Source organism: Nocardiopsis sp. CNS-639, from assembly GCF_000381685.1.
Classification (GTDB): domain Bacteria; phylum Actinomycetota; class Actinomycetes; order Streptosporangiales; family Streptosporangiaceae; genus Nocardiopsis; species Nocardiopsis dassonvillei.
Genome location: NZ_KB906877.1, coordinates 1 through 57,671 on the forward strand (window position 1 = coordinate 1; position 57,671 = coordinate 57,671).

A 57,671-nucleotide genomic window follows, 5' to 3' on the forward strand; every position below is an offset into this window, starting at 1 on the left:
GGGGTGCCGACCACGCGTTCGGGCGTGGCCTCTCCCCCGCTGCTGTCGTTGCTGTTGTTCTCAGTCATGAGCTCGCTGCTTCGCGGTGATCCAGATCGCGCAGGCAATGATCAAAGCGAGTCCGACGACCCAGCTGATGAGGCCTTCGGCCACCTGCCCGATGCGATTGAGGTGGAAGACGCCACCGGCGTTGGGTTCGGCCTGGAGCGTCTTGATATAGGAGATCAACTCCTGCTTCTCCTCCGGCTCGATCACCGTGTCACTGAACATCGGCATCGCACCCGGACCACTGACCATCGCCTCATAGATCTGACGCGCGGACGCGTCATGAATCTCCGGAGCCCAACGACCATCGGTCAACGCACCGCCACCACCAGACCAACCATGGCAGTGCGCACAGTTGGTCAGATACAGACGCATACCCATGTCGGTGTTGTCGGCGCCCTGAACATACGACTCGTACTCGGCCTCGAACTCCTCAAGCGCCGCCTCATAGGAAGCCTCGTCCTCGAACTCCCCACGCTCGGGCGCCTCACCCGGAACGTCATAGGGAATATCGGGACCACCGGTCCTGATCTGCGCGTTGTAGTACGCGATCAGATCCTGCAGATCCTCCTCCGACATCGCCATCGGCTTGCGCGGCATCTGCGCGTCGGGGTTCATCGACGGCATACGCCCCGTGCTGACCTGGAAGTCAATGGCCGCGGCACCCGAATCACGGATGTCCGGACCCCGGGTGTACTCCCCGTCCTCGCCGTAACTACCACTGCCGTCGTAGTTGTGACAGGTCGCGCACGTCTGGTTGAAGATGTCCTCGCCGTTGGCCACATCGACCTCGTCCGCCGAGGGAGGACCATCAGCAGCCAGAGTCTGCGCCTGGGCCTGGTCCGCGGTGGGCGCCAAAGCGGCGTACCCCACCCCGAACAGGGCTAGCGCGAGGATGACGACGACATACCCCGCCAGGGGATGCCGCCGCCGCGCGGTAATCCATTTCACGGTTTCCCCGTTTCGGGTTACTGGATGAAGTAGATGGTGAAGAACAAAGCGATCCAGACCACATCGACGAAGTGCCAGTAGTAGGACACGACGATCGCGCTGGTCGCCTGCTGGTGGGTGAAGCGCTTCGCGGCGTACGTACGTCCCAACATGATGAGGAACGCGATCAGCCCACCGATGACATGGAGTCCGTGGAAGCCCGTGGTCAGGTAGAACATCGACCCGTAAGCGCTCGACTGAAGAGTCAGGCCCCCGTGGAAGATGAGCTCGTAGTACTCGTAGGCCTGCCCAAGGACGAAGAACAGGCCCATGAAGAACGTGATGAAGAACCACATACGCAGCTTCTTGACATCACCGCGCTCGGCGGCCCAGACGCCGGCCTGCGCGGTGAAGCTCGAAGCCACCAGGACCACGGTGATCGCCGACGCCCACGGCACGTTCAGGTGGGTGTCGGGCCACTGCCCCAGGTCGGGGTTTCCGTTGGTCACCGATCGGATCGTGAAGTACATCGCGAACAGCGCAGCGAAGAACATGAGCTCGTTGGCCAACCAAACGATGGTGCCAACGCTCACCAGGTCAGGACGCTTTGCCGCACCATGTGCTGGTGTCGGTGCTGATTTTGGGTTCGCGGTTGCTGTCGCCACGCCAGCATTATTACGGCATCTCGGAGAGGGCCGTACCCGACTCTCCGTAACAGGGCGGGTCAGACCCGGTACGGGGCGCCCTGGCACCCCGCGCGGCCTGCTGGCACCGGTCGATCGTGACTCGGGCGTTACTGTATCGGCTTTGCCCCTCTAGTCACACCAGCAACATACCCAGAGTGACCGAAATTCGGGATCCCCTGCGGCTGCGGCGATCCAGCGCCTCCCAGGTGACACTCCGACCTACGGCAGGTTACGGCCAGACATCAAGAAAATCACCTTTTGATAACAGGGCTTGGGGGTGGGGTTAGCCCGTGCTCTGAATGTGGTGGCCCAGGTCTCAGTACCCGGCACGCCCCCGGCCCCTCTCCTGTGCAGCGGAGCCGTGAGGCAATACAGTCAGAGGGCATACAGCCAACGAACGCCCCGGCCGCACCCCCGCGGCGACGGCCGCGGACAGAAGCGATGGGACGGTTGCGCGATGGTGGTCAGCGGTACGGACACGGGTGCCAGGATGCGCGTGCTGGTCTACAGCGACGACGCCGACACCCGCGAGCAGGTGCGACTGGCGGTCGGCCGGCGCCCCGCGGCCGACGTTCCCCTCGTGGAGTTCGTCGAGTGCGCGACCGCGCCCATGGTCCTGCGCAGGCTGGAGGACACCGACCCCTCCGCGCGCGTGGACGTGGCGATCTTCGACGGCGAGGCCTCCCCCGTCGGCGGGATGGGCCTGTGCCGCCAGGTCAAGGACGAGATCTACCGCTGCCCGCCGGTCCTGCTGCTGGTGGGACGGCGCGACGACGGCTGGCTGGCCACCTGGTCCCAGGCCGAGCAGGTCGTCAGCCACCCGATCGACCCCGTCGCGCTCGCCGAGGCCCTGGCCGAGCTCATGCGCCAGCGGGTCGCGGCGGCCCTGAACGGGTGACACGCGTGCGAGACGGTCTCGGAACGGGCCACCGCGGCGACGCGGAGCCGCGCCGCCGCCGCGCGGTGGGCGCGGCCCTGCACCACGGCGCCGACATCGGGCGATGGCGCGCTCACGCCACGCCCCTTCCCCCCGGCGCCTGAGGGCAACCCGCCCGCGCGCCGCGCCCCGGCCCCTTCCGTGCCCGTTCCTTCACCGTGGAGCAACCCAGATGAACGTCCCCGCCGCCCACTCCGCCGCCGGCTCCGGAGCCGCGAACTCCGACGAACGGTCCGCCGTGACCGAGCGGACCTGGTCCAACCTCATCACCGCCCTGCTGGGCGGACGGACCCTGAGCGCCGACGACACCGCGTGGGCGATGAACGAGATCATGTCCGAGGCCGCGACCGACGCCCAGATCGCCGGGTTCGCCATCGCGCTGCGCGCCAAGGGCGAGAGCGTGTCGGAGGTGACCGGCCTGGCCCGGGGCATGCTCGACAACGCCGTGCGCATCCACGTCCCCGGACCGACCCTGGACATCGTCGGCACCGGCGGCGACCGCGCGCACACCGTGAACGTGTCCACGATGGCGGCGATCGTGGCCTCGGCCGCGGGCGCCCGCGTGGTCAAGCACGGCAACCGGGCGGCGTCCTCCTCCTGCGGCACCGCCGACGTGCTGGAGCGCCTGGGCGTGGTCCTGGACCTGCCGCCGGAGCTGACCGTGCGGGTGGCCGAGGAGGCGGGCATCGCCTTCTGCTTCGCCCCGGTCTTCCACCCCTCGTTCCGCTTCACCGCCAAGCCCCGCCGTGAGCTGGCGGTGCCCACGGTGTTCAACTTCCTGGGCCCGCTGACCAACCCGGCCCAGCCCACCACCTCGGCCATCGGGGTGTTCGACGAGCGCATGTGCGAGGTGATCGCCGGGGTGTTCGCCCGCCGCGGCTCCTCGGCCCTGGTGTTCCGGGGCGACGACGGGCTGGACGAGCTGACCACCACGACCACCTCCACGGTGTGGGTGGTGGGCGACGGCCGGGCCCGGCGCGAGACGCTCGACCCCGCCGACCTGGGCATCGCCCGCTCACGTCCGGAGGACCTGCGCGGCGGCGACGTCGGGTTCAACGCCCAGGCCGTGCGCGACCTCCTGGCGGGCCGCACCGGCCCGGTGCGCGACGCCGTGCTGCTCAACGCGGGCGCCGCGCTGGCCGCCGTGGACGGCATCCGGGGACCCCTGCTGGAGTCGGTGCGCGACGGGTACGAGCGGGCCGCCGCGGCGGTGGACAGCGGCGCCGCCGAGCGCGCGCTGGAGCGCTGGGTGGAGACCAGCCAGCAGTACGCCAAGGCCCTGTGAACGCGCGTCGGGGGCGCGGCGGCGGGGAGACCCGGTGCCGCGCCCCCGGCGTTCGGCCCGCCCGCCGGGGCCGGTGGTCCGCCCCCGGCGGGTCTCAGGCCTCGAAGCGGGCCACGAAGCGGCGCTGCCAGGGGGTCTCCACCGCACGCGGCAGGTAGTGCGCGCGGACGTAGGCGACCGCCTCGCGCGCGGGGACCCCGTCCAGCACCGCCAGGCACGCCAGCGCCGTGCCGGTGCGCCCCTGGCCGCCGCCGCAGGCGACCTCGACGCGTTCGGCCCCGGCGCGCTCCCACGCCTCGCGCAGCGCCGCGCCCACGGCCGCGGGGTCGGAGGGCAGCCCGAAGTCCCGCCACCGCAGCCAGCGCCCCTCCCAGGGCACGGGCGCCGGTTCGCGGCCCAGCAGGTACAGCCCGAGGTCGGGCGGGGGTCCGGGCGGCAGCGGGCGCCTCAGGCCCCGGCCGCGCACCAGCCTGCCCGAGGGCAGGGCGAGGACCCCCGCCTCCTGCGCACTCCAGGTACCGGCCACGACCGGCTACCAGCCCAGGGCGAAGGCCGACTCCAGGTCGTGCCTGGAGTAGGCCTGGAAGGAGATGTGGGTGTCGGAGGAGAGGACGCCGGGCACCTTGTTCACCCGGCCGGGGATCACCTCGGCCAGGTCCTCGTGCTTGCGCACCCGCACCATGGCGATGAGGTCGACGCCGCCGGTGACCGAGTAGACCTCGCTCACCCCGTCGATCTCCGCGATCGCCCCGGCGACCTCGGGGATGCGGTGGACGTCGGCCTTGATCATGACGATCGCGGTGATCACTGTGCCTCCAGGGCGGTTCCTCGGAAAATGTCGGGACGGGCGCGACGGCCGCGCCGGGGCGCACCAGGGCGTGTGCCTAGTAGACGTCGGACAGCCGCGTCCCGGAGCGCCATCGCAGCCGGTAGACCACCAGTCCCACGACCACCCCCGCGACGAACCCGTACACGTGCGCCGCGTAGGCGACGCCGCCTCCGGCGCCGGGGGCGCTCGGTGTGGTGACGTAGAGAAGATACTGAAGAGCGAAGTAGCTGCCCACCACGGCCCACCCGGGCAGGCGCATCGGGATCACCCCGAACACCAGCGTGGTCACCCGGCTGCGGAACTGCACGACCAGGTAGGCGCCCAGCACGCCCGAGATGGCCCCGGAGGCGCCCACCATCGGCATGGCCGCGTCGACGTCGGTCAGCGCGAAGCCGTAGGCTGCGGCGACCCCGGTGGCCAGGTACAGCCCCGTGAAGCGCAGCTTGCCGATCCGGTCCTCCACCACGGGCCCGAACACGAACAGGTACACCAGGTTGCCGATCAGGTGCCCGGGCCCGCTGTGCAGGAACATCGAGCTGAACACCGAGAACCACACCGGCTTGCCGTCGAGCTGCCCGCACTCGGGGACCGCGTGCGGGACCAGGTCGGTCCGGCCCGTGATCTCGGCGGGCACCGCCCCCCAGTACATGAAGTAGTCCTGGATCGCGCAGAAGCGCTCGAACATGTCCGCCGGGTACCACACCGCGGTCAGCGCCTGCGGTGACACCAGGTAGACGAGGACGTTGACCGCGACCAGCGTGTACGAGACGACGGGGACGCGGCGGACGGGGTAGTCGTCATTGAGCGGAAGCGCGGCCATGGGCCCAGTGTGTCATCCCGGTGTGCGCCTCGGCGCTGCGCAACGGGCATGTCCACTCCCCGTCGATCTCGACCAGCCGCGTGGCGGGGTCGGCGAGCCAGTCCAGGACCAGCTCGGTCTCCCCCGGGAGCGCGCCGGGGCTGGGCCCGTGCCCGGCGGGCACGTACTCGGCGGTGGCCACGAGGGAGGCCAGGAACGCGGCGGGGTCGGTGCCCGGGCGCAGCACGGCGCTGGCGGCCAGGCGGCCGTGGCGGACCACGCAGGTCTCCCAGCCCGCGGCGGTGCGGCGGGAGGCGACCAGGTGCGCGACCGCGGCGATGGCCGACAGGCGCTGGGCCCGCCTGGCGCCGCGCAGGAACGCGGTGAGCCGGTCGCGCAGGTGCGCGGCCTCCTCGTAGCGCAGGTCCGCGGCGAGTTCGGCTATGCGCGCGGTGTGCGCGTCCACCACGGCGGCGGGGTCCCCGGTCATCGCGACGCGTGCGGCCTCGGCGTGCACCGCGTACTCGGCCTCGCTCTCGCTGCCGTCGCAGGGCGCGCCGCAGCGGCCCAGCTGGGCCATCACGCACGGGCCCGTCCACCGCGCGCCCGAGGTGACCACCTGCGGGGCGACGCGGGTCCCGCCGCCTTCCCCCGCGACCGTCTCCGGGGGCCGGAAGGTGTGCGCGCACTGGCGCAGCGGGAAGACGTGGAGCAGGGCCTCCCTGGCCCGCTCGGCCTCGCGGGGCGAGGCGTAGGGCCCGATGTGGGCCGCCCCGTCGCGGCTGACCGTGCGCACCACCGACAGGCGCGGGAAGGCGTCGGCGGTGAGCCGGACCCACGAGGCGCGCTCGGGGTTGCGCGAACGCCGGTTGTAGGGCGGTTTGCGTTCGGCGATGATGCGCAGCTCGCGGACGGAGGCCTCCAGCTCGCTGGAGCACACGATGGGGGTCACGCCCGCCACCAGGCCCGCCATCTCACGGATGCGCTGGCGGCTCTCGGCCGCGGTGAAGTAGGTGCGCACCCGGCGGCGCAGGTTCTTGCTCTTGCCGACGTAGAGGCTCTCCCCGCGGGCGTCGGTGAACACGTACACGCCCGGCTCCTCCGGCAGGTCCTCGGCCAGGTGGCGCCTGCTGCGCTGGGCCTTGGTGGGCGGCTTGGTGACCGCGCGCAGCTCCTCCACGCTGGACACGCCCATGGGGCGCAGGCGCTCCACGAGCCCGTGCAGGACGCCGACGGTGGCGCGGGCGTCCTCCAGGGCGCGGTGGTTGGGCGCGACCGGGACCCCGAAGTAGGCCGCCAGCGTGGCCAGCCGGTGGTTGCGCGTCTCGCCGCGCGCGAGCACGGCGCGGGCCAGGCGCAGCGTGTCCACGACCGGGTAGCCGGGCCAGTCCGTGCCGTGGCGCTCGCACGCGGCCTTGAGGAAGCCGGTGTCGAAGGGCGCGTTGTGGGCCACCAGCACGGTGTCGGGTTCGGCGTCCAGGAAGGCCAGCAGCCGGGGCAGGACCTCCTCCATCGGCGGGGCCGAGGCCACCATCGACTGGGTGATCCCCGTCAGGAGGGTGATGTTGGCCGGTATGGGGGTACCGGGATTGACCAGGGTGGCGAACTCGCCGACGACCTCGCCTCCGCGCACCCTGACCGCGCCGACCTCCGTGATCCGGGAGCCGCTCGCGCTGGTGCCGGTGGTCTCCAGGTCCAGCACCACGAAGGACGCCGCGGCCAACGGCGTACCGAGGTCGCTGATGCTGGTCTGGACGCCGGCGGGCGCCGCTTGTCGTACCACCCGGCCAGGGTAGTCGGCCGTGCGGACAACCTGGCGGAATACGGTCTGACCTGCCCGACATGCAAAGATGTGGGTCATCGGGGCGGCGGCGGGGCCGCCGCCCCTCCAGAGCACCAGACGAGGGAGGAACCGTGGGGATCGCGATGCCGGGTGACAGTGAGCGGTGGCGGTGCACCGGATGCGGCAATCTCACGCGGTTCGACGTGACCCGGACCGTGCGCTCCCAGGACTACGTCCACCTGGACCTGGCCGGTGAGGGCGGGGTCGAGGAGCGCACCGTGCTCTCCGAGACCATCGAGCGGGTGCGGTGCCGCTGGTGCGGCGCCACCGACAGCGTCGAGATCATCGCCCGCCCCGACGCCGACCGGTCGGTCCCCGGTTCCTCGGCGGAGAGCCCGACGGGTCGGGCATGAGCGCCCGCCCCGGTGCGGGCGGCGACTCCGACGGCGGCGATCCGCTCGACGGCGGCGTCCACCCGGCGGAGGACGGCGGCCACGGCGTCGGCGATGGCGGCGGTGACGGCAACGGCGGTGACGGCGGCGAACGGCTGGCCCGGCCGCTGCCCGAGCAGGTGCGCGCCCGGGTCGTCGAGTACGGCTCGGACGTGCTCGGCGGCATGCGCGCGAGCGACCTGCCCCCGCTGCTGCGCAGGGTCGCCAGGTTCGAGCCGCGCCGCAGGGCCCGGCTCGCCGGACCGCAGATCGCCGCCCAACTGGAGAACGACGAAACCTTCCGCGACATGGTCGCGGCCCGCGTCGACCAGGTGTGGCCCGAGCTGGCCGAGGGCCTGCGCTCGGGCGTGGTGCCCCCCGCGGCCGACCCCGTGGCCGTGGCCGCCTGCGCCTACCTGCTGCGGCCCCCGGGGTGGCCCGGCATCGTCGAGGACGTCCACCGGGAGCTGGAGCGCCAGACCAGCGCCAAGGAGGCGGACCAGGCCGCGGAGGCCCTGGACGCCGCCCGCCGCCAACTGGACGAGACCCGGCACGACCACCAGGAGGAGCTGGAGCGGCTGCGGTCCCAGATCAAGGCCCAGCGCACCGAGATCGCCGAGCTGCGCCGCAAGGTGCACACCGAGCGGCAGCGGGCCAAGGAGGCCACCGAGCGGGCCTCGCGGGCGCTGACCGAGACGGCCGGACGCGAGTCGGAGTCCGCCGCGCGGGTCAGCGCGCTGGAGTCGCAGAACCGGCGGCTGAGATCGAGGCTGGCCACGGCCGAGGCCCAGCTGGACAACGCCCGGCGGGCGGTGCGCGCCGGACGCAACGCCGACGAGGCGCGGCTGCGCGTGCTGCTGGACGTACTGGTGGAGGCCTCCCACGGCCTGCGCCGCGAACTGGCGCTGCCCACCGTCCTGGACAGCCCCGCCGACCTGGTGGCCGAGACCGAGCAGCAGCGGCGGGTGTCCCTGGGCGGGCTGCCCGACGACGACCCCGGCCTGCTGGAGCACCTGCTCACCGCGCCCCGGGTGCACCTGCTGGTGGACGGCTACAACGTCACCAAGACCGGCTACGGAACCCTCCCCCTGGCCGACCAGCGCACCCGGCTGATGAACTCCCTGGAGGGACTGGCCAGCCGGACCAAGGCCGAGATCACGTGCGTGTTCGACGGCGCGGACGTGGACACCCCGCCGGTGATGGCGGCGGCGCGCCGGGTACGGCTGTTGTTCAGCGCGCCCGGGGAGACCGCGGACGAGCTGATCGTGCGGCTGGTGCGCGCCGAACCCCCGGGGCGGCCGATCGCGGTGGTCACCTCCGACCGCGAGATCGTGACGGCGGTGCGCCGCGCTGGGGCGCGCGCGGTGCCCTCGACGATCTTCCTGCGCCGCCTGGAGTCGCACGGCTGACGGGGCCGGGCGCCCGCCGCGGGGGCGGGCGCGGCCCGGCACGGGCGTCACGGGGACACACCCACCCCAGCCGTTACCCATTCGTTACCCCGCTCGACCCGCGGCTCACTCCCAGGAACGACACGCCCGCCGCGGACCGCGGCGCGCACTGTGAACACCGGCACGTACAGGGCTCCGTGGTTGAGCTGTGCAGAACGGTCCGCTAGGTTCTTCCCGGAACGTGAGTGCTCCACCGGACAGCAAGGCCGCGTCTGAGCCCGCCGGTCGGGACCCGCACACTCACCCGCCCGCGCCCCCGCGCGGGCCCCGTCCCTGTTCTCCCCGCACCCCTATGCGGACTTGCCCGACCCCAAGGAGCGTGGACCGCCATGAAGAACCCCGGTGGACGACGTACGGCTCGCCGATTCGCCGCTACGACCGGAATCAGCGCGGTCGTCGCGGGCACCATGCTCGTCCCGGGCACCGCCTACGCGGAGCCGACCCAGGACGAGGTCGAAGACAAGATCGAGGAGCTGCGCGAGGAGGTCTCCACCGCGGTCGAGGAGTACAACCAGGCCAAGGAGGACCACGACGTCGCCGAGACCCTCTACGAGGACCTCGACGAGCAGGTCGGCGACGAGGAGGAGCGCTACGAGGAGCTGCGCACCAAGGTGCAGGAGCTCGCCAGCGCCACCTACCAGTCCGGCGACCTGGACTCCATGGCCAACATCCTCTCCTCCGAGGGCCCCGAGAGCCTGCTGGAGCAGAACGCCGACCTGAACTACCTGTCGGAGGCCCAGAAGGCCCAGCTCGACGAGTTCGGCGCCTCCCACGAGCGGCTGTTCGCCCTCAAGGACGAGGCCGAGGAGGCCCTGGAGGAGGCCGAGACCGCGCTGGAGGAGGCCGAGGAGGCCAAGACCAGCGTCGAGGAGAAGCTGGAGGAGCAGGAGACGCTCCTGGCCCAGTTCCCCGACTCCGACCCGGCCGCCGAGGGCGCCGACGGCAGCGGCGGCCAGTCCTACACCGGCTCCGCCTCGGGCAGCGCGGGCGCGGCCCTGGACTTCGCCTACTCCAAGGTCGGGCTGCCCTACGTCTGGGGCGGCACCGGCCCCAACGGCTACGACTGCTCCGGCCTGGTCCAGGCCGCCTGGCGCGCGGGCGGCGTCGACCTGCCCCGCACCACCTACGCCCAGGCCGAGGTGGGCCAGCGCATCTACGACATGAACGCCCTCCAGCCCGGCGACATCATGTTCTTCTTCGGCGGCCTGACCCACGACGGGCTCTACGCCGGCAACGGCCAGATGGTGCACGCGCCCAGCAGCGGCCGCAACATCGAGGTCGTCGGCCTGGCCGCGTACTGGGCGAGCGAGTTCCAGTTCGCCGTCCGCCCGTAGGCAGTCCTCCTTCGGACCTCCGCTTCGCCGTGGTCCGTGCTCCGGGCGCCCGGAGCACGGGAACCATCCTCGGAGCACGCAGGGCCGTCACCCGCCGGGTGGCGGCCCTCCGCCGTTTAACGGACAACAGCCCGGTTTTCGGACACGCGGCGCCAACCGGTGGAACATCACGAAAAGGTTGAGAGCGACCCGGCGGATGCACTAGTGTTCATCGCCGAGCGCGGTTGCCACCTCATTCACCGCCCCCTGGCGGTGACGGCCGCGCCCCGGGCGGGCCGACCCCACCCCGCGGGTCACGGCCTCCCGCACCCTCCGGCCCCGCCCGGAAGGCCCCCAGCCCCCGCCCGGCGCATCCCCCGACCCTTCCCCACGGCATTGGGACAAGGGGAGAAAGGTCTACACGTGTTGGCATCCCGTCGCGTCCGCAGGCGCCGCACCGCGGCCCTCTCCTCCCTGACCGCAGCCGCCCTGCTGCTGCCCACCGCGGTGGCCCACGCCGATCCGACGGCCGAGGAGGTCCGCGAGGAGATCGAGGCCCTCGAAGAGGAGTACATCGAGCTCAACGCGGCCTACAACGAGGCCAAGGAGACGCACGAGGCCGCCCAGGAGGAGCTGGAGGGCATCCTGGAGGAGATCGAGGCCGCCGAGGAGAAGGTCGCCGAACTCGGCCTGGGCGCCCGCCGGCTCGCCAGCTCCACCTACACCGGCGTCGACTTCACCTCCTTCCACCAGCTGCTCAGCTCCACCGGCCCCGAGGACGCCCTGGCCCACCAGGCCGACCTGGACTACCTGTCGACCCAGAACGACGGCAACCTCGCGCAGTACGTCACCGAGCTGGAGAACCTGGAGGTCCTGGAGGCCGAGGCCAGCGCGACCGAGGAGGAGGCCGCCGAGGCCCTCAAGGAGGCCGAGGAGGCCACCGAGGCCGCCGAGGAGGCCATCGAGGAGCAGGAGGGGCTCCTCTCGGAGCTGACCGCCGAGGAGCAGGCGGCAGCCACCCAGAACGTCGGCCAGACCGGCGGCGGGAGCAGCGGAGGCGGAGGAGGCGGTGGGGGCGGAGGAGGCGGCAGCTACACCGGCCCCGCCACGGGCAGCGCCGCCACGGCACTGAACTTCGCCTACGCCCAGGTCGGCAAGCCCTACGTCTGGGGCGGCACCGGCCCCGGCGGCTACGACTGCTCCGGCCTGACCCAGGCCGCCTGGGCCGCCGCCGGCGTCAGCCTGCCCCGCACCACCTACCAGCAGGTCAACGCGGGCCAGCGGGTCTCCTGGGAGAACAAGCAGCCCGGCGACCTGCTCTTCTTCTACCCCGGCGGCAGCGGCCCCGAGCACGTGGGCCTGTACGCGGGCGACAACGTCATGGTGCACGCCTCCACCTCGGCCCGCCCCATCGGCACGGTCACCCTGAACGACTACTACCGCGCCAACTTCGTCACCGCCGTCCGCCCCTGACCGGCGCACGGCTCCCGGTGCCCCGCGACGCACGGCGTCGCGGGGCACCGCCGTCTCCGGGCCCGCCGCGCACCGGGGCCGGACCCGCGTGGAACACCCCCCGCCGCCCCCGCCGCGCCTAGACTCGCCCCTGTGCCGCGAACTCTGATCATCACCAACGACTTCCCGCCCAAGGCCGGTGGCATCGAGGCCTTCGTCCACGAGATGGCCCTGCGCCGCCCCCGCGGATCGGTCGTGGTCTACTGCTCCTCCCCCGCCCGGGCCGACGCCGCCGCCGACCCGCACTTCGACCTGCGCCAGCCCTTCCCCGTCGTGCGCGACGCCGCACGCGTCCTGCTGCCCACGCCCCGGGTGGCGCGGCGGGCACGCGCCATCGCCGACCTGGAGGGCTGCGACACCGTGCTCTACGGCGCCGCCGCCCCGCTGGGACTGCTCGCCGCCGGGCTGGGCGAGGGCACCCCCGTCAAGCGCCAGGTGGCCATCAGCCACGGCCACGAGACCTGGTGGGCCACCATGCCCGGATCCCGCGAGGCGCTGCGCCGCATCGGCGACACCACCGACACCGTCACCTACCTGGGCGAGTACACCCGGCGTCACCTGGCCCGGGCCCTGTCCCCCGACGCGGCCGCCCGCATGCGCCGGCTCACGCCCGGCGTGGACACCGAGGCCTTCCGGCCCGGCGCCGGTGGCGAGGAGGTCCGCGCGCGCCTGGGCCTGGGCGACCGCCCCGTGGTGCTGTGCGTGTCCCGGCTCGTACCGCGCAAGGGGCAGGACACCCTGATCCGCGCCTGGCCCCGCGTCCTGGCCGACGTGCCCGACGCGGTCCTGCTCGTCGTCGGCGACGGCCCCCACCGCCGGAGCCTGCTCTCGGCCGCGCGCGGAATGGACTCGGTGGTCTTCACCGGCTCGGTCCCCCATCGGGACCTGCCGCCCTACTACGACGCCGCCGACGTGTTCGCCATGCCCTGCCGCAGCCGCAAGGGCGGCCTGGAGGCCGAGGGGCTGGGCATCGTCTACCTGGAGGCCTCGGCCTGCGGCCTGCCCGTGGTCGCGGGCGACTCCGGGGGCGCACCCGCCACGGTCCGGGACGGCGAGACCGGCCTGGTCGTGGACGGATCCCTGCCCGGCCCCTCCGCGCGCGCACTCATCGCCCTGCTGAAGGACCCCGAGCGCGCCGCCCAGATGGGCGCACGCGGCCGCGCGTGGGTGAGCCGTGAGTGGACCTGGGAGCACACCGCCAGGCGCCTGGACGCCCTCCTGGAGGGCTCCCCGGACCTGCCCGCCTAGTTTCCCTCGCCGTGCACGGAACCGGGGGTGCCCGACCCGTCGGTCACCTGCGGCTCACCGGTGGCGCTGTGGGACAGCCACTCGTCCCAGGAGCGCTGCCAAAAACCCCAGCCGTTGTCCCACTCCAGCTCCCGGTCGGTCCCGGTGGTCTCCAGGACGTCGCCCATCAGGGAGTTCTCGTAGAACCAGCGGGCGTCCTCCACCGACATGTTCGTGCAGCCGTTGGAGGTGTTGGCAGACCCGATCCGGTCGTTCCAGGGGGCGGCGTGGGCGAACTCGCCGCTGTTGGAGGTGCGCACCGCCCAGTCCACGTCCAGCTTGTAGTAGTCGGGCGAGTCCTCGGGGATGCCCAGGGTGGCCGCGTCCATGACCAGGGACTCGTACTTCTCCATGGTCAGGTGCGTCCCCGAGGTGGTGGTGTTGAAGCGCTTGGAGGCCTCGCCGTTGCTCACGGGGATGGTGCGCGCGGGCTCGCCGTCGATCTCCACCAGCATCTCGTGGTCGGGCACGTGCATGGTCGAGACCATCTCGCGGCCGACCTCGAACTCCAGGCGGTGGTTCTCGATCCCGTAGACGCCCTCGGAGGCCTCCACCCCCGACAGGCGCATGTCCACGCTGACCTGCTGGTGGGGCTCCCAGTACTCGCGGGGGCGAAACACCGCGGTCTTGTCGCCGACCCAGTTCCAGGCGCCCTCCACCTCCTGCTCGGAGGTCACCTCCATGGAGTTCTCCACCTGGGCCTTGTTGGTCACCGGCAGGTCGAAGTTGACGATGACCGGCATGCCCACGCCGACGGTGTCGCCGGAGGTGGGGAAGTTCGAGGCCAGTTCGAGGCGCTGACCGGGCACGGCCTCCTTCGTGGAGAACTCCACGACCGTCTCGGAGGCCTCACCGGCGTCGTCCTCGGCGGTGGCGCGGACGGTGACCGCCGAGCCCGGGTCCAGGTTCCAGTCGCTCACCCACCGGGTGCCGTCCTCGCTCAGGGTGCCGGTGAACTCCCACCGCTCGGCGTCCCCGGCCGCCCCGGTGTCCCCGCCCTCCTCCGCGGAGGGGGCCTGCTCGACGCGGACGTCGGTGAGCGAGCCCTCCTCCACCGACACCCGCACCGGGGTGTCGGGGGCGACGGAGGAGGCCCCCTCCTCGGGGGTGACGCTGATCCGCGGCCCGGTCTGGGCCTCCTCGCTGGGAGCCGCCGCGGGCTCCTGCCGGGCGGGGCCGGTGCAGGCCGTCGCGGCGAGCGCGACCGCGACGGCGGCCGCCGCCAGGCCGCGGGGTGTGCGGACTCGTCCCTTCACGCCAAGGACCTCCAGCGTCCGTTGCGACGGGACCTCGGCGCGCGGGGCGCACCCGTGTCCGCGGTGCCCTGTCAGGTCAAGTGCAGGAAAACCCTACCCCGGTGTGAGGTCATGACACGGGCCCCGGGTCGGAGTGCGAGAAGTCATGACACGCACACCGGGGTCGGAGTGCGCGAGGTCATGACACGGCCCCCGGACGGCAGCGCCGACGGCCGCGTCACGCGGGGTCCGCGTTCCGGGCCGTGACGACGAAGACGGCCGGACGCGTCCCCCTGGACGCGTCCGGCCGTCGGGCGGGGGCCGCCGCGCGGCGCGGCGGCCGTCCCCCTAGTGCTGGAACTCGTTGCGGTAGTACTCGAAGATCCAACCGATGGCGGTGAGGATGATGGCGAAGGCGCCGATGAACACCATCCACCAGCCGATCGCCACGCCCACCGCGGTGAACGCCACGGCCAGCGCCACCCACAGCGGCCACGCGCTGTGCGGGCTGAAGAAGCCGTACTCGCCGGAGTTCTCGGAGATCTCCCCGTCCAGCCGCTCCTCCGCGGGAAGCCCGTGGAAGTGCTCGCTGCGACGGGCCGCCTGCCAGAGCCAGAAGCCGATCATCCAACCGAAGCCGATGGAGACCACCAGGGCGGTGGTGCCCGTCCACTCGATCGTGCCGGTGTCCTGCCAGGACCAGTACACGTACAGGGCGGCGGCCAGACCGAAGAAGGTCGAGACGCCCATGAACAGATAGGCCTGCGTCTTCATTGCGCCCTACTCCTTCGTGGCGCCCACCGGGACGGCGCCCGGGGCGGCGGCGTGCGGGTGGTTCAGGTCGAACGCGGGACGCTCGGAGCGGATCCGCGGCAGCGACGTGAAGTTGTGCCGCGGCGGCGGGCAGGACGTGGCCCACTCCAGCGAGCAGCCGTAGCCCCACGGGTCGTCCACGGTGACCAGCGGCGCCTTCTTGGAGGTGACGTACATGTTCCAGAAGAAGATCAGCGTCGAGGCCGCCAGCACGAACGAGGAGACCGAGGAGATCTGGTTGAGCTCGGTGAAGCCGTCACTGGGCAGGTAGTCGGCGTAGCGGCGCGGGAAACCCGCCGCACCCAGCCAGTGCTGCACCAGGAACGTGCCGTGGAAGCCCAGGAAGAGCAGCCAGAAGTGGAACTTGCCCAGACCCTCGTGGAGCATCGTCCCGGTGAACTTGGGCCACCAGAAGTAGAAGCCCGCGAACATCGCGAACACCACCGTGCCGAACACCACGTAGTGGAAGTGGGCCACCACGAAGTAGGAGTCGGTGACGTGGAAGTCGATCGGCGGGGAGGCCAGCAGCACACCGGTCAGACCGCCGAACAGGAAGGTCACCAGGAACCCGATCGAGAACAGCATCGGCGTCTCGAAGGTGATCTGGCCCCGCCACATCGTGCCGATCCAGTTGAAGAACTTCACGCCGGTCGGCACCGCGATGAGGAAGCTCATGAACGAGAAGAACGGCAGCAGCACCGCGCCGGTCGGGAACATGTGGTGGGCCCACACGGTGACCGACAGGCCCGTGATGGCGATGGTCGCCGCCACCAGCCCCTTGTAGCCGAAGATCGGCTTGCGGCTGAACACCGGCAGGATCTCGGTCACGATGCCGAAGAACGGCAGCGCGATGATGTACACCTCGGGGTGGCCGAAGAACCAGAACAGGTGCTGCCACAGGATGGCGCCGCCGTGCTCGGCGTTGAACACCTGCGTGCCGACCATGCGGTCCGCGCCCAGCGCGATCAGGGCCGCCGTCAGCACGGGGAACGCGATGAGCACCAGCACGCTGGTGAGCAGGGTGTTCCAGGTGAAGATCGGCATGCGGAACATCGTCATACCGGGCGCGCGCATGCACAGGCCGGTGGTGATGAAGTTGACCGCGCCCAGGATGGTGCCCAGACCCGAGACCACCAGGCCCAGGATCCACAGGTCACCGCCCAGACCCGGCGAACGCACCGCGTCCGACAGGGGCGTGTAGGCGAACCAGCCGAAGCTGGCCGCGCCGCCCGGGGTCAGGAACCCGCTGATGGCGATGAGGCTGCCGAACAGGAACAGGTAGTAGCTGAACAGGTTCATCCTCGGGAACGCCACGTCGGGCGAACCGATCTGCAACGGCATGATCACGTTCGAGAACCCGACGAACAGCGGGGTCGCGAACATCAGCAGCATGATCGTGCCGTGCATGGTGAACAGCTGGTTGAACTGCTCGTTGGACATCGCCTGCATGCCCGGGAAGAACAGCTCGATGCGCATGAGCACCGCGAGCAGACCACCGAAGAGGAAGAACACGAAGGAGGTGATCAGGTACATGTACCCGATGACCTTGTGGTCGGTGGACGTCATCCATTTGACGATCATCGACCCCTTGCGCGACGGTGCCTGACCGCCCGCGAGAGTGGGGCTTGACGTGGTGGTGCTCATGACTGCTCATTCTCCTCGGCGTCGGACGCGCCGGAACCGGTGTCCTGCTCGTCGGTACCGGAGCCCTCGGCCTCGGAGCCGCTGCCGGTGCCCTCCTCGTCGGTGCCGGCGCCCTCGGCGCCCGCACCCTCGGCACCGGAGCCCTCACCGGAGTCCGGCGTGTCGCCGGTGTCGGCGGCCTCCAGCTCGGCCTCCTCGGCGGCCTGCTGCTGCTCGGCGGCCCAGGCGTCGTACTCGTCCTGGGGCAGGACCTGGACGTTGAAGAGCATGCGGGCGTGGTCCACACCGCACAGCTCGGCGCAGCGGCCGACGTACTCGCCCGCGGTGCCCTCGTTGATGTCGGCCTGGAAGGCGTTGTCCCGACCGGGGATGACGTCCATCTTGAAACCGAACTCGGGGATCCAGAACGAGTGGATGACGTCCGGCGAGTGCAGGTCGAAGTGGACGGTCGCGCCCTCGGGCAGCACCAGGGTCGTCTGGGTGGAGGGGTCGGCGGTGCCGTCCGGGTTGGGGATACCCGTCTCGGAGAAGAGCACCTCCCCGCCGTTCTCCTTCTTGTCGTCGAGGTAGTTGAACTGCCAGGCCCATTGGAAGGCCACGACCTCGATGTTGACGTCCGCCGGCTCGTCGGTGTCGAGCAGGATCGCCTGGTCCCGGGCGGTGAAGAAGAACAGCACCGAGATGATGACGATCGGCAGCACGGTGTAGAGCGCTTCGATGGGCATGTTGTACCGCACCTGCGGCGGCAACTGCTCAGAGCGCTTGCGGTGGAAGATGACCGACCAGACGATCAGCCCCCACACGAGAATGCCGACCGCGAAAGCCGCCACCCAGGAGCCCTGCCAGAGCGAGAGAACACGCTCGGCCTGGTTGGTGATCGGCTCCGGCATGCCCAAACGAGTGAGATCGTTCGACGCGCAGCCGGTCGCGGCCAGCCCCAGCACGGCGAGCGCGGCGCCGCGTGGTGCCCATCGGCGCAGGTTGCGGCGCCGATTCTCTTGGCGGGTCGGACTCACGGATTGCCTTCCCAGCGGTGTAGCCCGTGGAACCTCCACGGGCGGCCTAAGTATCCAAAGCTTTTCAGGGGGAAACATTATCGCGAACCGCCCAGCGCCCAGTTCAGGGGCTTGCCTGGTCAGCGTGTTGCCGACCTCCCTGAGCGGAGCTGGCGGCGGTACGTGGAGCCGGGCCCGTTCGCCCGCGGAGGATGACCCTCCCGGCTGGCTACGGAGCGCGGCCCGGCGTTCCCCCGGGCCCTCCTCCCCGATCGCGCCCCTTCCGCCTCTCGGGGGCGGCGTGGACGTTTCACGAGGGAGAGAACAAGGTGAGCGTATCGCTGGATTTACGACGCCCTTAACCGGGTTCGCCTTAGGGGCGGGACCAGGTCAGGATGGTCATCACCAGACGACGACACACGGGGGTTTTCCGTGCCCGAGTACCCGCCCCGGCCTCCCCTGGTCACCGTGGAGGCGGTGGGCCGCAAGTGCCCCATCCCGATCATCATGCTCGCCGCCAGGCTGCACGAGGTGCCCATAGGCGCGGTCATCGCGGTCACCGCGGACGACCCCGCCGCCAGCGCGGACATCCCCGCCTGGTGCCGGATGAAGATGCACGAGTTCGTCGCGGAGCAGCCCCTGGCGCGGGGCAGCGCCTTCCACATCCGGCGCATGTACTGACCCGGCACCGTCGGCCGTCCCGCGCCCGGGGGCAGGGCGGGGACCGGGCCTGGGCAGGGAGTTAAGAGGAGGGCCGAAAACCCGCGCCACGCGGCCCGGGAGTTCCGGTTCCGGTGCGATAACGATTCGTACCCCGCCGAATCCCCGGCGTGGCGTGCTCCACACCACCCCGGACACGGCGAGGCCGCGCGGACGTGGTCCGCGCGGCCTGACCTGCTGCTCCGCATCGGCCGCCCCCCGGGGAGGAGGCGGCCGCGCACACGCCGAGGCGGGTGACTAGCGGGCGTAGAACTCCACGACCAGCTGCTCGTCGAAGGGCACCGGGATCTGCTCGCGCTTGGGGCGGTCGACGACCGCGACGCGCAGGTCCTTGTGGCTCACGGCGAGGAATCCGGCGATCTTGTCGTCGGCGTGGACGCCCTCGGCGGCCTCGACGAACGGCACCATGTTGCGGGACTTCTCCCGAACACTGATGATCTGACCCGGCTTGACCTGGTACGACGGGATGTCGACCTTCTTGCCGTCCACGGTGATGTGACCGTGGTTGACGAACTGACGCGCGGCGTAGATCGAGGCGGCCAGACCGGCGCGCAGCACGACCGTGGCCAGACGCAGCTCCAGCTCGGCGAGCATCTCCTCACCGGTGCGCCCCGTGCGCTTCTTCGCGCTCTCGTAGACGCGCAGCATCTGCTTCTCGGTCAGGTCGTAGTACCAGCGCACCTTCTGCTTCTCCGCCTGGCGGACCGCGTAGTCGCTGCTGTTGCGGCGGACGCGGCGGCCGTGCTCACCGGGCGGGTAGGGACGCTTCTCGAAGTAGCTGACCGCCTTACGGGTCAGCGGGGTGCCGGCGCGCCGGGACAACCGCACCTTCGGTCCGGTGTAGCGCATGCAATGTCCTTTCCGGATGAATCCGGGGAATCCCAGGTAAGGCTGGCCTAGATCTGGGAGGCGCTCAGCGCGCCCGAGCCCGCGCGGGCGCGCCGGAGCGCGCACAACGGGACAGGTTCCCCACCGTCGCGGCGACCCGGCGCGGACGGCTTGGGCTGGGTAACCGGCACGCGTTTCAGCGCACCGGCGGGCACGGGGCTCCCCGTGCGGGACACCGGCTCCCAGGGAGCGGCGGCCGTGCGGGGCGCGGCCCGGTCCGACAGGCGGACACGGGTCGTGCGGGTCGCGACTACCCACTCTACGGGCTCGCGGACACCACCCCGACCCGTCGACTACACGAAAGGCGCGACCTCGGCCGAGACCCCGGCGCCGTAGGACTCCTCCAGACGCGCCAGGAGCGAGGCCCCGGTCAGGGTGTACTCCTGCGGCCCGTCCGCCTCCAGACAGTGCACCGCGGTCGCGTTGCCCACCTGCGCGGCCCGCTCCAGCGACAGCCCCCACGAGTGCGCGGCCAGGAAACCCGCGCGGAACGCGTCCCCCATACCCGTGGGGTCCACCAGATCCCGCACCACCGCGGCCGGAACGTGCACGCTCGGCTCGCCCGCCCGGTCGATACGCGCCCCCTTGGCGCCCAGGGTGGTGACACGGGTGCCCACCCGCTCCAGGACGTCGGCGTCGGACCAGCCCGTCTTCTGCTCGGCCAGCGCCTTCTCGTACTCGTTGGTGAACAGGAAGGCCGCGCCCTCGATCAGGCCCCGCACCTCGGGCCCCTCCATGCGCGCCAGCTGCTGGGAGGGGTCGGCGGCGAAGGCGATACCGCGGGTGCGGCACTCCTCGCTGTGACGCACCATCGCGGCCGGGTCGTCCGCCCCGATCAGCACCAGGTCCAGCCCGCCCAGGCGGTCCGCGATCGGCTGGAGCTCGATGTTGCGGGCCTCGGCCATGGCCCCGGCGTAGAAGGACGCGATCTGGTTCTGGTCCCGGTCCGTGGTGCAGATGAACCGGGCGGTGTGGCGCAGCTCGGAGATGTAGACCGCGGAGGTGTCCACACCGTGGCGGTCCAGCCAGGCGCGGTAGTCCTCGAAGTCGGCCCCGGCCGCACCCACCAGCACCGGGTTGAGGCCGAACCCGCCCATGCCGAAGCAGATGTTGGCCGCGACACCGCCGCGCCGCACGTCCAGCTCGTCGATCAGGAAGGACAGCGACAACTGCTGGATCTGGTCGGGGATGATCTGTTCCGCGAAGCGACCCTCGAAGGACATCAGATGGTCGGTGGCGATGGATCCGGCAACCGCGATACGCACGGGACGAAGGCTCCTTGGTCGGGAGGTGTCGGTCTGCTGACCGGACGGGGCTGCGGGCATGGGAGAGGACGTGCCCGGTTCGGACTGCCCCAGGTTAGTGCAGTGCGCCCGCGGCGTAGAGGACACCCGCTCGCTCCCGACCCCGCCCCGCACGCGGAGGACCCCGCACACGGCAAAAGGAGGGGGAGGACGGCACGAACCGCCCTCCCCCCGGAAAACCCTGTCACCGCCGACCGGAACCCTGGAGCCCGGCCCGCCCGACGACCGCCCCCGGAGCGCCTCACGCCCCGGACCGCGACCACCGGATGGCCCCGGACCCACCGGCCCCGGAGCCCCCAGCGGGACGACGCCCCCTAGTTGAAGGAGTCACCGCAGGCGCAGGAACCGGTGGCGTTGGGGTTGTCGATGGTGAAACCCTGCTTCTCGATGGTGTCGACGAAGTCGATCGTGGCACCGATCAGGTAGGGGGAGCTCATCCGGTCGGTGACCACCTCCACACCGCCGAAGTCGCTGACCACGTCGCCGTCGAGCTCGCGCTCGTCGAAGTAGAGCTGGTAACGCAGCCCCGAGCAACCACCGGGCTGAACGGCCACGCGAAGACGCAGGTCGTCCCGCCCCTCCTGCTCAAGGAGCGCCCTGACCTTGCTGGACGCCTCGTCGGTGAGGATGATGCCCTCGGTGGTCTCGCTCTGAACCGTCATGCTGGAAAGCTCCTCTGGAAAGGGGTAGCGGCTGGCCGGCGACCCCCTTGGTCGCGTCTGGACCGGCCCGCCGCGGCGGGTCCCGTCCTCTTCAACGGTTCTCAACGCCCGACACCGGCACCGCATTCCTCGCGCACCGGCCGACACGGGCGTCACAGCGCCGCTGTGTTCTCCCCCGCCCCCGACCCGCACTGCGGACGGGGCCGCGGACGGGCACGGACGTGCCCGTCCTCCCAGGGTAATTTGTCCCGCCCCGGGACGCCATCTCCCCGCCGGGCCTGTGCACGAAGCCACCCGGCCACCGCGACACACACCGGCCGCGCACCCCGCGGCGACCGCACCCCCACACAACAGGAAGGGGCGGAGCCCGCCACAGGCCCCGCCCCTCCCCCACGGCGACTCAGCCCTTGGCCAGCGTCCCCAGGTACAGCTCGATCACGTTGGGATCGTTCAACAGGTCCGCACCCGTACCGGTGTAGGCGTTGCGCCCCTGGTCCAACACGTAGCCGCGATCACAGATCTGCAGGCAGCGACGCGCGTTCTGCTCCACCATGATCACCGACACACCCGTCCGGTTGACCTCCTTGACCCGCTGGAAGACCTCCTCCTGGTAGATCGGCGACAGACCCGCGGTCGGCTCGTCCAACAACAGCACCGACGGCTCCATCATCAGCGCACGCCCCATGGCCACCATCTGGCGCTCACCACCCGACAAGGACCCCGCCTTGGCCTTGCGCCGATCCGCCAGCAGCGGGAACAGCTCCGCCACCGCCGCGAACCGCTTCGTGAACGTCCGCGGCCGCAGGAACGCCCCCATCTGGAGGTTCTCCTCGATGGTCAGCGACGGGAACACGTTCTGCGTCTGCGGAACGTAACCCACCCCCCGCTCCACCAGACTGTGCGCCGGCAGACCCGCGATGTCGGACCCCCGCAGCGTCAGAGCGCCCTCACGCACCGGGATCAGCCCGAACACCGTCTTGATCAGCGTGGACTTACCCGCCCCGTTCGGGCCGATGATCGCCACGACCTCGCCCTCGGACAGCGTCAGGGTGCACCCGTTGAGGATGTTCACCCCCGGCACGTACCCCGCCACCAGCTCCCTGGCCAACAACAGGTAGTCCTCCGGACCACCCACCGGCGCCGCCTCACCGGCCTGCTCCAACACCTCCTCACGGTGCTCCTGCGCCACGGCGGCCTCCACGGCCTCCACCGGGACCTCGTCCGAGACCTTCGCCACCTTCTCCGGACTCGGCTGCGCGCTCTCAGTCATCACCACTCCCCGGGGCCTCGGCCGTCTCCTCCTGGGCACCCAGGTAGGCGTCGATCACCTGCTGGTTGGACCGGATGTCCGAAGGACGGCCCTCCGCGATCACCTGGCCCTGGGCGAGCACCACGATCCAGTCGCTGATACCCATGATCACGTCCATGTCGTGCTCCACGAAGAGCACCGTCTTGCCCTCGTCGCGCAACGACGTGATGTGCCCCAGCAACGACTGCACCAGCGCCGGGTTCACCCCCGCCATCGGCTCGTCCAGCATGATCATGGTCGGATCGGTCATCAGCGAACGCGCCATCTCCAACAGCTTGCGCTGACCGCCCGAGAGCGAACCCGCCATGTCGTCGCGCTTGTCGATGAGCTTGAACCGCTCCAACAGATCCAGCGCGCGACGCGTGTTCTCCCTCTCCTGCCTCCGCCACACAGGCCGCAGGAACGCACCCGCCATCCGCTCACCGAACTGACCCGGCGCGCCCAACAGCATGTTGTCCAGCACCGTCATCCGGGTCAGCGCCTTGGTCAGCTGGAAGGTCCGCACCATCCCCGCACGCGCCACCTGGTGACCGCGCCTGCCGTTGATCGGCCTGCCCTGGAAGGTCCAACGCCCCCCGTCCACCCGGTCGAAACCGGTCAACAGGTTGAACAGCGTCGACTTACCCGCACCGTTCGGACCGATCAACGCCGTGATCGTCCCCCGCTGCACCTCCAGGTGCCCCACGTCCACCGCGGTCAGACCGCCGAAGGAACGGCGCACACCGTCCGCCACCAGGATCGGATCCGGCTTCGCCGAACCCGGCACGGGCTCCGCACCGGCCACACGGTCGACCCCGACCCCGGACCCGACGCCGCCGCCCACCTTGTCACTTGACATTGATCAGCATCTCCTTGCGGTCGCCGATGAGACCCTGCGGCCGGAAGACGATCAGCAACACCAGCAACAGACCCACGAAGGCCAGCTGGATCGCACCGTAGTCCGGACCGTCCAGGAACGGCAGCCACCCCATCGAGCCGAAACCCTGGAGCACACCGTCGGTGAAGTTCATCAGGAACCAGAACACCATCGCGCCCAGCACCGGACCGAACACCCGACCGGCACCACCCAACAGCAGGATCACCCACAGGAAGAACGTCACCTGCGGCTTGAACTGGTCCGGCTGGATCGACGCCTGGTACACGGCCAGTATGCACCCCGCCAGGGCACCCACCAGACCGCCCAGAACCAGCGCCTGCATCTTGTACGCGAACACGTTCTTGCCCAGACTGCGGACCGCGTCCTCGTCCTCCCGGATGCCCTTGATGACACGCCCCCACGGGCTGTGCATCAGCACCCACGTCAACCCGGCCATCAACAGCACCAGGCCCCACGTCACCACCAGAACCCACAGGTGGTTGCCGTTGTAGGACAACGCCCCGAAACCGTAACGCTCACCCCCGTCGAACGGGTTGATCGCACGGAAGTCCGACGCCAGGTTCTGCAACCCGTACACACCACCGGTCAGCGGCTCGGCGAAACCCGCCCGGTACACCAGACGGATCACCTCCGCCGCCGCGATCGTCGTGATCGACAGGTAGTCCGCACGCAACCGCAGCGTCGGAATGCCCAACAACAGGGCCATCACGAACGCGCACAACAGACCGACACCGAAACCCACCACCAACGGCAGGTCGAACACCGCCACACTGATGCCTACGCCGTAGGCGCCCACCAGCATGAAACCCACCTGGCCGAAGTTCAACAGCCCCGTGTAACCGAAGTGGAGGTTGAGGCCGATCGCCGCGAGCGCGTAGATCGCCGCGATCGGGCCGAGCGCCGACCGGGTGGACTCGGCGAGGATCGAAAGGATATCCATCGTCTTCTCTCCTAGCCGACCCGCTCACGCCGACCGAGCAGACCCTGGGGCCTGACCAGCAGCATGAGGATCATCAGCGCCAGAGCCCATGCCTGCATGAGCTGGGACGGGAACCACAGGGTGGACAACATCGCCACCAGGCCGACCGCCAGGCCGCCGACCATCGCACCGTAGGCCGTGCCGAGACCGCCGAGGATCACCGCGGCGAACATCATCAGCAGCAGACGGAAGCCCATCTCGTACTCCACCACCTGGTTGAGCCCGTAGAGCACACCGCCCAGAGCGGCCAGACCGCCACCGAGCCCCCACACGTACAGCGTGACCCGGTCCACGTCGATACCCGACGACTCCGCCAGGTCCCGGTTGTCCGACACCGCGCGCATCGCCTTGCCGATCCGGGTGAACTGCAACAGACAGGCCACCCCCACCAGCACCACGACCGCCACCGCCATGACCACCAGGTCGCGCGGCGGCATCGACACCGGCCCCAGGCGCACCATCTCCTGGAGCTGGAAACCCGCGTAACGCTCCCGGCCCGCCCCGAAGAGCACCAGGATCACGTGCCGCACCACCAGCGCCAGACCGATCGAGACGATGAACATCTGGATCATCGCCACGTTGCGGTGCCGCAGCGGACGCCAGATGTAGCGCTCCATCGACCCGCCCAGCACCGCGCCCATCAGCACCGCGACCACCGCGGCCAACCACAGCGGCACGCTCCAACCGACCGCGTCACCCATCACGCCCAGGACCGTCGCCAGCGCGATACCCGCGAGGATCGACGACCACTGCGCGACGACCAGCGCCGTCCGCGACAGCCTCGCCTCCAGGAAGGCGCCGATCAGAACCGCCGCGCCCAACCCCAGGAAGAGCGCCAGCAGCGCGTTGCCCATACCCGCGGCACCCGTGCTGAAGAGCAGCGCGATCATCGCACCGAAGGTCACCAGGTCACCATGGGCGAAGTTGATCAGCTTCGTCGTACCGAAGATCAACGAGAGCCCGATCGCCGAAACCGCGATGACCAGGCCGAACAGCAGACCCGCCGCGGTGAGCTGAAGCACCCGGTCCCCGAAGGAGCCACCGGCGCCGGTGTTGGGCGCCAACGACTCCTCGTCGGCCGCCTCCCCGTCGGAGGAGTCCTCCGTCTCCTCCTGCGAGGGCGAGGCCGACTCCTCCTCGGCCGCGCCCGCCGCCTCCAGGGCGACGATCAACGGCCGCCGGTCGTCCGCCTCGACCTCCACCTCGGTCTCACCGTCGACGAAGAGGGCCTCGATCACCGCGAACTCCCCGGGGACGGACTCCTGGTCCACCACCACGCGGTAGGTGCCCGGTCCGGGCAGGCCCACTTCCCACATTCCTTCAGAGTCGGTCTCCGCCGCCCCGACCTCGTCCTCGCCGTCGTAGACCGTGATCATGATGCCTTCGACACCCTGGTCCCGGTTCTCCGGATGGAGGATCTGACCGTGCAGCGCTTCACCGCCCTGTTCGTCTGCCGTCGCCGCTGGCCCCGGGATCACCAGGATGGCGGTGATCAGGGCGAGCAACACGGTCACAAGACGTGTGCGCACGCGCGCTCCTTGCGCATCTGAGGGTGGCGGTGGCGAATGCGCGCACGCGCCACCGCTGTCCTTTGCTGTTCGGTGCGGTGAGTTTAGCCCGATTTAGGCAAGTTGTTCAGATCCGCTAATGCCACGTGACCCAACCGTCACCCCATCGTGCGCAAACGAGACCAAACCGGTACACCTGGCACATTGACCCTGAACATCTGTCTTGTTTCCACCGCGTTAAGCGCCTGAAATGCACACTTCCTCCGCACCCGGCGTACCGGAGTGATCACAGGGGCCGGGGAGAGGGGACCGCGCGGGGACGACGAAGGGGGCCGCACCCGGTCGGGTGCGGCCCCCTTCGTCCAGACCAGTTTCAGTCCGGCTGGCGCGGGCGCGTAAGCGCCGCTTACGGATGGCGGCTCACTGCTTGCCGCCGAGGGTCTCCACGACCGTCTCGGCGACCCTGCGCATGGTCAGCCGCCGGTCCATCGAGTTCTTCTGGATCCAGCGGAACGCCTCGGGCTCGCTCATCCCGTGGCGGCTCTGGAGCAGACCCTTGGCCTGTTCGACCAGCTTGCGGGTCTCCAACCGCTCCTGGAGGCTGGAGACCTCCGACTCCAGCGCGGACAGCTCCGCGTAGCGCGAGGTGGCCATCTCGATGGCGGGCACGAGGTCGGCCTTGTTGAACGGCTTGACCAGGTAGGCCATGGCCCCGGCCTCGCGCGCCCGCTCGACCAGCTCCCTCTGGGAGAAGGCGGTCAGGATCACCACCGGGGCGATGCGCTCGGCGGCGATGCGCTCGGCGGCCGAGAGGCCGTCGAGCACGGGCATCTTGATGTCGGTGATCACCAGATCGGGCTTGAGCTCCTGGGCAAGGCGGATCACGGTCTCACCGTCACCGGCCTCCCCCACGACGGCGTAACCGTCCTCCTCAAGCATCTCCTTGAGGTCCAGGCGGATCAGGGCCTCGTCTTCCGCGATCACCACACGGCTCTGCGTCCTCGTCACGTACACGAGGTTACCGAGATCAGCTAGGATGCTGGACGTCGGGACGGGCATGCGCGTCAATCGTGATACCACTGTTGACGGAGCAAACCGGTCCGGCGGGATGGTGGACAGCCAAGCACGATGTCCTCGCCCAACAAAAGCCCTGATACCCCAATCGGCAGAGGGAAATAGCTCAAACCTATTACAGTGTGGGTTCGAGTCCCACTCAGGGCACAGACATACAGAGCCGCCTCAATCAGGCGGCTCTCGTCATTTGGGGCATATCAACCCACGGTAGTCACGCCATCGACGGAATGTCACAGGCATGGGCAACTATTCAGGTCATGTACTCACGTGACGTAGTAGACGAAACCTTCCGCCTCAAGGCCTTGGGCCTGACTGACAAAGCCATCGCGGCACAGTGCGGCGTCTCCGTGCAGGCGATCAGGCACTGGCGTTACGGCAACAGGCGTGCGCCCGCGACAGAGGGAAGGCGCCAAGACCGGACGACCTACTGCCCCAAGTGTCACAACGCGCGTCTTGATGACAACGCTTACGCCTACCTACTGGGGCTTTACCTCGGAGACGGTCACATCACCGCCTCAAGGCGCGGGGTGTACGTTCTCTGGGTCTTTTGCGACAACAAGTACCCGGGGCTGATGGACCTCTGCGGCGATGCCATGCAGAAGGTGTTCCCGATCACCTCTTTCCGTGCCAGCCGCGGTGAGGGGTGCACGGCCGTCAAAGCCGCCTCCAAACACTGGCTCTGCCTGTTCCCCCAGCACGGACCGGGCCACAAGCACTCCAGGAGGATCGCCCTGGAAACCTGGCAGCAGGAAGTCGTCAACAACCACCCTGAGCTGTTCATCCGGGGCCTGGTTCACTCCGACGGATGCCGTGCCCTCAACCGGATACGCAAGAGGGGCAGGAAGGACGAGTACTACGAGTATCCGCGCTACCACTTCTCCAACACGTCGCAGGACATCGTGGACCTCTTCACGTCGTCCCTGGAGCGGCTCGGCATTCCCTGGACGAGCCACATCCAGCGCCAGCCCCCGTTCAAGGACAAGACCGCCATCTCGGTGTCGCGGAAGGAGGCCGTGGCGCGTATGGACGCCTTCGTGGGGCCCAAGTACTGAGGGACCGGACAGACGTGCCAGAACCTGCGTAACTACCCAGCCGGTACCGCCCCAAATAGGCCCTTTGTCACTTTATGCCGGGGCAACCTGGCGGAACCGGTCACATCACGGCCACAACCTGAGTACAACCCGTGAGTTCGGTCGCCTCCGCGGGCGCGCGTCCTTGATCCTGGAGTTCCAGAAGCGATTTCTCAGGAGAGGAGCAGCGGGTGCTGACCGCGGTGGCCGGGATCGTCGGCGCACTGGTTATCGGCGCCTGGGTGGTGGTGGCGTGGGGTTCCCAGCGCCGCCAGCCGTGGCTGCTGACCCCCGTCGCGCTGCTCATCGTCCTTCTCGTGGCCGTCGGCCAGCCGGGCTGGGCCTTCGTGCCCGTCGTGGCGCTGGTCGCCGGTTCCTTCGCCGAGCTGGTGGTGGGCTCGCGTGAGTCCCCCACCCTGCGCACCAAGGACCCCGACGCGCCGTTGAGCACGGAGCGCTGGGCGGCGGCCGTGGCGGCGCCGTTCCGGGTGGCGTTGGCCGAGCCCTGGGACGTGGTGGCGCGGCCGTCGCTGCGCCGTCCCTACCAGCGGATGCTGGAGCGCCAGTGGGGGGTGACCGACCGCGAGTCGCTGCTGGAGGCGGTGGACGCCCTGTTGGAGGAGCTGCGCACGGGTCCGAAGCTGGACCTGGTGGTGGATCTGAGCGCGGGGGTGGCCAGGTCGCGTCTGCCGCGTGAGCGGGGCGGGCAGGTGACGGGCGCGCACGTGCGGCTGAGTGGGGAGCAGGTGGCGCGGTTGCGCGCGGTCACGGGGGTGGCCGAGGCGGACGAGACGGTGCTCATCGGCGCCTACCAGTGGTGGAAGTCGGTGCACGTGATCCGGTTGGTGTGCGGGGGCGCGTCGTTGGACTGGTTGAGTCCGGTGGAGACGCAGACGCTGTTGCGTCGGGTGGCCTCGGATCTTCAGCGGCGGTACGCGTCGTGGCAGCAGTTGTCGATGGCCTTCCACGCGGGTTACCTGTTGTGGCCGGAGAAGGGTGTGGAGGGCGACCACGGCGGGACGGACCGGGTGTGGGCGGCGCTGGGTCTGTTGACGGAGGACGAGCGCAGTCCGTGGAACCTGTTGCCGTGGGACATGCCGTTGGAGCGTGTGCTGCCCGAGGGGGGCGCGGCGGCGGGGCCGGAGCCGCGGGGGGACGTGCGCGGGGAGTCGGCGGCCTGAGGGCGGCGCGGCGGCGGGGCCGCACCTGGTCCTGACCCGGTGGGCGGCGCGGCTCATACGCCGTGTCCTCCGGGCCGGACCTGATGCGGCACGTCGGGGGCGCCCGGTGTGGGGCGCCCGGGTGTTGCTATCGCGCCGCGAGGGCGACGGCGTCTCCGAGGCGGTGGACGCGCAGGGAGTTGGTGGAACCGGTGGTTCCGGGCGGGCTGCCGGCGACGATGACGACCTTGTCGCCCTTGTGGTAGTCGCCGAGTTGGAGGAGTTCGGCCTCCACCTGGCGGACCATGTCGTCGGTGTTGTCGACCCAGGGCACGAGGTTGCTCTCGACTCCCCAGGTGAGGGAGAGCACGCCGCGGGTGGTCTCCTCGGTGGTGAAGGCCATCAGCGGGATGGGTGAGCGGTAGCGGGCCAGGCGTCGGGCGGTCTCTCCGGACATGGTGAAGGCGACCAGTGCCTTGGCTCCGACGGTGGCGCCGATCTCGGCGGCGGCGCGGGCGATGGCTCCGCCGGTGGTCTCGGGTACCCGGTTGAGGATGTGCGAGGCGCGCAGGGATTCCTGTTCGGCGGCGCTGACGATGCGGGCCATGGTCTCGACGGTCTCGACGGGGTACTTGCCGACGCTGGTCTCTCCGGAGAGCATGACGGCGTCGGCGCCGTCGAGGACGGCGTTGGCGACGTCGGAGGCCTCGGCGCGGGTGGGCCGGGGTGATCCGATCATGGATTCGAGCATCTGGGTGGCGACGATGACCGGTTTGGCCTTGTCGCGGCAGCGTTCGACGGCGCGTTTTTGCACCATGGGGACGTTTTCGAGGGGGAGTTCGACGCCGAGGTCGCCGCGGGCGACCATGACTCCGTCGAAGACCTCGATGATGTCCTGGAGCCGTTCGACGGCCTGGGGTTTCTCGACCTTGGCGATGAGGGGGACGGTGACGCCCTCCTCGTCCATGATGCGGTGGCACTCTTCGGCGTCGGCGGGGCTGCGGACGAAGGAGAGGGCGACCATGTCGACGCCCTGTCGCAGGGCCCAGCGCAGGTCCGCCTCGTCCTTTTCGGTGAGTGCGGGGACGCTGACGGCGACGCCGGGGAGGTTGAGTCCCTTGTGGTTGGAGACGGTGCCGGCGACGATGACGCGGGTGTGGACGTCGGTGCTGGTGGTCTTGGTGCACTCCAGCGCGATGCGGCCGTCGTCGATGAGGACGCGGTCGCCGGGGCGTACGTCCGCGGGGAGTCCCTTGTAGGTGGTGGAGACGCGGTGGGCGTCTCCGGGGACGTCGTCGGTGGTGATGGTGAACTCGTCGCCGACGTTGAGGTCGACGGGGCCGTCGGCGAAGGTGCCGACGCGGATCTTGGGCCCTTGGAGGTCGGCGAGGACGCCGACTGCTCGTTGTGCGGCCTCAGCGGCGTCTCGCAGGTTGGCGAGGTTGGCGCTGTGGTCGTCGTGGGTTCCGTGGCTGAGGTTGAGTCGGGCGACGTCCAGTCCGGCTTCGACGAGCTTGCGGAGGACTTCCGGGCTCGAGGTGGCGGGACCGAGGGTCGCGACGATTTTTGCTCGACGTGTCACGCTTAACACTCTAGAGCGTCTGGAGGATGGAGTGGTCTAAACCAGGTTGCGAATGGACGTATGTGGGGCTGCGGGAAGTCGAACTTCGGGCACCCTGGGTGAGGTTTGGTGGCGTTGGGTGGTGTGGGGGTCTTCGCTGGCGGGGGTGTCGGGGCGGGGTGGGCGCGGGGGTCCGGCCTCGGCGGGGTCGGGGTGTGCCGGGGCCGGGTTCGGGGTGTCAGGTGTCGCGGCGGCGGGGTGGGAGGTAGCCCTGGACGCGGCCGTAGGCGCACAGGATGCGCAGGCGTTGGACGGTGCGCATGCCTTCGCGTTCGAGGGTGGCGGCGGTGTCCCAGTGCTGCCAGGTGGCGTCCCAGCCGCCGTCGGGTCGTTGGGTCTGTTCGAAGAAGTCGAGGTTGCGTTGGATCTCGGCGTCGGTGAACAGGGGTCGGGCGATGTGGTCGGGGTGGGTGGCGATGTCGAGTGCGGTGTGGGCGTGTCGGCGCGGGTTGGGTTTGGGGTCGGTGTCGATGACGGCGCGGATCATGGGGTGGAGTCGGCTGGTGGTGCGCAGGGCGCGGTCGCGGTCGGGGACGTGTTGGAGAAAGGTGCAGATGCCGATGGCCTGGTGGGGGTCGGTCCAGTGCAGGGAGTTGATGCGTTTCCAGCAGTAGGCGGTGGCGTTGTCGCGCCAGGTGTGGCTGATGTTGTGTTTGTGGAGGTATCCGGCGAGGAGTGCGGTGAGTCCGAGGTCGCTGGTGAAGTCGTGGTGCTGTTGCCACCAGGGGGCGGCTTCGGTGTGGCGGACGTTGGGTCGTACGCAGGGCAGGCCGCCGTCGGGGTTGGTGACGGTGGTGAGGTAGCGGCAGATGCCGGTGCCGAGGGTGGTGGGGATGGGGCCGAGGTCGTCGAGGTAGCGCAGGGCGATCTCGGTGGCGGCGGGTTGGCTGGTGTGTCCGCGCAGGTCGGGGTCGAGTCCGTTGCCGTAGCCGCCGTCGAGGTTGCGGTAGGCGGAGAGTGCGGAGCGGACGGGTTCGGTGGGTCCGTTCTGGAAGAGGTGGGCGAAGCGGAGCCGGTCGATGAGCCGGGCGTTTCGCATGGTGAAGTGTTCTGCGGCGCGAAGGGAGTCCCAGGTCACAACGGTCATGTCTTCGACGGTACGTCCGTGTGCGGGGCGGGGAAATGGTTGGCGGGCCAATCCATTCGCGATCTTTACGCGCGGTTCGGGGTGGTGTTGCGTGTGCGTCTTCGGGTGAGGATGAGGAGTCCTGCCCAGGAGGTGAGGACGGCGAGGGCGACGGTGAGCTGTGCGGTGAGCAGGTGTTCGGCGGGGTAGACGATGCCGGTGAGGTAGTGGTCGATGAAGCCTTCCGGGGGCAGTCCTTGTTGTCCGGCGCGTCGGCGGGCCCAGTTCTCGACGTGGGTGAGGGGGCAGGGCCAGCCGATGAGGGTGATGGCGAGTCCGTAGAGGGCGCAGCCGAGGTGGATCCACAGGGTGCGGGGCCACTTCCAGGCGAGGAATCCGCCGAGGGCGAGGTAGGCGAGGAAGGCCAGGTGCACGACCATGGCGGTGTCGGCGATGAGTCGGTAGGTCATCGTCTGGCCTCCTGGGCGTGTGGCAGGTCCTCCTTGTTTCCAGTATCGGCGCCGTCGTGCGTCCGGGCCAGGGGGTGTGGGGGGCTGTGGACGGTTCTGGTGGGATCCCGGATGGCTCGTGGCGTGGGGGACACGGCGACGCGCCGGGTGCGGAGGGTGTCCTCCGCGCCCGGCGCGCGTGTGTGTGCCTGGTTGTGGTTAGACGAGCGGTCGTGCGGTCGGCGGGATGGTGACCGGCAGTGCGCTGTCGTCGGTGAGGTAGCGGTCGACTCCGGCGGCGGCGGAGCGGCCCTCGGCGATGGCCCAGACGATGAGCGACTGGCCGCGGCCCATGTCTCCGGCGCAGAAGACGCCGTCGACGGTGGTGCGGTAGTCGGTGTCGCGGACGACGTTGCCGCGTCCGTCGAGTTCGACGCCGAGCTGGTCGAGCAGGCCCTCCTTCTGGGGTCCGACGAAGCCCATGGCGAGTGTGACGAGTTCGGCGGGGATCTCGCGCTCGGTGCCCTCGATGGGTTCGAAGCCCTTGTCGGTGCGCTTGACCTCGACGAGTTTGAGGGCGCGGACCTGGCCGTTGTCGTCGCCGAGGAACTCGACGGTGTTGACGGAGTAGATCCGCTTGCCGCCCTCCTCGTGGGCGCTGGTGACCTTGTAGAGCATGGGCATGGTCGGCCAGGGCTGGTTGTCGGGCCGCGTGGCGGGCGGCTTGGGCATGATCTCCAGCTGGGTGACCGAGGCGGCGCCCTGGCGGTGGGCGGTGCCGACGCAGTCGGCGCCGGTGTCGCCGCCGCCGATGACGACGACGTGCTTGCCCTTGGCGCTGATGGCGGGCGTGTCGTAGTCGCCCTCCTGGACCCGGTTGGCCAGGGGCAGGTACTCCATGGCCTGGTGGATGCCGCCGAGTTCGCGACCCTTGGCGGGCAGGTCGCGCCAGGCGGTGGCGCCGCCGCTGATGACGACGGCGTCGTGGTCGGCGCGCAGCTGGTCGGCGGTGATGTCGGTGCCGACGTCGACTCCGGTGCGGAAGGTGGTGCCCTCGGCGCTCATCTGGGCGAGGCGGCGGTCGATGTGCCGCTTCTCCATCTTGAACTCGGGGATGCCGTAGCGCAGGAGGCCGCCGATGCGGTCGGCGCGTTCGTAGACGGTGACGTCGTGTCCGGCGCGGGTGAGCTGCTGGGCGGCGGCGAGTCCGGCGGGGCCGGAGCCGACGACGGCGACCTTCTTGCCGGTGCGGGTGGTGGGGGGCAGGGGCTTGACCCAGCCCTCCTCCCACGCGCGGTCGATGATGGAGACCTCGACGTTCTTGATGGTGACGGCGGGCTGGTTGATGCCGAGCACGCACGCGGATTCGCACGGGGCGGGGCAGAGCCTGCCGGTGAACTCCGGGAAGTTGTTGGTGGCGTGCAGGCGTTCGATCGCCTCGGCCCAGTCGTGGGTGTGGACGAGGTGGTTCCACTCGGGGATGAGGTTGCCGAGGGGGCAGCCGTTGTGGCAGAAGGGGATGCCGCAGTCCATGCAGCGTGATGCCTGCTTGGTGACGGTGCCCCGGTCGAAGTCCTCGTAGACCTCGCGCCAGTCCTGGATGCGCACGTCGACGGGTCGGTGCTTGGGGAGCTCTCGCTCGGTGGTCTTCAGGAAGCCCTTGGGGTCGGCCATGTGCCTTCCTCCTCTCGTGTCAGGACTGTGCGGAGGCCATGACGGCCTCGTTGACGTCGCGGCCCTCGCGTTCGGCCTCGGCCTGGGCGAGCAGGACGCGCTTGTAGTCGCGCGGCATGATCTTGGCGATGCGGTCGATGCCGCCGTCGGTGAGGATGCGGTCGGCGACGGCCGATCCGGTCTCGGCGCGGTGGCGGGTGAGGACGTCGGTGAGGAACGCGCGGTCCTCGTCGGTGAGGGCCTCGATCTCGACCATCTCGGTGTTGACGCGTTCGTGGTCCAGGTCCAGGACGTAGGCGATGCCTCCGGACATGCCGGCGGCGAAGTTGCGTCCGGTGCGGCCGAGGATGACGGCGCGGCCGCCGGTCATGTACTCGCAGCCGTGGTCGCCGATGCCCTCGACGACGGCGAGGGCGCCGGAGTTGCGGACGCAGAAGCGTTCGCCGACGACGCCGCGCAGGAGGATCTCTCCGGAGGTGGCGCCGTAGCCGATGACGTTGCCGGCGATGATGTGGTCCTCGGCGACGAGCTGGGAGGCGTTGTCGGGGCGGACGATGACGCGTCCGCCGGACAGGCCCTTGCCGACGTAGTCGTTGGCGTCGCCGGACAGGCGCAGGGTGACGCCCTTGGGTACGAAGGCGCCGAAGGACTGGCCCGCGGATCCGGTGAAGGAGACGTCGATGGTGTCGTCGGGGAGGCCGTTGGCGCCGTGGCGCTTGGTGACTTCGTGTCCGAGCATGGTGCCGACGGTGCGGTTGACGTTGCGTACGGGCAGTTCGAGGCGTACGGGCTGGCCGAAGTCCAGGGCGCCCTCGCTGAGCTGGATGAGGGTGTTGTCCAGGGCCTTCTCCAGGCCGTGGTCTTGGAGGCGCTGCTGGACGCGGTGGTCGCCGGCGCGGGGTTCGACCTCGTGCAGGATGGGCGACAGGTCCAGGCCCTGGGCCTTCCAGTGGGTGACGGCGTCGGCGGTGTCGAGCAGGTCGATGGAGCCGATGGCCTCGTCCAGGCTGCGGAAGCCGAGCTGGGCGAGGTACTCGCGGACCTCCTGGGCGATGAACTCGAAGAAGTTGACGACGTATTCGGCCTTGCCGGAGAAGCGCTCGCGCAGGAGCGGGTTCTGGGTGGCGACGCCGACGGGGCAGGTGTCCAGGTGGCAGACGCGCATCATGACGCAGCCGGAGACGACGAGGGGTGCGGTGGCGAAGCCGTACTCCTCGGCGCCGAGCAGGGCGGCGATGACGACGTCGCGTCCGGTCTTCATCTGGCCGTCGGCCTGGACGACGATGCGGTCGCGCAGGCCGTTGAGCAGCAGGGTCTGCTGGGTTTCGGCGAGGCCGAGTTCCCAGGGGGTGCCCGCGTGCTTGAGGGAGGTCAGCGGCGAGGCGCCGGTGCCTCCGTCGTGGCCGGAGATGAGGACGACGTCGGCGTGTGCCTTGGACACGCCGGCGGCGACGGTGCCCACGCCCGCCTCGGAGACCAGTTTGACGTGGACCCGGGCGGAGGGGTTGGCGTTCTTGAGGTCGTGGATGAGTTGGGCGAGGTCCTCGATGGAGTAGATGTCGTGGTGGGGCGGCGGGGAGATGAGCCCGACGCCGGGGGTGGAGTGGCGGGTCTGGGCGACCCACGGGTAGACCTTGTGGCCGGGCAGCTGGCCGCCCTCGCCGGGCTTGGCGCCCTGGGCCATCTTGATCTGGATGTCGTCGGCGTTGCTGAGGTAGTGCGAGGTGACGCCGAAGCGGCCGGAGGCGACCTGCTTGATGGAGCTGCGGCGCAGGTCTCCGTTGGCATCGGGGGTGAAGCGGTCGGGGTCCTCGCCGCCCTCGCCGGTGTTGGACTTGCCGCCGAGGCGGTTCATCGCGATGGCGAGGGTCTGGTGGGCCTCGGCGGAGATGGAGCCGTAGGACATGGCTCCGGTGGAGAAGCGCTTGACGATCTCCGAGACGGGTTCGACCTCGTCGACGGGCACGGGTTCGCGCACGCCGTCCTTGAAGCGCAGGAGACCGCGCAGGGTCATGAGCTTCTCGGACTGGTCGTCGATCTGGGAGGTGTACTCCTTGAAGATCTCGTACCGGCGGGTGCGGGTGGAGTGCTGGAGTTTGAAGACGGTCTCGGGGCTGAACAGGTGCGGTTCGCCCTCGCGGCGCCACTGGTACTCGCCGCCGACCTCCAGGCGCCGGTGGGCGCTGGGGTTGGCGGTGTGGGCGCGGCGGTGGCGGATGGCGACCTCCTCGGCGAGGACGTCGAAGCCGACGCCGCCCAGGCGGGAGGTGGTGCCGGTGAAGCAGCGGTCGATGACCTCGGCGCCCAGGCCCAGGGCCTCGAAGATCTGGGCTCCGGTGTAGGAGCTGACCGTGGACACGCCGATCTTGGACATGATCTTCAGGACGCCCTTGCCGTACGCCTTGACGGTGTTGCGGACGGCCTGGTCGGCGTCGACGCCGCCGATGGTGCCGCGTTCGACGAGGTCGCGGACGGTGGCCAGCGCCAGGTAGGGGTTGACCGCGGAGGCGCCGTAGCCGATGAGCAGGGCGACGTGGTGGCATTCGCGCACGTCGGCGGCCTCGATGAGGAGTCCGACCTCGGTGCGGGTCTTCTCGCGGACGAGGTGGTGGTGGACCGAGCCGGTGAGCAGCAGCGACGGGATGGGCGCGCGGTCGGCGTCGGCGCCGCGGTCGCTGAGCACGAGGATGTGGGCGCCGTCGGCGATGGCGGCGGATACCTCGGTGTTGATCTGCTCCAGGCGTGCGGAGAGCGCGTCGCCGCCGCCGTCGACGGGGTAGGTGCCGTCGACGGTGAAGCTCTTCAGGGCGGGGTTGCCCTGTCCGGCGGCGACGATGGCGGCCAGTTCGGCCTGGTCGACGACCGGGGTGGGCAGGACGAGGCGCTGGGTGCTGCCGGGTGCGGCGTCCAGGATGTTGTGCTCGGCGCCCAGGAGGGTGGCCAGGCTGGTGACCATCTCCTCGCGGATGGCGTCCAGGGGCGGGTTGGTGACCTGGGCGAAGTTCTGCGAGAAGTAGTCGAAGAGCTGGCGGGAGCGCTCGGAGAGCGCGGCCACCGGGGTGTCGGTGCCCATGGATCCGATGGGTTCGGCGCCGGTGCGGGCCATGGGGGTGAGGATGACGCGCAGTTCCTCCTCGGTGTAGCCGAAGACCTGCTGGGCGCGCTGGAGTTCGGTGACCGGGACGGGTCGGGCGTCGGGCAGGTCGGCCAGGCGCAGGACGCCGGTGTCGATCCACTCCTGGTAGGGGTGTTCGGCGGCGAGTTCGGCCTTGATCTCCTCGTCCTCGACGATGCGCCCCTGGGCGGTGTCGACGACGAAGATGCGGCCGGGCTGGAGGCGTCCCTTGCGCACGATGGTGGCGGGGTCGATGTCCAGGACGCCGGCCTCGCTGGCGAGGACGACGAGGCCGTCCTCGGTGACCCAGTAGCGGCCGGGGCGCAGGCCGTTGCGGTCCAGGACCGCGCCGACGAGGGTGCCGTCGGTGAAGGACACCGAGGCGGGGCCGTCCCAGGGCTCCATGAGGGTGGAGTGGTACTCGTAGAAGGCCCGGACGGCCGGGTCCATCTCGGTGTGGTTCTCCCAGGGCTCGGGGATCATCATGAGCACCGCGTGCGGCAGGGAGCGTCCGCCCAGGTGGAGCAGTTCCAGGGCGTCGTCGAAGGACGCGGTGTCGGAGTCGTCGGGGTCGACGATGGGGAAGATCCGGTCGAGTTCGCCGGGGATGAGGTCGCTGGCGAGCTTGGCCTCGCGCGCCCGCATCATGTTGCGGTTGCCCTTGACGGTGTTGATCTCGCCGTTGTGCGCGACGTAGCGGAACGGGTGGGCGAGCGGCCAGGACGGGAAGGTGTTGGTGGAGAAGCGGGAGTGGACCAGGGCCAGGCCGGAGGCGTAGCGCCGGTCGGACAGGTCGGGGAAGAACGGCTCCAGCTGCGGGGTGGTGAGCATGCCCTTGTAGGCGATGGTGCGCGGGGACAGGCTCGGGAAGTAGACGTCGCTCTCGTGCTCGGCGCGCTTGCGTACGCAGTAGGCGTGGCGCTCCAGCTCGATGCCGGTGAGGCCCTCGGTGGCGGTGCCGGGGGTGCCCGTGATGAAGAGCTGCCCGAAGTAGGGCATGGCCTGGCGGGCGGCGGGTCCGCTGTACTGGGGTTCGAAGGGCAGTTCGCGCCAGCCGAGCAGGGTCAGGCCCTCTTCGGCGACGATGGCGTTGATGCGTTCGACGGCGGCGGCGCGCTCGGCGGCGTCGGCGGGCAGGAACCCGATGCCGGTGGCGTAGGCGCCCGCCTCGGGCAGGGTGAAGTCGCAGACCTCGGTGTAGAGCTCGTGCGGGATCTGGGTGAGGATGCCCGCGCCGTCGCCGTCGTCGGGGTCGGCGCCGGAGGCTCCGCGGTGGTCGAGGTTGCGGAGTACGGTGAGCGCCTTCTCGACGATGTCGTGGCCGCGACGTCCAGTGAGGTCGGCGACGAAGCCCACACCGCAGGCGTCGTGCTCGAAAGCGGGGTCGTACAGGCCCTGGGAAGTGGTCTCGGGGTTCGTTCGGACGGACGAACGCCGCACCTGGCCAGCAGGCATCTACCCTCCTGTCGTCTTGCGTTGGCTTCGTGAAAAGCGCATCCGGGACGACGTTGGCCCTGCTGCGTGCGGATGGAGTTGTGTCGCCGCGTGGTGCGGCGGTGACCGTCGTGTGGGCGCCGTGGCCGCCTCCGTCGTGCGGCCACGTCCTCGTGGTCGCCGGTGGCGGGTGGGGTCGCCCGTGACGGGCAGGTTCCCTTATACATGCCGGTCCAGCCGCGACGTTAATCGCAGGTCTAGACCACGTGGCGCCGCGGTGCGCCGGTGGCCCCTGGCCGCTCCCGGGTGTGTGCGGGCTCGGGCGCGGTCCGGGAGAGGTTCCCGGTGCGGGCTGGCCTAGCGGGTTTTTCCACGAGGGAACCCCGCTAAACCTCCCAAAGAGGCCGAAACACCAACCTTGGAGGTGGGGAACGCCACTTCGGGCATGCGGGCGCAACACGCCGCACGCCCACATTACCCCGGTGTTAACCGCGTCCCCAAGAGGGCGGGGGGCGGGTCCGCGAGTGATATCCCCCTCACCGGGCGCCGCCGCTGACCTGGGTGGCGGCGGGCCGCGCGCCGCCCCGGCGCGCGTGGGACGATCGGTGCATGCACGCGACTCCTCCGGGCCCGGACGGCCCCCCTTCCGCTGCCTCCGGGCGGGTACCGGTCGCGGACGGCGACTCCGCCCGCGCCGACCGCTCCCTTGACGGCCCGCCGCCCCTTCCCGAGCCCGCCGCGGAGCTGCTGCGCGGCCACGGCGTGGACGCGCCCCGGCTGCGCCGTGTGCTGGCGCTGCTCTCGGACGGGCGCGAGTGGGAGGCGAACGCGCTGGTGCGCGCCAGCGGTGTCGCGTACGCGCTGGTGTCCTCCCTGGTGGGGTCCCTGACGGAGGCCGGTGAGCTGGCGCCCGGGGACGGGCGGGGCCGGGTGCGCCTGGTGCGGCCCGAGCGCTACGCGGGCGCGGCCGGGGAGGAGCCCGCCGACCCGGTGGCCCACCTGCTCCCCCGCTACTCCCGGGCGCTGGCGGAGCTGGCGCGGGCCGTGGAGGAGGGGCCCGCCTCGGATCTGGACCTGGACCACGTGGCCGCGACGGCCGAGACCGCGCTGCGCCGGGCGCTGTTGCTGTCCGCTCGGTTCGACCTGCGCGACCGCACGCTCCTGTGCGTGGGCGACCACGACCTGACCTCGGTGGCGCTGACCCTGGTGTGCCCGGGCGCCCGGGCGCAGGTCGTGGACATCGACGAACGCGTCCTGGCCCACATCGACGCCCTGGCGGCCGAGCTCGGGCTGGCGGTGCGTACGCACGCCGCGGACCTGCGTCTGGGGCTGCCGCCCGCGGTGCGCGGCGGCGCGGACGTGGTGTTCACCGATCCCCCCTACACGCCCGACGGTGTGGAACTGTTCGTGCGGCGCGGTGTGGAGGGGATGGCCGATCCCCGCCGGGGACGGGTGCTGGTGGCCTACGGGGCCAGTGAGACCACCCCGCGGCTGGCCGCGGCCACGCAGGCGCGGCTGGTGCGGATGGACCTGCTGTTGGAGGCGGTGTGGCCGGACTTCAACCGCTACCACGGGGCCGAGTCGATCGGCGCGGCCTCCGACCTGTACGTGCTGCGGCCGCTGGCGCGTACGCTGCCCGCTCCCTCGGGTGAGGTGGCGCGCGTGTACAGCCAGGGGGTGAACGCCAAGGAGGCCCGGGGCGGTCTGGACGCCGATCGGGCCCGTGCCGTGCTGGACCGGGTGGCCGGGGAGACCGCGAGTGCCGCGGTTCCCGGTGGAACCGGGGAGGCCGGTGGGGCCGGGAGGACCGGACGGTCCGCCGGGACCGGTGGGACCGGGGAGGCCGTCAAGCCCGGAGAGGCCGGTGGTGACCGCGCGCCGACGCTGGTGGGCGCGTGGCCGGGCGAGGTCGCCGGGTCGGGGCGGGTGCGCCTGTCCACGTGGTTGGAGGCGCCCGGGCAGGGCGGCGGACTCGCGGTGGTCAATCTCACAGGCGGGTGGGACCGCTGGGCGGCGCGCGCGGCCCTGGCCGCCGCCGGGGACACTGTGTACGTGCTGGTGCCGTCCTCGGCGGCGTGCGTGCGCGACGAGGCGGGCCAGCGGGGGCTGCGCGCCCTGGTGGAACCGCGCTTCGGGGTGCGGTTCCTGCGCGGGTTCGGCGCGGACGGCCTGACGGCGGTGCGGCTGACCCGGCGTCCGGACGCGGACTCGGCGGTGGACCGGCTGCTGGTGTACGTGCAGGAGAGGGCGCACGGCACGCTCACCGCGACCCTGCGGGCGGGGCTGGTGGAGGTGTCGGCGTGGCGGGAGAGCCCGGTCAACAAGCGCACGGCGCGCCACGCGGTGTCCGCGGCACCGGAGTGGGTGTCCGGGCACACCCTGCTCGATCTGCCCGAGCACCGCTTCGGTGAGCTGCGCGGGGTGGCCGCCGACCTCCTGGAGCGGGTGGGGCCCTCCCCGGCCTGACGCGGTGGCGCCGGAACGGGCCCGTCTTCCCGGCTCCGCCGTGGAGACCCGCGCCGGGGCCGGGGGCGTCGGCGGAGGGGCCCGCGCACACCGCACCGGTGGCGGCGGGAGACCGCACGCGCGAAGGCCCCGTACGCCAGGTGACGGCGGCTGGCCACGCACACCGGCCTGCCGTGCCCGGCCAGCCGCCGTGTGACGGCTCACCCCGATCGCCCGAGCAGCACCCGGGGCGCTGCCGTCCTCCCGGTCCGGTTCCTCGGAGAACCTCGCCTTCACTCCCCCCAGAAGCCACGATCCCCGCAACTCCCTGAGATCCAGGGTGTTGCGGGGATCGATGGAACCCGCGGGCGCCGCGGGCCCCTCCGTGTGTGCGGGGGGAGAGAGGATCAGCCGGTGCCGGTGGTTCCGGGCAGCTCCGTGCCCGTGCCCTCGTTGCCGGTCACACTCTCACCTTCGACGCCAGTGCCGGTGCCGTCGGTGCCCAGGCCCTCGGTCCCGGTGCCCGTTCCGTCGGTTCCCGTGCCCTCGGTCCCGGTTCCGTCGGTGCCCGTTCCCTCGGTGCCCTCCGTCGTCCCCTCGGTGCCGCCGCCGGTGCTGCCCTCCTGCTGCACCATGCGCCGGTAGAGCGGGTCGCGGAAGTTGGCCAGCGCCACGAGCGGCCCGGACAGGCTGACCCTGTCCTCCACCGACTCCGAATCGGTGGGCTGCACCCACACCAGGACCAGGTAGTGGCCGCTGACGACCGCGTCACTGGCGCTGTAGCCGCTGCCCAGGCGGTCGAAGGGCTCGGCGCCGGACGGCGAGAGCACGAAGCCGGGGTCCTGGGCGCCCTCCCCCTCGGGTTCGGCGAGGGCCGCGGCGACCGCGCGGCTGCCCTCGACGTCGGCGAGGTTGAACACGGCCACGACGCCGAAGTAGGTGTCGGACACGTAGGTGGCGCGCCCGGCCTGAGTGCAGTCGGCCTCGGCCAGGGCGGCCTTGGCGGGCTCGCCCCACACAGCGGCGGCGCAGTCCTCGGCCAGGACCGATTCGCCCAGGGTGAAGTCGATGCTCTGGCTGGAGATCTCGGCGTTGCGGTCCCCGAACAGCTCGTTCTCGTTGAGGGGGCGGCTGTCGGCCTCGCGGGTGGCGAGCACCTCGTTCATGCTGCCGGCGTCGACGACCCGGTACACGGCGGGGCGGGTCTGGGGGGCGGCCTGCCCCTCGCCGCCGCCCTCCCCCGCGTTGAGGTACAGGACCACGCCGAGGGCGATCAGCGCCACGACCAGCACTCCGGCCACGATGGCGATGAGGGGGCCCAGGCGCCTGGACTCCTTCTTCCTGCGCCCCCCGGCCCGTCGGCGCCCGCCCTCCCGGGAGGAGCGCCCCTCGGGCTCGGTGTCGGGCTCGCTGGTCTTCCTCCGACGCCCCGCGGGTCCGGACGCCGACGGTTCAGAAGGGGACACCCAATGGACCTTTCCTCGGATGCGGTCCGGCCCGCGCGTACGCGGGCCGGACCGGTGTGTTCGGGGGTGTGTGAGGCCGGGAATCCTCGCCGCGCCTCGTGTGACCTCGGGTCGGTCTGTCGCAGATCCTATCGGGGCCTCCGACAGGCCGGGACAGACTACTCCTCGGCCTGCTCCGCCGCCTGGTTCACGGCCACGACCTCCTCGTAGACGTAGCGCGCCGCGTTCATGGAGGCCACGCTCAGCGTCGCCATGTCGGCGTTGTCCCCGGGCGGGGAACCGTCGGTGTCGGCCACCCAGAACACGGCCAGGTAGTGGCCCATGACCTGGGTCGTGGCCTGGCTGTAACCGTCCTGGAGGCCGGGGATCTCGTCGCCGGTCTGCGTGAGCAGGAACCCGGCGCCGCTCTCGGCGTTGGTCGGGTCCAGCTCGCGCTCGACCTCGGCCGCGGCCTCGGCGTTGGCCAGATCGAACAGGGTGAACTGGGCCACGTGCTGCTCGTCGCCGTCGGTGTACACGCCGGAGGCGGCCTGGACGCAGTTGGCGTCGATCAGGCTCTGGCCGAGTTCCTCGCCCCACACCAGGGAGGTGCAGGAGTCGGTGACCGAGCCCTGGCGCAGCTCCAGGTTCACGTCGTCCAGGCCGATCTCGCGGACCGGGTCGAAGACGCTCTCCTCGGTCATCGGTTCGATGCCCTCGGGGCGCTCGTTGATGGCGCCGAAGACGTCCTCGCGGTTGGGCTCGGACAGGTACAGCTCCGGGGTGAGGGTGCTGTGCCCGTCCGGTGGGGCCACGACCGTGTCGTCCCCGCCCGCGACGGCGCCGCCGTTGCCGGCGAAGAGCTGGTAGGACAGCAGGCCGAGGAGGGCGATCAGCGCGATGCTGAACGCTCCGAGCAGGAGGCCGAGCACGGCGGTGCCGCGCTTGCGCTTGCTCTGCTCGGCGAGGGTGTACACGATCTGGTTGGGCCGGTCGCCCAGGACCGAGACCCTCTTGATCGCGGCGGCGGAGAAGGCCGAGACCTTGTTCACTCCCGTGGCTCCGGCCCGCCTGCCTCCGGCGGCCCGGTTGCCCGGGCTCCTGCGGCGGGAGGAGGCGCGGGCCCCGCGGCCCTTCCTGCGGCGCGAGGCGCGGCCGCCGGTCTCCTCGGCGTCGTCAGCGTCGGCGTCGCCGGTACCGTCGTCCTCTTCGTAGGCGTCCTCGTCGTAGGACCCGTCGTCATGGGGTCCGTCGTCGTAGCCGTCGTCGGCGGGACGGGTGTGGCCGTACTCCGCGGAGAAGTCCTCCTCGGGGTCGTACCCCTCCTCGTCCCGGTCCAGGATCTGGTCGTCGGTGCGGTCCTCGGTGCGGGCGCTTTGGGCGCGGCGGCCTCTGCGGCCGTACCCGGACTCAGCTCTGCTCACGGTCTTTCTCAATCGTCAACCCGTGGTCTGCTCGAAAGGTACAGGGGCCCAGATGCGTGTCCGGACACGGCCGGTCCACGTGGCTTCCCTGTGTCTACTCGGGCTTCGTCCCGGGTTCGGTTCCCGTGTCCCCGGCGTCCCTGTCGGTCGAGCCCTCGCTACTAGATCGTTCAGGGCTCGGGTGGTATTCCGTCCCCGCCTCCTGTGAGCTGGAGCTTTGCGAACCGACACGCGATTCCTCGCTGTCCAGGGCGCTGTAGACGGTGCTGTCGTCGCGCGTCTCACCATCGGTTGTGGGCCCGAACACCTGGGTTCCGGCGTCGTGGCCGTGGGGGACGACGGCGCTGGAGAAGGAGTCGATGCGCCGTCCCGCCCACACGAAGTAGGCCAGGGCGGCGAGGAGGACCAGGAGGGAGGTCCAGTTGTTCAGGCGCAGGCCCAGGAAGTCGTTGGCCGGGTCCACGCGCAGGTACTCGATCCAGAACCGGCCCGCGCAGTAGCCCATGACGTAGAGGGCGAACAGGCGTCCGCCCTGGAGGGAGCGCTCGTAGCGGCGGCCCGCCCAGGCCAGCAGGACGGCCAGGCCCACGCACCACAGGGACTCGTAGAGGAAGGTGGGGTGGTAGGTGCTCACGCCCAGTTCCATGCCCGGGCGCAGGGCGCCGTTGGGGTAGGGGGTGATCTCCACGGCCCAGGGCAGGTCGGTGGGCCTGCCGAACAGCTCCTGGTTGAAGTAGTTGCCCCAGCGGCCCAGGGCCTGGGCCAGGGGGAGGGTGGGGGCGATGGCGAAGGAGAGCTTGGACATGGACAGGCCGCGCTTGCGGGCCACCAGCCACACGCCCAGGGCGCCCATGGGGATGGCTCCCCAGATGCCGAGTCCGCCCTCCCAGATGTACAGGGCGCGGATGGGCTCGCGGCCCTCGGCGAAGTACAGCTGCGCGTCGCTGATGACGTGGTAGAGGCGTCCGCCGACCAGGCCCAGGATCACGGCCCACACGGCCATGTCCATGATGGTGCCCTTCTCACCGCCCATGGCGGCCCAGCGCCGCTCGCTCCACAGCACCGCGACGATGACTCCGGCGAGGATGCACAGGGCGTAGAAGTGGATCTGCAGCGGCCCGATGGGGATGGAGTTGACCTGCGGGCTGGGGAAGGCCGCGAGGGCCCGGCCGAACTCGACCGCGCCCTCCGTGGCTGTCGACGACAATGTCACTGGTCTGCTCTCGGGTTCGCCCCGCGTGCGGGGGTGTCTTCGGGGATGGCTACTCCGCGCCACCCCCGTCGCCTGTGGGTTGGGTGTCGACCTCGCCGGGTTCCGCTGAGGCGATCGCCTCGTTGAGTCCCCGGGCGGTCATGGCGGTGTCGTTGTCGAGCAACTCACCGTTGATGTAGACGGAGGGCGTTCCGCGGAAGGCGTTGTCTCCGCTGTAGCGAGTGTAGGCGTTCCCGGTGGCTTCGATGATCTGGCCCGTGTAGGTCCCCTCCAGGAACGAGGGGTCGTGGCCGTGCTCGGCGCCCCAGGCGAGCAGGTCGGACAGCACCATGGTGGCGAGGGTCTCCTCGCCGATCTGCGCCATGGCGTCCTCGGACAGTGCGGGCAGGAACTCCTCGGTGAACCGGGAGACCACGGCGGCCTCGTCGTCCACCCGCTGGTCGAACTGCTCCTGCTGCTCCGGGCTGGGGTCGGTCTCGGCGAACCACTCCTTGAGCTGGTCGACGGTGAAGCCCTCGGTGCGCTCGGTGGGCTGGTGCTCGAAGAGGATGTCGTTGTAGCGCACGAACCGGTCGTGGTCGGCGGCGGCGCGGGCTGCGGCCCCGGCGCGCAGCGAGTTGCTGCTCAGGGGCACGGGCTGCTGGGCGAAGATGCTGACCGGCCGGTAGTGGACGATGGCCTCGCCCCGGGCGGCGTTCTCCTTGAGGACGCCGCCGTTGAGGAGTTCGAACTGGCGGCAGGCGGGGCACTGGTAGTCGGCGTAGACCTCGACGACGGGGGCCGAGGCGCCCTCCTGGGCCATGACGACGCTGCCGTCCTGTTGGAGGGCGGTGGGCGCCAGGGCCCCCTCGTACTCGCCGCTGCGGCGGTCGGCGTTGAGGGCGACGTAGCCGATGCCGACGATGAGCAGCACCGCCGCGGCGGCGACGCCCACCACGATGAGGGTTCTGTTGCGCTTGGCCCTGCGCTTGTCCTTCTCCCTCTGTTCCTTGAGTTTCTCGCGGGAGCGCCTGCGCGCTTCACTGCCCATGTCTTCCCCTGTTCCTCACTGCTGGATACGGTCGGCCGTCCGGGGTCACCGGAAGAGGCCGAGTGCGCGGTCGACGGCGAAGGGCGAACGCGGCCAGACCGCGACGAAGGCGCCCATCGCCGCGAAGGCGATGTCGCGGGCGATGGAGAGCCCGTAGGTGGTCTCCTCCGGGTCGACCTGTCCGCCGCCGCCGAAGCAGCCGCAGTCGATGCTCAGGCCCCGGGCCATGGCGGAGAGGATCCCGGCGATGAAGACGACCATGAGCAGCGCGCTGACGGCGCCGACGTAGCGGGTGGCGAGCCCGACCAGGAGCAGGGCGGCCAGGGCGAGTTCGAACAGGGGGAGGGTGTAGCCGATGAACCGCGCGACCTCGGCGGGGAAGAGGTCGTAGGCCTCGACCGCCTGGACGGACAGGGCCGGGGGGAACTTGGAGACGGCGGCGAAGACCAGGACGGCGGCCAGTCCGACTCGGCAGGCGAGGCTGAGCCAGGGTTGGACGGCCTCCCAGCGCGATCCGGGCGCGGGTTCGGTGGCGGGCGTCTGGTCGGTCGTGTCCATCACTGCGGCCTCCGGGGAGAGAGCGGGCGGGTCATCGGATGTGCGGGGCGGGTGCCCCCGTCTGCGGGCGGGGGCGGGAGCCCCTGCCTCCTTCCGTTCGGTGCGGCCGTGGCCGTGGCGCCCGCCGGAGCGGACGCGGGTCCTTCCATGGAGTCGTCGCCGGGCCGTGCGGGGTTCCCGGGATGCGGGGATGTGGCCACCGCCACCGCGCCGCCACCCGTCCCCGTGCGCGTCCGGGGCGGACACGGCCCCCGGGGGCGGGTGGGCGTGGGAGGAGGGGAACCTCGCGACCACGGTGCGTGGGCACGTCGTCGCCCTTCGCGTCGGGTCAGATCCTACTGCTTGTGTTGAGTGGGTGACGCTGTGTCCGGGATTTCGGGCGCAGCGAGCGGCGTCCCCCGGGGCGGAGGGTGCCCCCTCTCCTTCATGAGTACCTGGTCGAAGGGGTGTCGGGAGGTTCCGCGGGGGTCCTCTCACCCGATTCTCACCGGCTTGGCCGTCGCCTTGCCCCGCCCGGCGGCGGACGGGCCCGGAGACGGGGGCGGTACGACGAAGGCGGGGACCGTCCCGTGGACGGCCCCCGCCGGTGTTCACGCGTCCCGCTGGTCGCGGGCCCCTCCGGTCAGGTGCGGCCCGAGCGCACGCCCTGCGCCAGTTCCTGGGCGAAGGAGCGGACCGCGACGAGCCCGGTGTCCAGGTCCGGCGCGTCCAGGACGCGCTGGCAGAACCCGGCGCCGACGATCACGCCGTCGGCGTAGGCGGCCACCTCGGCGGCCTGGGCGCCGGTGGAGATGCCCAGGCCCACGCAGACGGGCAGGCCGGAGTCGCGGGTCGCCTCGCGGGTGCGCCGCACCAGCGCGGCGGCGGTGTCGGCGACCTGGGTGCGGGTGCCGGTGACGCCCATGAGCGATGCGGCGTACACGAAGCCGGTGCACTCGCGCGTGGTCAGGGCCAGGCGCCGGTCGGTGGAGGAGGGCGCGACCAGGAACACCCGGTCCAGGCCGCAGGAGTCGGAGGCGGCCACCCATTCCTCGGACTCCTCGGGGATGAGGTCGGGGGTGATCACCCCGGCCCCGCCCGCCTTGGCCAGGTTCGCGGCGAAGCGCTCGACGCCGTAGCGCTCGATGGGGTTCCAGTAGGACATCACCACGGCGGCGGCGCCGGTGGCGGCGGTGGCCTCCACCACGCGGAACACGTCGTCGGTGGTGGTGCCCGAGGCCAGGGCGCGGTCGGCGGCCCGCTGGATGGTGGGGCCGTCCATCATGGGGTCGGAGTAGGGCAGGCCGACCTCGATGACGTCGCAGCCCCCCTCGACCATGGCCTGGATGACCCGGACGGAGGACTCCACGTCGGGGAACCCGGCGGGCAGGTAGCCGATCAGGGCGGCGCGTCCGGCCTCGCGGGCCTCGGCGAGCTTGGTCTGCAGTGCGGTGGCGCTCACGCCTGTCCCTCCGGGTCAACGAGGCCGAAGTAGGCGGCCGCGGTGTCAACGTCCTTGTCGCCGCGCCCGGAGAGGTTCACCAGGATGACGGCGTCCGGGCCGAGGCGCTCGCCGAGCTTGCGGGCGCCGGCCAGGGCGTGCGCGCTCTCGATGGCGGGGATGATGCCCTCGGTGCGGCACAGCAGCCGGAAGGCCTCCATGGCCTCGGCGTCGGTGACCGGCTCGTAGGTGGCGCGGCCGGTGTCGGCGAGGTAGGCGTGCTCGGGGCCCACCGCCGGGTAGTCGAGTCCGGCGGAGATGGAGTGGCTGGGCAGGGTCTGGCCGTACTCGTCCTGGAGCACGAAGGTGCGCGCCCCGTGGAAGACGCCGGGGCTGCCCGCGGTGATGGAGGCGGCGGTGCGGGTGGTCTGCGCCCCCTCTCCCCCGGCCTCGAAGCCGTACAGGGCGACCTCCTCGTCGGGGATGAAGGCCGCGAAGACGGCCATGGCGTTGGAGCCGCCGCCCACGCACGCGGCGACCGCGTCGGGGAGCCTGCCGACGCGCTCCAGGACCTGTTCGCGGGCCTCCTGGCCGACAACGAAGTGCAGGTCGCGCACGAGCTTGGGGAAGGGGTGCGGTCCGGCGACGGTGCCGAACAGGTAGTGGGTGCGGTCGACGTTGGCCACCCAGTCGCGGAAGGCCTCGTTGATGGCGTCCTTGAGGGTGCGGCTGCCGATGGTGACGGGGACGACCTCGGCGCCGAGCATGCGCATGCGGGCGACGTTGAGCGCCTGGCGGCGGGTGTCCTCCTCGCCCATGTAGATCACGCACTCCAGGCCGAGCAGGGCGCAGGCGGTGGCGGTGGCCACGCCGTGCTGTCCGGCTCCGGTCTCGGCGATGACGCGGGTCTTGCCCATGCGCCTGGTGAGCAGGGCCTGGCCGAGGACGTTGTTGATCTTGTGGGATCCGGTGTGGTTGAGGTCCTCGCGCTTGAGCAGGATCCGCGCGCCGCCGCAGTGCTCGGAGAAGTTGCGGGCCTCGCTCAGGGCGCTGGGGCGCCCGGTGTAGTCCTTGAGCAGTTCGGCGAGTTCGGCCTGGTACTGGGGGTCCTGCTTGGCCTTCTCCCACTCCGCGGCCACCTCGTCGAGGGCGGCGACGAGGGCTTCGGGCGCGAAGCGGCCGCCGAAGCGGCCGTAGTGCCCGCGCTGGTCGGGCAGGGGTTGGTCGTGGCTCATTGCACGCTCTCCTGGGAAGGGCCGAGCGCGGGGCTCCCCCGGCCTCGCGCCGCGGGGTCCGCGCGCCGACCGGCTGTGCGCCGCCCGGCTCCGGCGGCGCGTTCTGGCTGTGGGTCAACGCGGCGGCGGGAACCCGCGGCTCACTGGCGCGGGTTCCCTAGAGCCATCGCCATCTGCGGACGGGGCGCGTCGCCGCCGCGTCCGCCGGTGCCTGCGTCAACCCTCTCACGGTCTGTGCCCCTAGTTCCGGTCCCGCAGGGCGGGGTGGGCCCCGGCGGTGACCAGGTCGGCGACGGCCTCGCGCGGGTTGCGGCCGCGGACGAGGCTCTCGCCGACGAGGACGGCCCCGGCTCCGGCTCCGGCGTAGGCCAGCAGGTCGTGCGGGCCGCGGACACCGGACTCGGCGATCTTGACGACGTCGGAGGGGATGAGGGGGGCGAGCCGGGAGAAGGTGTCCCGGTCCACCTCCAGGGTCTTGAGGTTGCGGGCGTTGACGCCGACGACGGTGGCCCCGGCGTCGAGTGCGCGCGCGACCTCCTCCTCGTCGTGGACCTCCACCAGCGGCATCAGGCCGAGCGAGCGGGCCCGCTCCACCAGGGAGACCAGGGCCTCCTGGGGCAGGGCCGCGACGATGAGCAGCACGGCGGAGGCGCCGAAGACGCGGGCCTCCCACAGTTGGTAGGAGCTGACCACGAAGTCCTTGCGCAGCAGCGGGGTGTCGACCGCCTTGTGGACGGCCTGGAGGTCGGCGAGGCTGCCCTTGAAGCGGCGCTGCTCGGTGAGGACGCTGATCAGGGCGGCGCCGCCGGCCTCGTAGTCGCGGGCCAGGGCCGCGGGGTCGGTGATGGCCGCGAGGGGACCCTTGGAGGGGCTGGCCCGCTTGACCTCGGCGATGACGTGCACGCCCGGGCGGCGCAGGGCGGCTTCGGCGTCCTTCGGGGTGGGCACCGACCCGGCCTGGGCCTTGAGGCGGTCAAGGGGCAGGTCCTCCTGCCGCTGCGCCAGGTCAGCGCGTACTCCGTCGAGGATCTCGTCGAGCACGCTCACCAGTTACTGCTCCCTCGTGAAAGTGGGCCGGCACGGCGGTGGCCCGGGTGCGGGCTCCTCGCGCGGCGGGATCGGACACCGCCGCACCGTGTTGCTGGTCATCGTATCCACCCGTGGGCGCCGCGGGGTCGCCGACCCCGTCGGAGACCACCACTGTGACGGTGGCGGAAGCCGGAAAGGGGGCTCGTGCACCGGTGTGTCGGTGCAGCGCGCCGACCGGCGGTCACATGGTCGCCAGTATCCCGATCATGAAGATGAAGTACAGGAGCCAGAACACGGCGTAGAGGGCCAGGAGGATGAAGCAGACCAGGCCGATGATGCCCAGGATCTTGGCGGTGTCGGAGGCGGACTGTGCTCCCGCGTAGTCGCCCATCTGCCACTTGCTGTTGACCTGGAGGGCGAAGATCAGACCGATGATGCCGATCACCGGGAGGCAACTGACGATGCCCAGGATGTTGAACACCAGGTAGTTCTTGGGGGGTCCGCCGGGGGGCGGGGCGTGGTAACCGTAGCCGCCGGGAGGGCCGTAACCACCGGTGTGGGGAGGGCCGTAGCTCATGTGATGGCACCTTTTCAGAGCGTCGTTGTCGCGTGCAGCGGCGCGTGGCCGCGTTCGCCGGGTGGGACTGCGGTGGGGCCGTCCTGGTTCTGCTACCAGCCGGGGAAGAGGGGCGTCCCGGGGGCGAGGAAGGAGAACCAGGGGAGGTTGCGCAGGACCCAGTGCGCCATGATGACGATGAGCATGCCCCACAGGAACCAGCCCGGTGTCAGTTTGGGGTACCTCTTGGGCGGCCGTATGGAGTGGAGGAGCCAACGCCCGTAGGTCCAGGCGACGTAGGGCAGCAGCAGCCACAGCAGGGGGTTCATACTGATGGAGGCCAGGATCTCACCGTGGGTGAGCAGAGCGATAGCCCGCATGCTGCCGCAGCCCGGACAGAAGGTTCCGGTGAGCAGGAGCCAGGGGCAGGTGGGGTAGTTACCGGGCTCATTGGGATCCACGAAGTGCAGGAGGGTGGCTCCGGCCAGACCGAGCACGCCCAGTCCGGCGGGCCACACGACCGGGTGCAGCGACGCGGCCCGCCGCCTGAGCCGCTCCCCCAGGGAACGCGGCTCGGCCGGAGCCTGGGGGAGCTGGCTCTGGGACGGCTCTTCGTGCTGTGGGTACACGTGACCAGCTTAGAGGTTCGGGGGCAGACAGAAAGGGCGCCCCCGAGCGCTGAGGCGCTCGGGGGCGAACGAAGCGTGGTGGGAACCGGAGTCCCGCCTCGCTAGTAGGTGGTGTACGTCGGTGTGGTGGCGGCGGCACTCATACCGATGATGAACAGCACGACGTAGAAGGCGATGAGGAGCGCCCACAGGATGCCACCGCAGATGAAGGCGATCTTGGTCCATTTCTTCGCCTGCTTCTGGGCCTCCATGGCCCCCGCGTGGTCACCGCGGTTCCACAGGTCGTTGACCTTGGTGGAGTTGACGATGCCGGGGATGGCGAAGGGCCAGCAGCAGAAGATGGCGACGATGGCCCAGACCAGGCCGTTGTCCGGCGGAGGACCGCTGGGGGCGCCGTAGCCCCCGGAGGGGGGACCGTAGCCGCCGCCGGGGGGCGGGCCGGGGTTGCCGGGGGGAGGGGGACCGTAACTCATGCTCGGTACAACTTTCCGGAAGAGGACAAGGGATTTGCGCGGCGCATGCGGGAACACTCCGGCCCAACACGGGGCAGGGTTGGATCACCGGATCGCATACACCGCGGGCAGAAAGGAATGATGCCAGATCGGTGAGACTCCCACCGAACCGAACCGACGCGGCAGTCGTGGCCGGTGGGCCGAATCTACCCGCCCCGTGGGACCTTCGTCCATATTTCCGTTATTCACTCGTTGTGAGCTGCGGCTTCCCCGGTGTCCCGGTGTCCGTCAGGCCTTGGTCGCGTCGGGGTCCAGGGCGGGGCCGGGCTGCGCGGCGGCGGGCTCGGGCTGCGCGGCGGCGGACTTGCGGCCGGCCTCCCACTCCTCGCGCGTGGGCGGAACGGGGCGGGGCTCCTTGCGGCCGTAGCCGGCCTTCTTCATGACACCGGCGATCGCGGCGAGCACGACGCTGGCGACGAGGGCGACGGCGGTCCACAGCAGCAGGTCGCCGCCGAGGAAGACGATGACGAAGGCCGCCACGGACCACGCCACGATCCAGGACACGGTGAGGAACCAGGCGGACAGGGTGTTGCCGTGGTCGTCGTGGTGCTCGTCGGCCATCAGGTGTTCTCCTTAGGTTCGGCTGGGCGTGCTGCCCGCGGTGCGCGGGCGGCGCCGTCGGGATCCGCGGGCGTGGCGCCCGCGGACTCGGCGTCGAGTGTGGGGTCGTCACCGGCGTCCAGCGACCTCCACAGGTCGGAGGGCGTCTCGGACCGGGTCGCGCGCGGTGCGGCGTCCCGATCGTACCGGGTGCCCATACCAGGCCAGGCAGGGGCTCGCAGTACCGCGACCAGCCCCGCCGCGACCAGGAGGACGGCTCCGGCCACGGCCATGGCGGGCCCCAGGGCCAGCAGGCGGGGGTCGGCGGCCACCTGGGCGGCCCCGGCGGTGTCGGTGGTGCTGTCGGCCATCGCGGCCAGGAGCGCGTCGGGGCGGGTGGCGCCCCAGACGGCGTTGAGGGCGGCCGCTCCGCCCAGGGCGACGAGGAGGCCGACCGCCCGGCGACCCCAGCCCCTGGTGGCGTACAGGCCGGCGATCCCGGCCAGCCCGGCCCAGCCGAAGCCGCTCAGGGCGCCGGTGAGGTCGGTCCCGGTGAGCTCCACGGAGACGGGGGCGACCGGCCCCGGCGCGGTGAGTTCGCCGGTCGCCCACTGGCGTCCGGCGGCGGCGAGCAGGAGTCCGGCCCCGGCGGCCAGGGCGAGCATGGCCAGGCCGTACTCCCGGCGCACGCGGGACGAGGAGGCCGAACTCACAGGAGTCTCCCGGCGTCGAAGCAGGTGTGGTCGCCGGTGTGGCAGGCGGCGCCCTCCTGGTCGACCCGGACCAGGAGGGTGTCCCCGTCACAGTCGAGTGCGACCGACACCACACGCTGGGTGTGTCCGGAGGTGGCTCCCTTGACCCAGTACTCGCCGCGGCTGCGCGACCAGTAGGTGGCGGAGCCGGTGGTGAGGGTGCGGTGCAGGGCCTCGTCGTCCATCCAGGCGAGCATGAGGACCTCCCCGGTGTCGTGCTGCTGCACGACGGCGGGGACGAGGCCGTCCGGGTTGCGCTTGAGTCGGGCGGCGATGTCCGGGTCGAGGCTGGTGACGCTCATGCACTCCAGGTTATGGCCGCCGCCGGAGCGTCCCGCACCGGGTGTCCCCTGGCGTCGGGGGTGCGGGTCGGGGCGGTGCGGGGGCTGTTCGGGACGGGACGGCGGGGAGCGCGGGGGCGGGGGGCGGTGGGCGCCGGGAGCCGGGGGCCGCGGATGTCCTAGAGTTCGTGCGTCGTCCCTCGCCCTGCCTTCGTACCCTGGGGGGTTTCGTGACCGCCGAGTCCCTGTCCCGCGACCTCGCGGGCAAGCCCGAGGCGCTGATCCGGCTCGCCGAGCGCTTTCCGCGGTGGGATCCCTACGCCGCGCTGCCCGCGCTGCTCGACGACGAGCCCGCCGCGGTGCGCTTCCTGGGCCTGGGCGCGGCGCGGCACGCGTGCGAGGTGGCGGCGGCGCGGCTGCGCCGGGCGGGGATCGCGGCGAGCGCGGACTTCTCCTCGTCGGCGGAGGAGCCGCCCGCGGGGCCGGAGACGCTCGTGGTCGCGGTGAGCCTGGGCGGTGGGCAGCGCGAGCTGTACACGGTGCTGGACCGCTACGTGGCGCGGTCGCCGGTGATCGTGCTGGCCCCGTCGGTGGACTCGGTGGTGGGGCGGCAGGCGGATCTGCTGGTGCCGCTGCACGCGGGTGAGGAGGCGAGCGGTGTGGGATGTCGCGCCTACCAGCACGCGCTGGCCCTGCTCCTGCTGTTGGGGCATCGTCTGGGCGCGCCCCGGACGGGCAACAGCCAGTCCCTGCCGGGGCTGCTGCGCCGCACGGCGAACGCGACGGCGTCGCTGTTGGAGAGCGCGCCGGGGTGGGTGCCCGAGGTCGCCCGGATCCTGGATTCGCCGCACGGGGTGCACATGGTGGCCCCGGCCGAGCGTATGGCGTCGGCCTGGCAGGGGGTGCGGGTGCTGCGCCAGGGGCCGGTGCGGGTGGCGCACGCGTGTGAGACCGGGGAGTGGTCGCACACGGACCGCCACCTGGCGGCGGTCACGGACTACCGGGCGCTGCTGTTCGCGGGTTCGGCCTACGACGAGCGCTTCGCCCAGCACCTGGGGCAGTTGCGGGGGGCGTTCGTGGCGGTGGGCCCCACCCCCGGTCAGGAGCGGATGCCGGAGGCGGAGCTGACCGTGCGCTACCCGGGCGACACCGACCAGGACGTGAGCCTGCTGGTGGAACCGCTGGTGGCGGAGCTGCTGGCGGCACACTGGTGGCGCGGCCGGTAGCGCCCGCGGGCCGACGGGCGGGCCGTGCGTCCGCGGGCCGTGCGTCCGCCGACCGCGGCCGGTGACGCTCTCGGCGGTCGGCGGCGGGCGTCCACAGGCCCGGCCGGGGCGTTGCCCGGGTTCGGTCGGTCCGGGGAGAATGGATCAGGGGGCCGCCCCCCGCCGTCGGGACGGACACGGCGCCCCCGGATCAACGCTAGCCCGGCGGCCGTGCGGGCGCACCCCCTTCCGCTGGCCTGTGGACGGCCCCGGTCAGGCCGAGGAGCGCACCCAGGAGGCGTACAGGTCGGCGTACACGCCGGGCCTGTCCACCAGTTCGGTGTGCGAGCCGCTCTGCACGATGCGCCCGTCGTCGAAGACGAGGACCCGGTCGGCGGCCTCGGCGGTGGAGAGCCGGTGCGCGATGGCCACGGAGGTGCGTCCGCGGGTGAGCCGGTCCAGGGCGCGCTGGATGCGCACCTCGGTGTGCGGGTCCACCGCCGAGGTGGCCTCGTCCAGTACCAGCAGGTCGGGGTCGGCGATGTAGGCGCGCACCAGGGCGACGAGCTGCCGCTCCCCCGCCGAGAGCGACTCCCCGCGCTGGCCCACGGGGGTGTCGAGTCCGTGGGCGAGGCTGTCGAGCCACTCGGTCAGCCCCAGTTCGGTGACGGCGGCCTCCAGTTCGGCGTCGGTGCTCTCGGGGCGGGCGAAGCGGATGTTGTCGCCCAGGGAGCTGTCGAAGAGGAAGCCCTCCTGCGGGACCATCACCACGCGGCTGCGCAGGGAGGAGAAGGCCACCTCGCGCAGGTCGACGCCGTCGAGCCGGACGGTGCCCTGGGCAGGGTCCATGAGGCGGGTGAGCAGTTTGACGAAGGTGGTCTTGCCCGAGCCGGTCTCGCCCACCACGGCCACGCGGGTGCCGGGGGTGATCTCGACGCTGACGTCGTCGAGGACGACGGGGCCCTCGGGGTAGGAGTAGGTCACCCCGTCGAAGGAGACCCGGACCGGTCCGCGCGGCAGCACCCGGCCCGCCTCGCCGGGGTCGGCGATGTCGGGGACGGTGTCGAGCACGCCCAGGACGCGGCGCCAGCCCGCGATGGCGTTCTGGGCCTCGTTGAAGATCTCGGTGGCCATCATCATCGGCTGGATGAACAGGGTCATCAGGAACAGGAAGGCGATGAGCTGCCCGGCGGTCAGCCCGCCGTCCAGGCCGAGCCAGACGCCGATGAGGACGACGGCGGTGTTGCCCAGGGCCGCGATGATCTCGGCGAAGGGCGAGACCGCCATGGACAGCCGCTGGGCGCGGATCTGGGAGCGGCGCGTGGTCAGGACGGTGGTGTCGATGCGCTCGGCGGTGCGCCCCTCGGTGCCGTGGGCGCGGATGACGGAGGCGCCCATGACGGTCTCGCCGATGACGCCGAGCATGTCGCCGGTGTTCTCCCGGACCGTGAGGTAGGCCTTGGAGAGCAGCTTCTGGAGCCAGCGCACGCCGAACAGCAGCGGCAGGAAGCAGATCCACACCACGAGGGTGAGCTGCCAGGAGTAGACCGCCATCAGGACGGTGGCGACCAGGAGCTGGCCGCTGCTGACCAGCAGGAGCAGGCCGCCCCACTGCATGAAGGTGCTGATCTGGTCGACGTCGCTGGTGACGCGCGAGACCAGGGCGCCCTTGCGCTCGCTGTTCTGGGTGAGCACGGACAGGTCGTGCACGTGCCGGAAGGCCTTGCGGCGCAGTGTGGCCAGGCCGGACTCGGTGGCCCGGTACAGGCGCACGTTCATCAGGTAGGAGCAGATCATGGTGACCACGAGCAGGGCGGCGCAGACGGTCACCATGCGGGTGACGAAGCCCAGGTCGGGGCCGTTCGCGCCGGTCAGCCCGTTGTCGATGATCTGCTGGACGGCGATGGGCACGATGACCTTGCCGGAGGTGGCCACGACGGCGAAGACCAGGGTGAGCCACAGGCCGCGGGCGAACTCCGGGGAGAGCCGCAGGCCGCGCCTGAGCGTGTCCATCGCTCCCTCGGAGGAGCGGTGCAGCGACACGGCCGGGTCGTCGGGGGCGCGGCCGGGCCGCTCCTCCCCCTCCCGCTCTCGCTGCTCGTCGCGGGTGGGCGCGCTCATCGGGTGGCCTCCTCGGCGGCGTCGTCACGGGTGGGGCGGGCGGGTTCGAGGGGGCCGGGTTCCTCGGGCAGCGGGTCTGTCTCGGCCTGCCCCTCGGCGGAGGCGCGCTCGTAGGCGGTGACGAGCCTGGTGTAGCCGGGCGAGGTGGTGAGCAGTTCCTCGTGGGTGCCGCGGGCCAGCACGCGTCCGCGTTCCATGTAGACGACCTCGTCGGCGAGTTCGATGGTGGCGCGGCGGTAGGCGACCACGACCACGGTGGCGGCGTCGTCGCGTTCGCGCAGGCCCGCCAGGATCTGCGCCTCGATCTGGGGGTCCACGGCCGAGGTGGCGTCGTCCATGATGAGCAGCCTCGGGCGGCGCACGATCGCGCGGGCCAGGGCCAGGCGCTGGCGCT

The 57,671-nt window shown here is 71.1% G+C and carries 51 protein-coding genes and 1 tRNA gene (1 of these 52 running past the window's edge); 13 read left to right on the forward strand and 39 right to left on the reverse strand.

Annotation, left to right across the window (positions count from 1 at the left end; translation table 11 throughout):
• Positions 1–60: 60 nt before the first annotated feature.
• Both G011_RS0125460 and G011_RS0125465 read right to left on the reverse strand, forming a co-directional pair.
• Positions 61–996, reverse strand: a complete 936-nt coding sequence (locus G011_RS0125460; protein ID WP_019610936.1) for a cytochrome c — start codon at positions 994–996, stop codon at positions 61–63.
• Between the two features lie 17 nt (positions 997–1,013).
• Positions 1,014–1,571: a heme-copper oxidase subunit III gene (locus G011_RS0125465; RefSeq protein WP_210746207.1), complete on the reverse strand. Its 558-nt coding sequence runs from the start codon at positions 1,569–1,571 to the stop codon at positions 1,014–1,016.
• A gap of 547 nt (positions 1,572–2,118) precedes the next feature.
• Here G011_RS0125465 and G011_RS0125470 point away from each other — a divergent pair.
• The gene (locus G011_RS0125470) at positions 2,119–2,559 is read left to right on the forward strand and encodes a response regulator transcription factor (RefSeq protein ID WP_019610938.1); all 441 of its coding nucleotides are present in this window, start codon (positions 2,119–2,121) and stop codon (positions 2,557–2,559) included.
• A gap of 211 nt (positions 2,560–2,770) precedes the next feature.
• Positions 2,771–3,883, forward strand: a complete 1,113-nt coding sequence (gene trpD / locus G011_RS0125475) for an anthranilate phosphoribosyltransferase (protein ID WP_019610939.1) — start codon at positions 2,771–2,773, stop codon at positions 3,881–3,883.
• 94 nt (positions 3,884–3,977) lie between these two features.
• Here trpD and G011_RS0125480 read toward each other — a convergent pair whose 3' ends face one another.
• The 4 genes from G011_RS0125480 to G011_RS0125495 form a co-directional block, all read right to left on the reverse strand.
• Complete coding sequence (locus G011_RS0125480) at positions 3,978–4,409, reverse strand: protein-tyrosine phosphatase family protein (RefSeq protein WP_019610940.1); 432 nt, start codon at positions 4,407–4,409, stop codon at positions 3,978–3,980.
• 6 nt (positions 4,410–4,415) lie between these two features.
• Positions 4,416–4,691 carry an Lrp/AsnC family transcriptional regulator gene (locus tag G011_RS0125485; RefSeq protein WP_013154155.1) on the reverse strand — a complete coding sequence of 92 codons (276 nt, stop codon included), beginning with the start codon at positions 4,689–4,691 and terminating at the stop codon, positions 4,416–4,418.
• Positions 4,692–4,767: 76 nt separating this feature from the next.
• Positions 4,768–5,532, reverse strand: a complete 765-nt coding sequence (locus G011_RS0125490) for a rhomboid family intramembrane serine protease (RefSeq protein ID WP_013154156.1) — start codon at positions 5,530–5,532, stop codon at positions 4,768–4,770.
• Positions 5,510–7,294: a DEDD exonuclease domain-containing protein gene (locus G011_RS0125495; protein WP_026338655.1), complete on the reverse strand. Its 1,785-nt coding sequence runs from the start codon at positions 7,292–7,294 to the stop codon at positions 5,510–5,512. Before G011_RS0125495 ends, G011_RS0125490 begins: the two co-directional genes overlap by 23 nt.
• 131 nt (positions 7,295–7,425) lie before the next feature.
• Between G011_RS0125495 and G011_RS0125500 the strand changes: the two genes are divergently transcribed.
• The 5 genes from G011_RS0125500 (at position 7,426) to G011_RS0125520 (ending at position 13,246) form a co-directional block, all read left to right on the forward strand.
• The gene (locus tag G011_RS0125500) at positions 7,426–7,707 is read left to right on the forward strand and encodes a hypothetical protein (RefSeq protein ID WP_013154158.1); all 282 of its coding nucleotides are present in this window, start codon (positions 7,426–7,428) and stop codon (positions 7,705–7,707) included.
• Positions 7,704–9,134 (forward strand): NYN domain-containing protein, encoded by a 1,431-nt coding sequence (locus tag G011_RS0125505; protein WP_019610943.1) that lies wholly within the window; start codon positions 7,704–7,706, stop codon positions 9,132–9,134. The genes G011_RS0125500 and G011_RS0125505 overlap by 4 nt, the downstream gene beginning before the upstream one ends.
• A 368-nt stretch (positions 9,135–9,502) precedes the next feature.
• Positions 9,503–10,507, forward strand: coding sequence for an NlpC/P60 family protein (locus G011_RS0125510; protein WP_026338656.1), 1,005 nt, complete (start codon positions 9,503–9,505; stop codon positions 10,505–10,507).
• A 402-nt stretch (positions 10,508–10,909) separates the two neighbouring features.
• The gene (locus G011_RS0125515) at positions 10,910–11,959 is read left to right on the forward strand and encodes a C40 family peptidase (protein WP_019610945.1); all 1,050 of its coding nucleotides are present in this window, start codon (positions 10,910–10,912) and stop codon (positions 11,957–11,959) included.
• Positions 11,960–12,091: 132 nt separating this feature from the next.
• Positions 12,092–13,246 (forward strand): glycosyltransferase family 4 protein, encoded by a 1,155-nt coding sequence (locus G011_RS0125520; protein WP_019610946.1) that lies wholly within the window; start codon positions 12,092–12,094, stop codon positions 13,244–13,246.
• Here G011_RS0125520 and G011_RS0125525 read toward each other — a convergent pair.
• From G011_RS0125525 to coxB, 4 genes are all read right to left on the reverse strand, one after another.
• Positions 13,243–14,541, reverse strand: a complete 1,299-nt coding sequence (locus tag G011_RS0125525; RefSeq protein ID WP_019610947.1) for an Ig-like domain-containing protein — start codon at positions 14,539–14,541, stop codon at positions 13,243–13,245. The two genes, G011_RS0125520 and G011_RS0125525, sit on opposite strands and share 4 nt — an antisense overlap.
• A 327-nt stretch (positions 14,542–14,868) precedes the next feature.
• Complete coding sequence (locus tag G011_RS0125530) at positions 14,869–15,294, reverse strand: cytochrome c oxidase subunit 4 (RefSeq protein WP_013154164.1); 426 nt, start codon at positions 15,292–15,294, stop codon at positions 14,869–14,871.
• Between the two features lie 6 nt (positions 15,295–15,300).
• Entirely contained in the window at positions 15,301–16,977 is a 1,677-nt protein-coding gene (gene ctaD / locus G011_RS0125535; RefSeq protein ID WP_026338657.1) for a cytochrome c oxidase subunit I, read from the reverse strand.
• Complete coding sequence (gene coxB, locus G011_RS0125540) at positions 16,974–17,867, reverse strand: cytochrome c oxidase subunit II (RefSeq protein ID WP_019610949.1); 894 nt, start codon at positions 17,865–17,867, stop codon at positions 16,974–16,976. Before coxB ends, ctaD begins: the two co-directional genes overlap by 4 nt.
• 537 nt (positions 17,868–18,404) lie before the next feature.
• On the opposite strand from coxB, the gene G011_RS0125545 reads away from it, so the two are divergent.
• Positions 18,405–18,653: a sulfurtransferase TusA family protein gene (locus G011_RS0125545; protein ID WP_019610950.1), complete on the forward strand. Its 249-nt coding sequence runs from the start codon at positions 18,405–18,407 to the stop codon at positions 18,651–18,653.
• Positions 18,654–18,929: 276 nt separating this feature from the next.
• Here G011_RS0125545 and rpsD read toward each other — a convergent pair whose 3' ends face one another.
• The 8 genes from rpsD to G011_RS0125585 all read right to left on the reverse strand — a co-directional run bounded on the left by rpsD (position 18,930) and on the right by G011_RS0125585 (position 27,206).
• Positions 18,930–19,541 (reverse strand): 30S ribosomal protein S4, encoded by a 612-nt coding sequence (gene rpsD / locus G011_RS0125550; RefSeq protein WP_013154168.1) that lies wholly within the window; start codon positions 19,539–19,541, stop codon positions 18,930–18,932.
• A gap of 332 nt (positions 19,542–19,873) precedes the next feature.
• A complete protein-coding gene (locus tag G011_RS0125555; protein ID WP_019610951.1) occupies positions 19,874–20,845 on the reverse strand; it encodes a carbohydrate kinase family protein in 972 nt (323 codons plus the stop codon).
• 353 nt (positions 20,846–21,198) lie between these two features.
• On the reverse strand, positions 21,199–21,546 hold the full coding sequence (locus tag G011_RS0125560; RefSeq protein WP_013154170.1) for an iron-sulfur cluster assembly accessory protein: 348 nt from the start codon (positions 21,544–21,546) through the stop codon (positions 21,199–21,201).
• 400 nt (positions 21,547–21,946) lie between these two features.
• Complete coding sequence (locus G011_RS0125565) at positions 21,947–22,816, reverse strand: ABC transporter ATP-binding protein (RefSeq protein ID WP_013154171.1); 870 nt, start codon at positions 22,814–22,816, stop codon at positions 21,947–21,949.
• Positions 22,809–23,693: an ABC transporter ATP-binding protein gene (locus G011_RS0125570; RefSeq protein WP_019610952.1), complete on the reverse strand. Its 885-nt coding sequence runs from the start codon at positions 23,691–23,693 to the stop codon at positions 22,809–22,811. The genes G011_RS0125565 and G011_RS0125570 overlap by 8 nt, the downstream gene beginning before the upstream one ends.
• Positions 23,683–24,672 carry a branched-chain amino acid ABC transporter permease gene (locus tag G011_RS0125575; RefSeq protein WP_019610953.1) on the reverse strand — a complete coding sequence of 330 codons (990 nt, stop codon included), beginning with the start codon at positions 24,670–24,672 and terminating at the stop codon, positions 23,683–23,685. Before G011_RS0125575 ends, G011_RS0125570 begins: the two co-directional genes overlap by 11 nt.
• Positions 24,673–24,683: 11 nt before the next feature.
• Complete coding sequence (locus G011_RS0125580; RefSeq protein ID WP_026338658.1) at positions 24,684–26,240, reverse strand: branched-chain amino acid ABC transporter permease; 1,557 nt, start codon at positions 26,238–26,240, stop codon at positions 24,684–24,686.
• 399 nt (positions 26,241–26,639) lie between these two features.
• Positions 26,640–27,206, reverse strand: coding sequence for an ANTAR domain-containing response regulator (locus G011_RS0125585; protein WP_019610955.1), 567 nt, complete (start codon positions 27,204–27,206; stop codon positions 26,640–26,642).
• Between the two features lie 160 nt (positions 27,207–27,366).
• Between G011_RS0125585 and G011_RS0125590 the strand changes: the two genes are divergently transcribed.
• From G011_RS0125590 to G011_RS0125600, 3 genes are all read left to right on the forward strand, one after another.
• A tRNA-Leu gene (locus G011_RS0125590) sits at positions 27,367–27,440 on the forward strand.
• Between the two features lie 110 nt (positions 27,441–27,550).
• Complete coding sequence (locus G011_RS0125595) at positions 27,551–28,345, forward strand: hypothetical protein (protein ID WP_019610956.1); 795 nt, start codon at positions 27,551–27,553, stop codon at positions 28,343–28,345.
• Between the two features lie 209 nt (positions 28,346–28,554).
• Positions 28,555–29,544, forward strand: a complete 990-nt coding sequence (locus G011_RS0125600; protein WP_019610957.1) for a DUF1266 domain-containing protein — start codon at positions 28,555–28,557, stop codon at positions 29,542–29,544.
• A 127-nt stretch (positions 29,545–29,671) separates the two neighbouring features.
• Here G011_RS0125600 and pyk read toward each other — a convergent pair whose 3' ends face one another.
• The 5 genes from pyk to gltB all read right to left on the reverse strand — a co-directional run bounded on the left by pyk (position 29,672) and on the right by gltB (position 38,903).
• Positions 29,672–31,105 carry a pyruvate kinase gene (gene pyk / locus G011_RS0125605; RefSeq protein ID WP_013154177.1) on the reverse strand — a complete coding sequence of 478 codons (1,434 nt, stop codon included), beginning with the start codon at positions 31,103–31,105 and terminating at the stop codon, positions 29,672–29,674.
• Between the two features lie 217 nt (positions 31,106–31,322).
• Complete coding sequence (locus G011_RS0125610) at positions 31,323–32,222, reverse strand: hypothetical protein (RefSeq protein ID WP_019610958.1); 900 nt, start codon at positions 32,220–32,222, stop codon at positions 31,323–31,325.
• A gap of 74 nt (positions 32,223–32,296) precedes the next feature.
• A complete protein-coding gene (locus G011_RS0125615) occupies positions 32,297–32,680 on the reverse strand; it encodes a DUF2784 domain-containing protein (RefSeq protein WP_013154179.1) in 384 nt (127 codons plus the stop codon).
• 198 nt (positions 32,681–32,878) lie between these two features.
• Positions 32,879–34,333, reverse strand: coding sequence for a glutamate synthase subunit beta (locus G011_RS0125620; protein WP_019610959.1), 1,455 nt, complete (start codon positions 34,331–34,333; stop codon positions 32,879–32,881).
• Between the two features lie 19 nt (positions 34,334–34,352).
• Positions 34,353–38,903 (reverse strand): glutamate synthase large subunit, encoded by a 4,551-nt coding sequence (gene gltB, locus G011_RS0125625; protein WP_026338659.1) that lies wholly within the window; start codon positions 38,901–38,903, stop codon positions 34,353–34,355.
• 588 nt (positions 38,904–39,491) lie between these two features.
• On the opposite strand from gltB, the gene G011_RS0125630 reads away from it, so the two are divergent.
• On the forward strand, positions 39,492–41,348 hold the full coding sequence (locus tag G011_RS0125630) for a bis-aminopropyl spermidine synthase family protein (protein WP_019610961.1): 1,857 nt from the start codon (positions 39,492–39,494) through the stop codon (positions 41,346–41,348).
• Positions 41,349–41,734: 386 nt separating this feature from the next.
• On the opposite strand, the gene G011_RS0125635 is transcribed toward G011_RS0125630, so the two are convergent.
• The 14 genes from G011_RS0125635 to hisI form a co-directional block, all read right to left on the reverse strand.
• Positions 41,735–42,793: a hypothetical protein gene (locus tag G011_RS0125635; RefSeq protein WP_026338660.1), complete on the reverse strand. Its 1,059-nt coding sequence runs from the start codon at positions 42,791–42,793 to the stop codon at positions 41,735–41,737.
• 158 nt (positions 42,794–42,951) lie between these two features.
• Complete coding sequence (locus G011_RS0125640) at positions 42,952–44,196, reverse strand: hypothetical protein (RefSeq protein WP_026338661.1); 1,245 nt, start codon at positions 44,194–44,196, stop codon at positions 42,952–42,954.
• A gap of 94 nt (positions 44,197–44,290) precedes the next feature.
• A complete protein-coding gene (lgt, locus tag G011_RS0125645) occupies positions 44,291–45,403 on the reverse strand; it encodes a prolipoprotein diacylglyceryl transferase (protein ID WP_019610963.1) in 1,113 nt (370 codons plus the stop codon).
• A 55-nt stretch (positions 45,404–45,458) separates the two neighbouring features.
• Positions 45,459–46,439, reverse strand: a complete 981-nt coding sequence (locus tag G011_RS0125650) for a thioredoxin domain-containing protein (protein WP_019610964.1) — start codon at positions 46,437–46,439, stop codon at positions 45,459–45,461.
• Between the two features lie 45 nt (positions 46,440–46,484).
• Entirely contained in the window at positions 46,485–46,997 is a 513-nt protein-coding gene (locus tag G011_RS0125655; RefSeq protein ID WP_013154187.1) for a MauE/DoxX family redox-associated membrane protein, read from the reverse strand.
• A 622-nt stretch (positions 46,998–47,619) separates the two neighbouring features.
• A complete protein-coding gene (trpA, locus tag G011_RS0125660; RefSeq protein ID WP_019610965.1) occupies positions 47,620–48,438 on the reverse strand; it encodes a tryptophan synthase subunit alpha in 819 nt (272 codons plus the stop codon).
• A complete protein-coding gene (trpB, locus tag G011_RS0125665) occupies positions 48,435–49,652 on the reverse strand; it encodes a tryptophan synthase subunit beta (RefSeq protein ID WP_019610966.1) in 1,218 nt (405 codons plus the stop codon). The genes trpA and trpB overlap by 4 nt, the downstream gene beginning before the upstream one ends.
• A 240-nt stretch (positions 49,653–49,892) precedes the next feature.
• Positions 49,893–50,699, reverse strand: coding sequence for an indole-3-glycerol phosphate synthase TrpC (gene trpC / locus G011_RS0125670; RefSeq protein ID WP_013154190.1), 807 nt, complete (start codon positions 50,697–50,699; stop codon positions 49,893–49,895).
• Between the two features lie 223 nt (positions 50,700–50,922).
• Complete coding sequence (locus G011_RS0125675; RefSeq protein ID WP_019610967.1) at positions 50,923–51,258, reverse strand: CD225/dispanin family protein; 336 nt, start codon at positions 51,256–51,258, stop codon at positions 50,923–50,925.
• Positions 51,259–51,350: 92 nt separating this feature from the next.
• Positions 51,351–51,866: a DUF2752 domain-containing protein gene (locus G011_RS0125680; protein WP_019610968.1), complete on the reverse strand. Its 516-nt coding sequence runs from the start codon at positions 51,864–51,866 to the stop codon at positions 51,351–51,353.
• 101 nt (positions 51,867–51,967) lie between these two features.
• On the reverse strand, positions 51,968–52,339 hold the full coding sequence (locus tag G011_RS0125685) for a CD225/dispanin family protein (protein ID WP_019610969.1): 372 nt from the start codon (positions 52,337–52,339) through the stop codon (positions 51,968–51,970).
• A 267-nt stretch (positions 52,340–52,606) separates the two neighbouring features.
• Complete coding sequence (locus G011_RS0125690; RefSeq protein WP_013154194.1) at positions 52,607–52,939, reverse strand: HGxxPAAW family protein; 333 nt, start codon at positions 52,937–52,939, stop codon at positions 52,607–52,609.
• On the reverse strand, positions 52,939–53,631 hold the full coding sequence (locus tag G011_RS0125695) for a Trp biosynthesis-associated membrane protein (RefSeq protein WP_019610970.1): 693 nt from the start codon (positions 53,629–53,631) through the stop codon (positions 52,939–52,941). Before G011_RS0125695 ends, G011_RS0125690 begins: the two co-directional genes overlap by 1 nt.
• Positions 53,628–53,972, reverse strand: a complete 345-nt coding sequence (hisI, locus tag G011_RS0125700) for a phosphoribosyl-AMP cyclohydrolase (protein WP_013154196.1) — start codon at positions 53,970–53,972, stop codon at positions 53,628–53,630. Before hisI ends, G011_RS0125695 begins: the two co-directional genes overlap by 4 nt.
• Positions 53,973–54,181: 209 nt before the next feature.
• Here hisI and G011_RS0125705 point away from each other — a divergent pair, with 209 nt between their 5' ends.
• Positions 54,182–55,177: a sugar isomerase gene (locus G011_RS0125705; RefSeq protein WP_019610971.1), complete on the forward strand. Its 996-nt coding sequence runs from the start codon at positions 54,182–54,184 to the stop codon at positions 55,175–55,177.
• A 252-nt stretch (positions 55,178–55,429) separates the two neighbouring features.
• Here G011_RS0125705 and G011_RS0125710 read toward each other — a convergent pair whose 3' ends face one another.
• Together G011_RS0125710 and G011_RS0125715 are read right to left on the reverse strand one after the other, a co-directional pair.
• A complete protein-coding gene (locus G011_RS0125710; RefSeq protein WP_019610972.1) occupies positions 55,430–57,277 on the reverse strand; it encodes an ABC transporter ATP-binding protein in 1,848 nt (615 codons plus the stop codon).
• Positions 57,274–57,671: the 3' portion of an ABC transporter ATP-binding protein gene (locus tag G011_RS0125715; protein ID WP_019610973.1), read on the reverse strand. Its footprint extends 1,618 nt past the window's final position; the window shows 398 of its 2,016 coding nt (coding positions 1,619–2,016); the start codon falls outside the window, past its right edge; its stop codon occupies positions 57,274–57,276. The genes G011_RS0125710 and G011_RS0125715 overlap by 4 nt, the downstream gene beginning before the upstream one ends.

Excerpts from the sequence above, each read along its gene's own strand:
- G011_RS0125470 (WP_019610938.1), top strand. The coding sequence starts at position 2,119 with ATGGTGGTCAGCGGTACGGACACGGGTGCCAGGATGCGCGTGCTGGTC.
- trpD (WP_019610939.1), top strand. The coding sequence starts at position 2,771 with ATGAACGTCCCCGCCGCCCACTCCGCCGCCGGCTCCGGAGCCGCGAAC.
- G011_RS0125490 (WP_013154156.1), bottom strand. The coding sequence starts at position 5,532 with ATGGCCGCGCTTCCGCTCAATGACGACTACCCCGTCCGCCGCGTCCCC.
- G011_RS0125505 (WP_019610943.1), top strand. The coding sequence starts at position 7,704 with ATGAGCGCCCGCCCCGGTGCGGGCGGCGACTCCGACGGCGGCGATCCG.
- G011_RS0125510 (WP_026338656.1), top strand. The coding sequence starts at position 9,503 with ATGAAGAACCCCGGTGGACGACGTACGGCTCGCCGATTCGCCGCTACG.
- G011_RS0125530 (WP_013154164.1), bottom strand. The coding sequence starts at position 15,294 with ATGAAGACGCAGGCCTATCTGTTCATGGGCGTCTCGACCTTCTTCGGT.
- ctaD (WP_026338657.1), bottom strand. The coding sequence starts at position 16,977 with ATGAGCACCACCACGTCAAGCCCCACTCTCGCGGGCGGTCAGGCACCG.
- coxB (WP_019610949.1), bottom strand. The coding sequence starts at position 17,867 with ATGCCGGAGCCGATCACCAACCAGGCCGAGCGTGTTCTCTCGCTCTGG.
- rpsD (WP_013154168.1), bottom strand. The coding sequence starts at position 19,541 with ATGCGCTACACCGGACCGAAGGTGCGGTTGTCCCGGCGCGCCGGCACC.
- G011_RS0125560 (WP_013154170.1), bottom strand. The coding sequence starts at position 21,546 with ATGACGGTTCAGAGCGAGACCACCGAGGGCATCATCCTCACCGACGAG.
- G011_RS0125565 (WP_013154171.1), bottom strand. The coding sequence starts at position 22,816 with ATGACTGAGAGCGCGCAGCCGAGTCCGGAGAAGGTGGCGAAGGTCTCG.
- G011_RS0125570 (WP_019610952.1), bottom strand. The coding sequence starts at position 23,693 with ATGTCAAGTGACAAGGTGGGCGGCGGCGTCGGGTCCGGGGTCGGGGTC.
- G011_RS0125575 (WP_019610953.1), bottom strand. The coding sequence starts at position 24,672 with ATGGATATCCTTTCGATCCTCGCCGAGTCCACCCGGTCGGCGCTCGGC.
- G011_RS0125595 (WP_019610956.1), top strand. The coding sequence starts at position 27,551 with ATGTACTCACGTGACGTAGTAGACGAAACCTTCCGCCTCAAGGCCTTG.
- G011_RS0125615 (WP_013154179.1), bottom strand. The coding sequence starts at position 32,680 with ATGACCTACCGACTCATCGCCGACACCGCCATGGTCGTGCACCTGGCC.
- G011_RS0125620 (WP_019610959.1), bottom strand. The coding sequence starts at position 34,333 with ATGGCCGACCCCAAGGGCTTCCTGAAGACCACCGAGCGAGAGCTCCCC.
- gltB (WP_026338659.1), bottom strand. The coding sequence starts at position 38,903 with ATGCCTGCTGGCCAGGTGCGGCGTTCGTCCGTCCGAACGAACCCCGAG.
- G011_RS0125630 (WP_019610961.1), top strand. The coding sequence starts at position 39,492 with ATGCACGCGACTCCTCCGGGCCCGGACGGCCCCCCTTCCGCTGCCTCC.
- G011_RS0125650 (WP_019610964.1), bottom strand. The coding sequence starts at position 46,439 with ATGGGCAGTGAAGCGCGCAGGCGCTCCCGCGAGAAACTCAAGGAACAG.
- G011_RS0125655 (WP_013154187.1), bottom strand. The coding sequence starts at position 46,997 with ATGGACACGACCGACCAGACGCCCGCCACCGAACCCGCGCCCGGATCG.
- trpB (WP_019610966.1), bottom strand. The coding sequence starts at position 49,652 with ATGAGCCACGACCAACCCCTGCCCGACCAGCGCGGGCACTACGGCCGC.
- G011_RS0125675 (WP_019610967.1), bottom strand. The coding sequence starts at position 51,258 with ATGAGCTACGGCCCTCCCCACACCGGTGGTTACGGCCCTCCCGGCGGC.
- G011_RS0125685 (WP_019610969.1), bottom strand. The coding sequence starts at position 52,339 with ATGAGTTACGGTCCCCCTCCCCCCGGCAACCCCGGCCCGCCCCCCGGC.
- G011_RS0125690 (WP_013154194.1), bottom strand. The coding sequence starts at position 52,939 with ATGGCCGACGAGCACCACGACGACCACGGCAACACCCTGTCCGCCTGG.
- hisI (WP_013154196.1), bottom strand. The coding sequence starts at position 53,972 with ATGAGCGTCACCAGCCTCGACCCGGACATCGCCGCCCGACTCAAGCGC.
- G011_RS0125710 (WP_019610972.1), bottom strand. The coding sequence starts at position 57,277 with ATGAGCGCGCCCACCCGCGACGAGCAGCGAGAGCGGGAGGGGGAGGAG.